Consider the following 55487-nt stretch of genomic DNA (forward strand, 5'->3'; position numbering starts at 1 on the left):
CCTCGGGTTGCGGCAGAACGTATGCAGTCAGCCCAAGACCATTGAGGATCGCTTTTCCGGTAACGGCATACGATACCGGCATATCGCCGATACTCGCGGCAAAGACCAGCATCAGCGGCAATGCCACGGCGCCTGCCGCCATTAACCCCTGCTGGCGGCGGGGAGAAGATACATGACTCATTATTCGCCCTGGAATGAAGCCAGCCGATCGCTGATAAGCTCAACCGCGTCGACGTTACGCAAAGAAGGGTTTAACGACATTGCGGGCACCACAATAATCTGATTATTCCTGACCGCCGGAATGTTTCTTGTCACCGGATCGCGTCGTAAAAAGGCCTCTTTTACCGCGGCGTCATCGGCAGGGTAGAGCCTGCGTGACATCTGAGCGATGACGATAACGTCTGGCTGCATTTGGGCAATATGTTCCCAGGTGACAGCGGGCCATTCATCATGCGAATCAATAACGTTCTTTAACCCCAGCGTGCGGCTTATCCAGCCAGGTGCGCCGTAATTCCCTGCCACCCAGGGATCGCCATTCAGGCGGCTGCTTGAAAACCAGAAGACAACCTTCAGGGGTTTTGCTGAGATGCGCGCCTGCGCTTTCTGAATCCGTTCTGTCAGGTCACGATTGAGCTGCTCGCCGCGCGCGGGAACATCAAAGATGGCGGCCAGGTCTGTGACTTCGTGTTTTATTTCTGCCAGTGAAAACGGCGTGCTCCGTGCCCCGTCTGCGTTTGAGGTTGCCGTCACCGTTTTGTCCGTGCAGTCGGCAGGGGAGATCCACGTCTTGAGCCCCAGTGATGCAAACTGCTCGCGTGTTCCCACCTCGCCCTGCGGGCCAATATGCCAGTGATACTGAGCGAGGACGAGTTCCGGTTTTTGTCCCACCACGGCTTCAAAAGAGGGGGAGTTATCCGCAAGGCGGGGGAGTTTTTTTCCGGCATCAGCCAGCGAATCCGGGAGTTTGCCGAACCAGACTGAGGTTGCGGCGACAGATTTTTCCAGCCCCAGCGCGAGCAGCAATTCCGTTTCATGCTGACCCACGGTAACGACGCGCTGTGGCGCTTGCGTAAAGGTCTGCCTGACGCCGCAATTTTCAATCGTCAGCGGGTAAGTTGTTGCTGCAAATGTGGCTGGTGCCATGGCCAGCAGTACTGTCAGTAATAACCCTTTTTTCAGAAGCATAAGAATCAATCCCAAATTGTTATGTTATAACATAATACATATATTGTGATTGAGCGCAACACGCTGCCTGCCGGACATTTGCCGGTGCCTGTGATGAGAGGGAAACTTCATATCCAGATTAACGTCGCCGAAGTGAGTCATGACGCCAGAGGGCGGAGTGATGGTGAGCAAGTGTAACTTTATGCAATTTCACGCTTTACATCATGCTCAGAGATGTTTATAGTGCGCCTCACTTTGGAAGCGTGGCCGAGCGGTTGAAGGCACCGGTCTTGAAAACCGGCGACCCGAAAGGGTTCTAGAGTTCGAATCTCTACGCTTCCGCCAAATTCGAAAACCCTGCGATAGCATTATCGCAGGGTTTTTTCGTTTTACAGCCCAATCACCAGCTCAGCGGAATGACTTCTTGAGCAACACAGCGCCACATGCGAGTTCGGGGCGTTTTTCTCTGCCTCTGACTGTACGCTATCCCGGTGATCCACCACGCCGTCAATCACCGGTGTCAGACACGCACCGCAGATCCCCATCTCGCAGGAGAGCGGTACGGCCACACCGTTTTCCTGTAGCACCTGGGCAATGGTTTTATCTGCGGGTACAGGCCAGCGCTCTCCGGAGGAGGCCAGTTTAACCGTGAAGATCTCGCCGCTTTCAGCGCCGGTATCAGGCGCAGCGGGTTGAAACGCCTCGCTGTGGATCGTGGCGCCATCCCAGCCTTTCGCCGTCGCCACCTCACGTACTTTTTCCATAAACCCGGCCGGGCCACAGACCCAGGCGTGAAGACCCGCCGCGGCCACCGGGATATGCTCTGCCAGCAACGTGCGCGGGCTGGTGGTATGGATAACGCATTCGCCGTGCTTCAGCTGCGCCAGCTCGCGGGCGAAAGCCGCGCTTTCAGCGTGTTTGACATAATAGTGCAGAGTGAACGGGGTTCCGGCTGCTTCCAGCTGCAGGGCCATGGCATACAGTGGCGTAATCCCGATCCCCGCAGCCAGCAGCAACACCCGTTCGGCCTCCTGCAGGGCAAACAGATTGCGCGGCGCGGAGATCAGCAGCGTCTGACCGGGACGCAGCGTCTCATGAATATAGCGCGACCCGCCGCGCGAGGCGGTTTCCCGGCCCACGCAGATCAGATAGCCTTCACTCCCGCATGGGCCGGTCAGGGAATACTGACGTATAACCCCGCAGGGTAAATGCACGTCGATATGCGCACCGGGCTGCCACTCAGGCAGCGCTTCACCGTTTTCCGCCACCAGCCTGACGGCGAGGCTTTTGTTCCCCTGACGCCACAGCCCGTCGACGATAACGCTTAAGATATCACTCATGACAGCCCTCCATCAGACCAGGAAAAACGCGCCAAAACCCATCTTTTTCAGCCCCCGGCGATAGGCAATCGAGCTTTTATCCGCGGGAATATGGGCTTCAAGGGTCAGATCCAACGGCAAACTTTCCGGGCGCTGGGTCTCGACCATCAGGCGGTCTTCCTCAAAAATCCGCAGGTTAAAGGCATGCACCTCTTCCACCGGGATATGCAGATCAAAGTTGCGCGCAATCGGGGCAAACATGCGGGTGACGCGTGACGAGACCGGCGACGCGGCGTTCATGATCACCAGCCGGGATTCGCCCGGAAAATGGATCGTCAGGGTGGCGGTAAACGGCAAATGCATTTCAAAATGGCGCAGCCACTGGAAGCCTTCGGGCGCCTGCACGTCAGCGCTGGCGGGATAATTGCTCACCGAACTCCAGTAGTCCGCTACAAAACCAAACGGTGTTTCCTGTGGCTGATAGGTCGGGACGAGCTGGTTATCCGGGTCCGCAAAGGTGCTGGTGTGGATCCACGCAAAATGCGCCACATCCAAAAATCCTTCCACCTGGCGGCCAGCGAAGCCATTCACCTCAAACGCCGGACAGTTGATCTGCTGAAAGCCGTCGTCATCCCAGTGCGGCATGGTGGGCAGCGGCATCGGGTTATCCGGGTCAAACGCCAGACACGTCCAGATCAAGCCAAAGCGCTCCTCCACGGCGTAGTTAATCAGGTTGAGTTTCGCCGGTACTGGCTGGTCGGGGCTGGAGGGAATACGGTTGCAGCGGCCATCTTCCCCGAAGCGCAGGCCATGGTAGGGGCAGATAATCCCGTGCTCATCATGAAAGCCCAGCGTCAGCGGCACGCCGCGATGCGGACAAACGTCGCGGGCGACCACGACCTGGCCTTTCACGCGGTAGATAACCAGCGCTTCGTCCAGCAGGGTCGCCTTAACCGGCGCCGCGCCAATGTCGCAGGCGCGCGCAACCGGATGCCAGCACTTTGCCAGACGCAGCCAGTCCTCTGGCTCAAACGTGCAATGGGCGGGTGGTACAGGTGCTTTATTCATGTGTATTCCTCTTACGTTCAGCCTAATGGTCCGCCCTGAATGGTGTCGCACAAACCGTTGATAATGCGCTCCCCGGTCTCCTCTCTCAGCTCCTGATACCAGGCTCTGGTTAACGCCATATCTTTACCGTGCGTGACGTCACAGCGCTTGCGAGCCTTCAGCACCAGGTCGCGTACCCGGTCACAGCGCAGAGCTTCGTACTGCCGCAGCGCCAGCGTAATGTTGTGGTTTTCGCGCAGACAATCACCCAGCACAACCGCATCCTCCAGCGCCGCGCAGCCGCCCTGGCCGATATCCGGCGTGGTGCTGTGCGCCGCATCGCCGAGCAGCGCCACGTGGCCGCGTACCAGGCTGTCGAAGGGCTCAATGTCGTGGATTTCAATGCGGTTGGTGGTATCCGGATCCAGCGCGGCGATCAGCTTCTGCACCGGCGGCGCCCAGCCGCGGAAGTAACCCGTGAGATCGGCTCTGAGGGTGGTGCGATCTTCCGCCAGACCGAGGGGAAGCGGGACATCAAAAAAGAAATAGAAGCGGCCACCGGAGACGGGCATCAGCGACACACGCTTGCCTTCTCCCACAAACGTGGTCCACTGGTGGGCGGGGGCAATCTCTTCATCAATCTTCACCAGTCCGTTCCAGTTAACGTAACCGGCGTAGCGGCGCTCGGGGGTATACCCCAGCACGTACGGGCGCACCGCCGAATGGCTGCCATCGGCGGCAATCAGAAAATCGCCCGTCGCCGTGCTGCCGTCGGTAAATGTTACGCTGACGCCAGCATCATCTTCCCGGACGTGTTCGACGCGCTTGCCGAACTGCACCCGCTCGCGACCCCAGAAGTCCAGCATCTCGCGCTGCAGTTCAGCGCGCGAGACGGGGCAGGGGCGTCCCCCGGTGCGCTCCACCAGCGGGGCCAGGCTAAAGCGGGTCAACGTGTCGCCGCGCCGGTGATCCTTGTAGGCCATAAAGCGCATTGGCCCGCCGTATGTCTCAATGATGTCGCCCATGCCGAGGTGCTGCATGCATTTCACCCCGTTGGGCCAGATGGAGATGGCCGCGCCAACGGGTTTGATCTCTTTTACTGCTTCAAATACGGTACAGTCGATGCCCGCCTTTTCCAGCGCGACAGCGGCGCTCAGGCCACCAATGCCCGCACCAATGACGATTGCTTTCATGCTTCTCTCCTTTTGCCGGGTGTCATTAACATCAGCAATTTGCGTACCAGGCTGCAGAGTGGGGTAAAGGGCGTTGTGGGAGGGATGTTTGCACTGCTAAGGTGCGTTATCGCGGTGGGAATGCCTTTTTATGAATCAATAATTTCCGGTTTAGGGTTAAGGAATCAACTGTTTCAGGTCTCAGGCAAGAGTGGCGTGTTTTGTGCAATGTTCAGGGACGATGATGACACGGGAGGAACCATGATAACGCTGGACGATTTTAATCACCGAAGTCTCGAAGAGGTGCTTACGCTATTACACCCTTGCGTGGCCATTCCCGGCTGGGCCGAGGCGCTGGTCGCCGGGCGGCCTTATCCGAGCCGGGAGGTTTTGTTTAACGCGGCCCAGGCGCTGACGCATAGCTGGGATGAACACGCGCTCACGCAGGCCCTGAGCGCGCATCCGCGCATCGGTGAGAAGCCCATGGGCACGCAGGCGGAGGCGGCGCTGTCGCGTCGGGAGCAGGGAGCGGTGAATCATGATGATGCCCGGCTTGCTGAGGCGTTACGGGCAGGCAATGCCCGCTACGAAAGCCGTTTCGGGCGCGTCTTTCTGATCCGCGCCAAAGGCCGCAGCGGGGAGGAGATCCTGCAGGCCCTGAACGCGCGGCTGGAAAACAGCGATGCGCAGGAGGTGCAGGCCGCACTGGATCAGCTGCGGGAAATTACCTTATTACGACTGGAAGGAGTCATTGGCGCATGAGCACGCTCAGTACACATATTCTGGATATCTCGACGGGCAAACCCGCGCAGGGGGTGACGGTACGTCTTGAACAGGACGCGGAGATCATCGCAACTGGTGTGACCAACGCGCAGGGCCGCATCACCGAATTTGTTCCCGTCCTGCCTGCGGGCCGCTATCGGCTGGTGGCCGAGACTGGCGCCTGGTTTAGCGAAACGGGGCGCGACACGCTCTATCCCTGCGCGCAGATTGATTTTCTTATCGGCGAAACGGCAGATGAGCACTTCCATCTGCCGTTTGTGATTGCTCCTGGCGGCTGGTCAACCTACCGCGGCAGCTGACCACACTGGCTCGCCGTTGACCCAGGTTTGGCTGATATTACGCTCGTCGCCCAGGGTCATCAGCACAAACAGTTGCTCGTAGATATCCTTGCAGCGCCCGCTACGCAGGCGCTGCAGCGGGGTGACGGCCGGGTCGATCACGATAAAATCGGCCTCTTTGCCTGGAGCGAAGTTGCCAATTTTGTCATCCAGACGCAGGGCATGCGCGCCACCCAGCGTGGCATGATAAAAGGCCTCGCTGGCGCGCAGGCGATAGCTCTGCAATTGACCTACCTTGTAAGCTTCCCCCAGCGTGCGCAGCATACTGAAGGTGGTACCCGCGCCGACGTCGGTGCCGATACCCATCCGCACCTTGTGCTGCCAGCAGGCGGGTAACCGAAACAGCCCGCTGCCAAGAAACAGATTGGAGGTAGGGCAAAACGCCACCGCCGATCCGGTGTCGTGCAGGCACTGCCACTCGCTGTGGTGCAGATGGATCCCGTGAGCAAACACGCTGCGCTCGCCGGTGAGGCCGTAGTGGTGATAGACATCCAGATAACGTTCATGCTCCGGCCACAGGTCATTAACCCAGGCCACTTCGTTCGGGTTTTCGCTCAGATGGGTTTGCAGCCAGGTGTCCGGAAACTCCTCTCTGAGTAAACGCACCGCTGCCAGCAGTTCCGGTGATGAGGTGGGCGCAAAGCGTGGCGTAATGGCATACCCCAGCCGTCCATGGTGGTGCCAGCGCTGGATTAGATCCCGCGTCTGCTGGTAGCTCTGTTGTGCCGTTTCGGTCAGGTAGTCCGGGGTGTGCCGGTCCATCATCACCTTCCCGGCGATAAGGCGCATATTCAGACGCGATGCTTCGGTAAACAGCGCATCCACCGATTGCGGATGCAGTGTGCAAAACACCAGTGCGGTGGTAGTGCCGTGGCTCACCAGCTGATTTATGAAAAATTCTGCGATCTCTTTTGCGTAGCTCTCGTCGGCAAACTGGCTCTCCACCGGAAACGTATAGGTGGTCAGCCACTCCAGCAGCTGCTCGCCGAAGGCGCCGATCATCTCGGTCTGCGGGTAATGAACGTGGGTATCGATAAAGCCGGGCAGCAGCAGTTTGCCGCGCAGGTCAGTGTAACCCTTGTGCGGGTCAAGATATTGCTCTCCCTCCTGCCAGGCCATGAGCGCCACGATTTTCCCGTGGTGAATAAACAGCAGGCCGTCCTCCTGGTAGCGCGCATGGTCGGCAATCAGGTCTGCGCTGTCGCAGACCCGGGCGATATCGAAAAATGCACCGCGTATCGCAGTCTGGTAATCCATCACGGCTCCTGTCTGATTGTTTGCGTGGCCTCGCGTGCCGTGAAGTGAGCGGCGGACGCCCCTTCGCGCTCTTCGCGCGCCAGCCAGCGGTAGGTTACCCCGCCAAGGAACACGCCAATGAACCAGCTAAAGTTTGCCACCTCATGCAGCGCCGGGATGAAGCTTATCACCAGCCCGACGGCAACCGAGGGGATCAGCGCGCCGATGGCTTTCGGGTTAAAGCCGTTGCGGTACCAGTATTTCCCTTCTGGCGTGTCATCGAACAGGTCGTCCACGGATACCTTGCCACGCTTAATCAGGTAGAAATCGGCAATCAGGATACCGAACAGCGGACCGATAAACGCCCCCAGCACATCCAGGGTGTAATGAATAAGCTCCGGGGAGTTAAACAGGTTCCACGGGGTTAACAGGATCGAGCCGACGGCGGCAATCATTCCCCCGGTGCGGAAGCTGATTTTCTGCGGGGAACAGTTAGAGAAATCAAACGCCGGGGAGACGAAATTGGCCACGATGTTAATCCCGATGGTGGCGGTGATCATGGTCAACAGACCAATCGCCACCGCCAGATCGTTGCCCACGCGGCTGACGGTTTCAATCGGGTCGGTGATCATGCGGCCAAACAGCGACTGGGTACCGGAGACAATCACCACGGTCACGATGGAGAACAGCAGGAAGTTAAACGGCAGGCCCCAGCGGTTGCCGCGGCGGATTTCCCCCATGCTTTTGCCGTAGCGGGAGAAATCACCAAAGTTGAGCAACGGGCCTGAGAAGTAGGAAACCACCAGCGCCGTGGCGGTGATCATCTGCCAGGTCTGCTCGCCCGCGCTCAGGGATTTGCTGGCGAGGGTAAAGGAGATCCCGTCGAATCCGGTCTTGTATACAATCCATCCTGCCAGCGCCAGCATCACCACATACACCGCCGGGCCGGCGATGTCGATAAAGCGCTTGATGGCATTCATGCCGTGCCAGAAGACCATTGCCTGCAATACCCACATAATGGCAAAGCAGACCCAGCCCAGGTGCGACAGTCCGAGGAACGCGCCGGTGGTGAGCGACGAGAGCGACGGCCAGAACTTCAGCGCCACCAGCATCAGGGCGTTAGCGGCCAGATAGGTCTGAATGCCGTACCAGGCAAAGGCGATAAGCCCGCGGATCACCGCCGGAATGTTTGCCCCGAACACGCCAAAGGCCTGACGGCTGATCACCGCATACGGCACGCCCGCCATCTGGCTCGGTTTCGCCACCAGGTTGGCACACAACTGCACAATGCAAATTCCCACCAGCAGGCAGAGCAACACCTGCCAGCTTGCCAGCCCGAGCGTAAAGAAGCTCGCGGCGACCACGTATCCCCCCATGCTGTGGACGTCGGACATCCAGAAAGAAAAGATGTTGTACCAGCTCCAGTTCTGGTCACGCGTCGGTGCCAAATCCTCATTGCAAAGCCGTGGGCTGTATACCGCACCGGAATCAGCGGCCGTACCGTGTTGCGTATTTTGTCTGTTTGGCATGAAACCTGCTCCTGTGAATGAAAACCCGTTGAGTGGGAGTGCAGACGGTGTTGCAGGATCCAGGCCAAAATAATAAATCTTGTATGCAATATTTTATTTTTATGTATACGATTCGATAGCGAAAAGTAAAAAGTGGAGTGGTTAATGAACAACGTGAACAGTCTGCACGCCGCGCCAGACCTGCAAGACAAAGACGAATCCATCTTTCAGGCGCTGATGACCGCGATTGTCGAACATCAGCTGCTGCCGGGAAGCAAATTGCCGGAAGAGGCGCTGGCGGAGGTCTTTGGCGTGAGTCGTACGGGCATCCGTAAGGTGCTGCAGCGACTCGCCGCTGTGCAAATGGTCACCTTAACGCCCAAACGTGGTGCACACGTTGCCAGCCCGACGGTCGAAGAGGCCCGGCAGATCTTTCGCACCCGCGCGCTACTGGAGGTCGCCAATCTACCGGACGTGCTGGTGCACTGTCAGCCGCCGCATCTGGCGGCGCTGGCGTCAATCATCCGTCAGGAGCAGCAGGCGCATGAGGCTTACGATGGCCCGGCGGCGATCCGCCACTCCGCAAATTTCCATATTCAGCTGCAGGCCATCTCCGGCAATCAGGTCCTGACGGAGATGGTGACCCGCCTGAGCCAGCGCTCCTCGTTGGTGATTGCCACCTGGGGCGCACCGTGGCGTCAGGGGTGTCGCTGCAATGACCACGAACAGCTTGTGGAGCTGCTGCGTCAGAAAGCGCTGCAACCCCTCAGTGATGCCTTAATGCACCATTTTGAACACATCGTCGCCAGCCTCTGTTTCGAACGGGCAGGTGAATGCCTGCCCGATTTTGCCCGGCTGTTTGCCAGCCACAAGGAGTCGTAATGTCGTCTGTCCGTATACAAGTCATTAATCCCAATACCAGCCTCGCGATGACGGAAACCATCGGCGCGGCCGCCCGCGCGGTGGCTGCACCGGGCACGGAGATCCTCGCGGTCTGCCCCAGTGCGGGTGTGCCCTCAATCGAAGGCCATTTTGATGAAGCCATTGCTGCCGTGGGTGTCCTTGAGCAAATCAAAAAAGGCCAAGAGCAGGGGGTGGAAGGGCACGTGATTGCCTGCTTTGGCGATCCGGGGCTGCTGGCCGCGCGCGAGCTGGCGCAAGGGCCGGTGGTCGGCATTGCCGAAGCCGCCATGCACATGGCCACGCTGGTGGCGACGCGCTTTTCCATTGTCACCACGCTGCCGCGCACGCTGATTATCGCCCGTCATCTGCTGCAGCAGTATGGCTTTCAGGATCACTGCGCGGCCCTGCACGCGATTGATCTCCCGGTGCTGGCCCTGGAAGACGGCAGCGGCCTGGCGCAGGAGAAGGTGCGCGCGCGCTGTATACAGGCCCTGAAAGAGGATGGCTGCGGCGCCATCGTGCTGGGCTGTGGCGGGATGGCAACGCTCGCCCAGGAACTGACGCGCGAGCTGCGCGTGCCGGTGATCGACGGCGTCAGTGCGGCGGTGAAGATGGTGGAATCGCTGGTGGCGCTGGGGCTGTCAACCAGCAAGCACGGGGATCTGGCCTTCCCGGAGAACAAACCGTTAAGCGGACATTTTCAGGCATTGAATCCATTTTAATTTTTGGGGGGGTAGCAATGGGGCTTTTTGAAGAGGGTTATCCGCGGGATCTGCGTGGCTACGCAGGCAACCCGCCGCATGCGCAGTGGCCGAATCAGGCACGCATCGCCGTGCAGTTTGTGCTCAATTATGAAGAGGGGGCAGAAAACCACGTCCTGCACGGCGATGCCGGGTCGGAACAGTTTCTCTCGGACATCATCGGAGCGGCCAGCTATCCCGACAAACACATGTCCATGGACTCCCTGTACGAATACGGCAGCCGCGCCGGGTTCTGGCGAATTCATTATGAATTTCAAAAACGCGGCCTGCCGCTGACGGTCTTTGGCGTGGCGATGGCGCTGGCGCGTCACCCGGAGATTGTCGCGGCGATCAAGGCGGCGGATTACGACGTGGTCAGCCACGGCTGGCGCTGGATCCACTATCAGAACATGGATATCAACCAGGAGCGGGAACATCTGCACAAAGCGGTGCACGTGCTGACCGATCTGTTTGGCAAGCCGCCTGCGGGCTGGTACACCGGGCGCGACAGCCCCAACACGCGCCAGCTGGTGGTCGAGCACGGCGGTTTTGACTACGACAGCGACTACTATGGCGACGACTTGCCCTTCTGGACGGAAGTGGCCTGCAGCGATGGCAGCCGTAAACCGCACCTGATCGTGCCCTACACGCTGGACGCGAACGACATGCGCTTCGCCACCGCCCAGGGGTTTAATACCGCCGAGCAGTTTTATACTTATCTGAAAGACAGCTTTGACGTGCTGTATGAAGAGGGTGAAAGCGCGCCGAAGATGATGTCCATCGGCATGCACTGCCGCCTGCTGGGGCGTCCGGGCCGTTTTCGCGCGCTACAGCGGTTCCTGGATTATGTGCAGCAGCACGAGCGGGTGTGGGTTTGTACCCGCCAGCAAATTGCTGACCACTGGCGGGACGTGCATCCGTTTCAGAAATAGTGGTGTCGTATTGTGCCGGGTGGCGGCTGCGCCTTACCCGGCCTACAGCATCCGCAGCGCCACCGGGCAGGTTTTTCAGCGTCACGACATCAAACTCACCTGCGCCGCCACGATCCGCCACCCGTAAGCAAACCGCACCCACGTCTGCTGCTGGCGGCCAATGCGTTCTGTGCCCTCGCGGGTAAATTCGGTGCTGCACACCGCGTAATCTTCTCCGAAGGTGGTGATCACGGTATTGCGCAACGTCCGCTGCAGCCCGGCGGAGGGGCGCGCCGCCCGAAAGGCGCGGATTTCATCAATGCCGTAGAGGTTTTCCCCCGCGCCCAGTCGCACCGTGTTTTTGTCGTGCCAGAACAACTCATCCAGCACCGCAATGTTGTTGCTCACCAGCGCATCTTCATAGCGATAAAACGCGGCCGTGACGTCCGCCATCACCCAGGGAAGGTTAATGTCGTCGTGATTCATCATTGTGCCATCTCCGCAGGACGGGCATCGGTTATCCCGCTCGCTTCCAGGACCCGCGCCACGCGCAGGCAGGCTTGTTCATTAAACGGTGCTGCGATGAGTTGCAGACCAATCGGTGCCCCCTGGGCGGTGCGTAGCGGAACGGTGGTGACGGGCAAACCCAGAAATGAAATCGGCTGCGTCAGCATCCCCATGCTGGCGCGCACCGGCAGTGGCTCGCCGTTAATCTCCATGGTCTGCTCGCCAATCGTCGTGGCGCTGCGCGGGGTTGCCGGGGCGATCAGCACGTCGGCCTGCTCAAACAGCGCTTTACAGGCCTGTCGGGCGTGGGCGCGAAAACGCTGGGCCTGAATATACCAGGCGGAAGGGATCATTGCCCCAGCCAGCAGGCGTTCGCGGGAGTGTGGTTCAAAACGCTCCGGTTCACGGCGAAGTGACGGCAGGTACTGGTTCCCCCCTTCGGAGGCGCTGATGATAAACGCGGCAGAGCGGGACAGCGCGGCTTCAGGGAACTGCAACTCCTCCTGGACGTCAAGAGCACGTGCCGCGCGCGCGACGGCTTCCCGGGCGTCGTCGTTACACCACGTGCTGAAATAGCCCCCGAGGACGGCGCAGCGCAAACCATCCAGACCGCGATCGAGCAAAGGCCGCGTCTGCTCGCGGGAGGACTCTGCCTGAAAAGGGTCGCTGGTGTCTCGCCCCTGTAGCGCATCGTACACGGACGCCAGATCGCACACCCGGCGGGCAAACGGCCCGATATGATCGAGACTGGCGACAAACGGGTGGCTGCCGGAGCGTGACAGGCGGCCAAAGGTCGGTTTTAAGCCATAAATTCCGCACAGGGACGCCGGGACGCGAATCGACCCGTTGGTGTCGGTACCCAGTGAAAAATGGACCAGCCCGGCGGCGACGGCGGCGGCAGAGCCACCGGAGGAGCCGCCTGCAATGCGCGTCAGATCGTGCGGATTACGCGTGGCGCCGTAGTGGCTGTTTTCCGTGGTAAAGCCGTAGGCATAGGCATCCATATTGACCATCCCGGACAACAGTCCTCCCGCGCTGCGTAGCTGGCGAACCGCAAAGCTGTCTGCGCTGGCAGCGGAACGCTGGCTGAACAGCTCGGCTCCGGCGAGGGTGGTGTGCCCGGCCACATCAAACAGGTTTTTTACCGCGTAAGGCACGCCCGCCAGCGGCGGCAGGGGGCGCTTTTCCCGGCGCAGGGTGTCGATATTTTCTGCCTCGGCCAGCATCCGCGCTTCGGTAACCGCCGTCCAGGCGTTGATCTGCGGGTTGATGCGCGCAATATCTTCCAGCGTCTGACGGGCGATCTCGCGGGCGCTTAACTCGCCTGCAGTCAGTGCCTGCTGGATCGCGCTGATACTCATCTCGTGTAGCCTCATGCTTTGTATACTCCTGCGATCTCCAGACGGTCATCAAGCGGCAGCGCCATCAGCGGGGCGGCCATGGCGGCAATGCGGCTAAACTGCTGCTGAAGCTCCGCGCGGCGGGCGTCATCCAGCTCAACGCCCAGCACGGCCTCCATCTGCGCCAGGTAGGCATGCCAGTCAGGTTGTTGTGTTGTCATGGTTTTCTCCTCAGTATCCGGCGGCGGCGCCGTTGCTGCGCGGGTCGAACGCGCCTTCAAACAGCCCGTTCGGGTGGCGGACAATCGCGCCCGCGTGGCCCATGGCTTCGCTAAAGTCCGGGAAGATCTCCACCTCGTGACCCAGCGCCTGCAGGCGTGCGATCGTTTCAGGGGAAAACCGGCCTTCCACCTTTAAGGTGTCTGAGCTTTGTCCCCAGGTGCGCCCCAGCAGCCAGCGCGGACGGGAGATGCTCTCCTGCAGCGGCAGACCCTGCTCCACATAGCGGGTAAAGAGCGTGGCCTGAGTTTGCGGCTGGCCGTCACCGCCCATGGAGCCGTAGACCATCACCCGTCCGTCGTTCAGACGCGCCGCGGCCGGGTTCAGGGTATGGAACGGCTTTTTGCCCGGCGCGAGAGCCAGAAGATGTGCGGGATCGAGGCTGAACGACGCCCCCCGGTTCTGCCAGACGATACCCGTATCCGGGAGCACCACGCCGCTGCCGAACTCGTGATAAATGCTCTGGATAAACGACACGGCCAGGCCGCTGTTATCCATCACCCCCATCCACACCGTATCGCCAGGGCCTTTGCCGGTGCCCCACGGCGCGGCATGGTTATCGTCAACCCGGTCGGCGAGCGCCTGAAGCGCCGCAGGATCCAGCAGGCTCTGGATATCGGTTTTCAGCTCGCGCGGGTCGGTGATGTGGGCATCGCGCAGGCCAAAGGCCAGTTTGGTGGCTTCCACAATGCGGTGCACTGTCCCGGCGTCGTCGGCATCGGCCATCGCCAGACGGTCGGTAATGCCGAGGATCGCCAGCGAGACCAGCCCCTGCGTCGGTGGGGCGAGGTTCCAGACCTCACCCTGCTGATGCGCTAATTTCAGCGGCGTGGTGCGCCGGGCGACATGCGCGTTCAAATCCGCCAGCGTAATGGGCAGGCCGAGCGTCTCCATCCCACGGGCCAGACGCGCCGCCAGCGGACCACGATAAAAACTCTCCAGACCCTCTTCGGCAAGTTGCGTCAGCGTGGAGGCCAGCGCCGGTTGATAAAACCGGCTGCCGACCTCCGGTGGTTTGCCGTCTACCAGCCAGGTTTCTGCGAAGCCGGGCAGGTCTTTCAGTTCGTCGAATTTACTGGCGGTGGCAGTGGCCTGCGAGGCCGTGACCGGCGTGCCATTGCGGGCATAGCCAATGGCATCTGCCAGCAGGCGCGTCAGCGGCAGGGCGTTGCCCGTCAGCGCGTGTGAGACCTTAAGCGCCTCCGCCCAGCCACTGACGGTACCCGCCACGGTCAGCGCCGCACGGGGGCCGCGGTGGGGGATGTGCGCCAGATCGCCATAGGCGGCAAGCGTCGCCAGCGATCCCGCCGCGCCGCTGGCATCGATGGCAATCGGTTCGCCGCCGGGGGGCACGATAAGCCAGAAGCCATCGCCGCCCAGGCCATTCATATGGGGATAGACCACGGCAATGGTGGCCGCTGCCGCGACCATCGCTTCAATCGCGCTACCGCCATCGCGCAGCACAGACAGCGCGCTCTGGCTGGCAAGATGATGGGGGGCAACCGCCATTCCGTGTACGGAGACATTACTTTGCATGAACAGTCCTCATAACCCTGAAAGTCACAAGGCGCTGCAAAAGCTGTTCCAGGTATGAAAGAAAAGTTTCATGTCATCCCGGCTGATAAGCTGGCATGCTTAATGAATAGAGAGCAAGAGATGAAACAAACGTTACAGAGGCGTTATGGAACAGCTTGATGAACGACTGAAAGCACAATACGCGTCACTGTCGCCGCAGGAGCAGCGGGTGGCGGATTTTATTTTCGATCACTTCGACGACCTGATCAGCTACAACAGCGCCGAGCTGGCACAGCTGAGCGGGGTGTCGAAAGCCACGGTGAGCCGCCTGTTTAAGCGTCTGGGCTATGAGAAGTATAAGGACATGCGCGATGAGCTGCGTACCCTGCGCCAGAGCGGTATGCCGCTGACGGACAACCGCGACGCGGTGCAGGGCAATACGCTGCTGGCGCGTCACTATAAGCAGGAGATGGCTAACCTGACCCAGTGGGTGAATGCCCTGGATGCCCGGCAGTTTGCCGACGCGATGGCGAGCATGGTTAAGGCGAAGCGCATCGTCATTATAGGGATGCGTAACGCCTATCCCGCGGCGCTGCACCTGCGTCAGCAGCTGTTGCAGGCGCGCGGGCAGGTGCTGGTGTTGCCGCAGCCCGGGCAGAGCCTGAGCGAAGAGCTGGTGGATCTCACCCCCGACGATCTGGTGGTGATGATGGCCTTTCGCCGCCGCCCGCGCATCATCCGCCCGCTGCTGCAGCAGCTTCAGAGCAGTGGTATTCCGGTGCTGCTGATGTGCGAGCCGCAGGCGCACAGCCTGTTTCCGCTGGCGAGCTGGCAGCTCTGCGCTCCGCTGGACAGCGTCTCAGCCTATGACAGCTACGCCTCGGTCAATAGCCTGATCAACCTGCTGGCAAACGCCTTTCTGCATGAAATCCTCGATAAAGGCCGTCCGCGCATTCATGAGATCGCCACCCTGTATCAGCACCTGGACGAGCTCGAACAACGATAATGGGGCATCGGTGTGGTGCTTTGCATTGAAATGGTGCAGTGAGGCGGGGCGAAAAAGAGAGAGCTTTTTCGCCCCGCCTTTGTTTTATCAGGCTTTACAACAAAATCCCGCGTTTCGCTTTATCTGGCACATTAGTTGCAAAATCCAATTCAAAGAATCTTTTGTTTCATGTTAACGTTACGGGGAAGCACCATGAAAAAATTGTTGATTGCACTGGCCGGGGCCGTTTGTCTGTTCACTAACCTGTCGGCAAAGGCGGACCAGCTTCAGGATATCGAAAAACGCGGCACCATTCGCATTGCCGTGCCGCAGGATTTCCCGCCGTTTGGCTCGGTCGGAACCGATCTGCAGCCGCAGGGCTATGACATCGATATGGCGCGTTATCTGGCCAAACAGATGAAGGTCAAGCTGCAGCTGGTCCCGGTGACCAGCGCCAACCGCGTGCCGTATCTGCAAACCGACAAAGTTGACCTTGTCATTTCAAGCCTCGGTAAGAATGCGGAACGTGAAAAGGTGATCGATTTCAGCCGCGCCTATGCGCCGTTCTTCCTCGGGGTGTTTGGCCCGAAAGGCGCAGAGCTGAAAGATGCCGCCGCCCTGAGCGGTAAAACCATCGGCGTGACGCGTGGCGCGGTCGAGGACATGGTGCTGACCAGCCTGGCGCCGAAAGACGCAGACGTAAAACGCTATGAGGACAACAACACCACGCTGTCGGCGTATCTGTCCGGACAGGTACAGTATGTGGCCACCGGCAACCTCGTGGTGGCGGCCATCTCGCGCCAGAACGCGGAGAAAGCTCCGGTGCCGAGCTTTATGCTGAAAGATTCTCCGTGCTTTATCGGTCTGAAGAAAAATGAACCAGCGCTGAAGGCGAAAGTGGATGCGCTGATTGAACAGGGTATTAAAGACGGCACCCTGAACGGCTTCTCTGAGCAGTGGCTCAAGGCGCCGCTGCCGGCAAGCCTTGGCGTGTAAGGCAATGACAGAGCAACTCCATTTCTCTGAGCTCTGGCCGCACTGGCCGGCGCTGCTGGCCGGGCTGTGGGTCACCATCCAGTTGACGGTGATGGCGACCCTGGGCGGTCTGGCGATTGGTATTTTCGGGGCGGCTATTCGCAGCGGGCGGGCGACGTGGTTTAGCCGGATCTGGGGCGGTTACGTGGAGATTATCCGTAACACGCCGTTTGTGGTGCAGCTGTTTTTTATCGTCTTTGGCCTGCCCAATATGGGGCTGAAGATGACGGCGGGTGAGGCGGCACTGCTGGCGATGGTGATCAATCTGGGCGCGTACAGCACGGAGATTGTCCGGGCGGGCATTCAGGTGACACCCAAAGGGCAGTGGGAGGCCGGACGCGTGCTGGGGCTGACCCGCACCCAGACCTTCATTCGCGTGGTGTTACCGCCAGCGCTACAGCGTATTTATCCGGCGCTGGTGAGCCAGTGCATTATCGTGATGCTCGGCTCGTCGGTGGTGTCGCAGGTCTCGTATGAAGAGCTGACCTTTGCCGCCAACCTGATCCAATCCAGAACGTTTCTGAGCTTTGAGGTTTATCTGGTGACAACCGGGATTTACTTAGCGCTGTCGATTACCCTGCGTCAGCTGATGATGGCGGCAGGACGCAAATGGCTGGGGGTACAGGCATGATGACCACCTTTACCGACTGGGACATTATTCGCAACCTGCTGCTGGCCGGGCGCTGGACGATACTGCTGTCGCTGGTGGCGTTTGTCGGCGGCGCGGTGGTGACCCTGCCGCTGCTGCTGCTGCGTCTCACTGGCGGGCGAATGATCATGCGCCTGATCCGTGGCTATATCGAACTGTTTCAGGGTACACCGCTGCTGATGCAGCTATTTCTGGCGTTCTTCGGCGTGGCGCTGTTCGGCATCGATGTCTCGCCATGGACCGCCGCATCGCTGGCCCTCACGTTCTACACCAGCGCGTTTTTGCTTGATATCTGGTTTGGCAGCATTCGCGCGCTGCCCAAAGGGCAGTGGGAAGCGTCGCGCTGTCTGGGGCTGACCTTTGGCCAGACGCTTTATCGGGTGGTCGCGCCGCAGGCGTTGCGGATTGCGATTGCGCCGACGGTCGGTTTTGCCGTCCAGGTGATTAAGGGCACGGCGCTGGCGTCAATCATCGGCTTTATCGAGCTGACCAAAGCCGGGACGATGCTCACCAATGTCACTTATCAACCGTTTAAGGTCTTTGCGCTGGTGGCGCTGGGCTACTTCATTCTGTGTTATCCGCTGTCGCGTTACAGCCGTTATCTGGAGACTAAATTCAATGCCTCTCATCACCATTAATCAGGTGCAGAAGTACTACGGCGATAACCATGTCCTGAAGGGGGTCGATCTCGATATCGACATGGGCCAGGTGATTTCGATTATCGGGCGCAGCGGATCCGGCAAAAGCACCCTGCTGCGCTGCATCAACGGTCTGGAAGGGTATCAGGACGGCAGCATCAAGCTTGGCGGCATGACCATTACCGACCGGGATTCCCAGGCGCGTGAAATCAGCCGCTCGGTCGGGATGGTGTTCCAGAACTTTAACCTGTTCCCGCACATGACGGCGCTGGAAAACGTGATGCTCGCCCCGCGTCGGGTGCTGAAGAAAAGCGCCGCCGAATGCCGGGCGCTGGCGCAGCAGATGCTGGAGAAAGTCGGCCTCGGCGATCGTCTGGATTACTACCCGTCGAGTCTCTCCGGCGGCCAGCAGCAGCGCGTGGCAATTGCCCGTGCGCTGGCGATGTCGCCAAAAGTCTTACTTTGTGACGAGATCACCTCCGCGCTCGACCCGGAACTGGTGGGCGAAGTGCTTAAGGTGCTGGAGCAGCTGGCAGCAGAAGGGATGACCCTTATTCTCGTGACCCATGAAATGAATTTTGCCCGCGAAGTGGGCGACCGCGTGGTGTTTATGCACCAGGGGAAAGTCTGGGAGCAGGGCGACAGCAAAACGCTTTTCGCCAACCCGCAGACCACCGAACTGAAGCAGTTCATCTCCTCCGTGCGCGGCCTCAACTGATAAGGACTTAACAATGGATATCGCTCAATTTCCGCAACTTAATCCGCCGCAGCGTCTGCTGATGGGGCCGGGGCCGATCAATGCCGATCCGCGCGTGCTGCGCGCCATGTCGAGCCAGCTGATTGGTCAGTACGACCCGGCGATGACCCACTACATGAACGAAGTAATGGCGCTCTATCGCGGGGTGTTCCGCACCGAAAACCGCTGGACGATGCTGGTGGACGGCACCTCCCGCGCGGGCATTGAGGCGATTCTGGTGTCGGCCATTCGCCCGGGCGATAAAGTGCTGGTGCCGGTGTTTGGCCGCTTCGGCCATCTGCTGTGCGAAATCGCCCGCCGCTGCCGGGCGGAAGTGCATACCATCGAGGTGCCATGGGGTGAGGTGTTTACCCCGGATCAGATGGAGGATGCCATCAAACGTATTCGTCCCCGTCTGCTGCTGACCGTGCAGGGGGATACCTCCACCACCATGCTGCAGCCGCTGGCCGAGCTCGGCGCGATTTGCCGCCGTTATGACGTGTTGTTTTACACCGACGCCACCGCGTCGCTCGGGGGGAACGCGCTGGAAACCGATGCCTGGGGGCTGGATGCTGTCTCCGCTGGCATGCAGAAATGCCTTGGCGGTCCGTCCGGCACGTCACCGATCACCCTGAGCCCACGCATGGAAGAGGCGATCCGCCGCCGCAAATGCGTCGAGGAGGGGATCCGCACCGACGCCCATCGCGACGGCGACGAGGAGATGATCTACTCCAACTATTTCGATCTCGGCATGGTGATGGATTACTGGGGGCCGGAGCGGCTGAACCATCACACTGAAGCCACCACCGCGCTGTTTGGCGCCCGCGAATGCGCGCGGCTGATCCTCCAGGAAGGGCTGGACAACGGCATCGCCCGGCACAAGCTGCACGGCGATGCGCTGCTGAAAGGCATTCAGGCGATGGGGCTGGAGACCTTTGGCGATCTGAAGCACAAGATGAACAACGTGCTGGGCGTGGTGATCCCGCAGGGCGTTAACGGCGATCAGGTGCGTAAACTGATGCTGGAAGATTTCGGTATCGAAATTGGCACCTCGTTTGGCCCGCTGCACGGCAAGGTATGGCGCATTGGCACCATGGGTTATAACGCCCGTAAAGACTGCGTAATGACCACCCTGAGCGCGCTGGAGTCGGTGCTGAACTACCTGAAATTCACCACCCCCCAGGGGGAGGCGATGCAGGCCGCGTGGGATCATTATCGCCGCGAGACGTCACAATGAGCCCGGCGGCAGAGCGGGTGATGGCCCGTGCCGATGCGCTGGCCGCCATCAGCGAAACCCCGGACAGCCTGACGCGGGTTTATCTTTCCACGCAGCATCTGCAGGCCAACCAGCTGGTCGGGCAGTGGATGAGCCAGGCGGGCATGACCGTCTGGCAGGACAGCGTCGGGAATATTTGCGGGCGCTATGAGGCGCAGCTGGAGGGCGCACCGGCGATACTGCTTGGCTCGCATCTGGATACTGTGCGCAATGCCGGACGCTACGACGGCATGCTCGGCGTGCTCACCGCCATTGAAGTGGTGGACAGCCTGCATCAGCAGGGCGTGCGCCTGGCGCAGGCCATCGAGATTGTTGGCTTCTGCGACGAAGAGGGGACCCGCTTCGGCATCACGCTGTTAGGCAGTCGCGGCCTGACGGGCACCTGGCCGGAGAATTGGCTTGATACCTGTGATGCCAGTGGCATAAGCGTGGCGCAGGCGATGGTGCAGGCGGGGCTGGATCCCGCACGGGTAGCGCTTGCCGCGCGGCATCAGGACGATTTCAGCGCCTGTCTGGAGCTGCATATTGAACAGGGGCCGTGTCTGGAGCAGGAGGGGCTGGCGCTGGGGGTGGTAGAAGCCATTAACGGTGCGCGGCGTCTGAACTGTCTCTTTACCGGCGAAGCCGGGCATGCCGGTACCGTGCCGATGGCTCACCGTAAAGATGCCCTGGCCGCAGCTGCCGAATGGATGGTGCAGGTTGAAAACACCACCCGACAGCGCGGCGGCAATCTGGTTGCCACGGTGGGGGCGTTACGCTGCCTGCCCGGCGCGGTCAATGTGATTCCCGGCGAGGTGGCGCTATCGCTGGATATTCGCGGCCCGCAGGATGCCCCGCTGGACGCACTGCTCACTGCACTGCTCATTCAGGCGGAAGAGATCGCAGCCCGACGTGGGCTCCGTTTCAGCGCCGAGGAGTTTTACCGGATCGCCGCCACGCCCTGCGATGCCAGACTGCAATCGCTGTTAGGGGAGGCCGTGACATCGGTTCAGGGCCGTACGCTATCGCTGCCGAGCGGTGCCGGGCATGACACCATTGCGCTGGCAGAACGCTGGCCGGTGGGGATGTTGTTTGTGCGCTGCAAGGGGGGCATCAGCCACCATCCGGCGGAGTCGGTGATGGCTGAGGATGTTGCCCTGGCGATTGAGGCGTTTGGGCGGGCGGTGAGAGCGCTGGCTGACGGTGGCGCGCGTTAAGCCACCGAACGCACCGCATCTTCGATATCAGCGCTCACCCGTACATCCTGGTCGTCAAAAACCATGCAGTGATGGTCGTCAAACGCCACGTCTATCTTCTGCCAGGGCGCGAACTTCACGTCGCCCGGCAGCAAGATCTTCACGTTGTCATGGCCATAGCATTGCCCAAACAGGTAAGTGTTGTTTCCCAGTCGCTCCACCACTTCACAGTTAAATTCCAGCCGCGTGCCGCGGTGAAGGTCGGTGGTTAAATGTTCCGGGCGGATGCCCAGCGTGACCTGACTTCCCGGCTGCAGCGGTGTGGTGGTTATCGCGAGCGTGAGCGACTTCTGTTGCGATAGCCTGACGGTAAGCTTACCTGGCTGCCAGGCTTCAACGGTCGCCGGCAGAAAGTTCATCTTCGGAGAACCGATAAACCCGGCGACAAACTTATTTGCCGGTTTGTAATAGAGATCCATCGGGGCGCCCATCTGCTCAACCTTGCCATAGTTCATGACCACGATCTTGTCGGCCAGGGTCATCGCTTCGATCTGGTCGTGCGTGACATACACCATGGTGGTTTTCAGCTCCTGATGCAGGCGGGCAAGGTGCAGACGCATCTCGACGCGCAGTTCGGCGTCCAGGTTAGAGAGCGGTTCATCAAACATAAAGACGCGCGGGTTACGCACGATGGCGCGGCCTATTGCCACGCGCTGGCGCTGCCCGCCCGAAAGCTGTTTAGGTTTGCGGTCCAGCAGGTGGGAGAGCTGCAGCGTTTTTGCGACCATCTCCACCTGGTGACGGATCTGTTCTTTTGGGACCTTATTCACTTTCAGCCCGTAGCCCATGTTTTCGGCGACCGTCATGTGCGGATAGAGCGCGTAGGACTGAAACACCATGGCCACGCCGCGGTGGGAAGGCGCGACGTCATTCATGACCTCATTACCGATTAAGACTTCACCTTCGCTAATCTCCTCCAGACCGGCAATCATGCGCAGCATGGTCGATTTACCACAGCCGGAAGGGCCAACAAAGACGGCGAATTCCCCGTCTTCAATTTCAAGATTTACGTTGTGCAAGGTAACGGTGTCGCCAAAGCGCTTGGTGACATTCCTTAACTGTATGTTTGACATCAGTGTTCCCCGAGTAAACCGCTGCCTATGTTTTACGTATAACAATCAGGTTCAACATAGCTGGACGGTGCAATTTGTCTGTATTGACTATAACTTCCAGTATTCATGCGCCCTATACAGATTTTCCATTAATGTTATGACGATCACACAACTTACAGTTTTTTGTAGAGTTATAATGACGTGAAGGGTAGCGTATACCAAACCAAAGATATTTGATGTCATACGTGCAGCATCTGATTTTGCTGAATTTTAGATGAGGCAGATAAGGCGTTAAATGTCATAACAACCATAAAATTGTTATACCTTCACATGAGGTTTGTAATGAAAAAGAACCTACTTGCCGCTCTGATCCTCTCTACGCTCTCGGTGCAGGTACATGCCACCACGCAGCTTAACGTCTGGGAAGACATCAAGAAGTCATCCGGTATAAAAGAGGCGGTGGCTGACTTTGAAAAACAGTACGACGTTAAGGTCAACGTCCAGGAAACCCCTTACGCCCAGCAGCTGGAAAAACTGCGTCTGGATGGCCCGGCGGGCATTGGCCCGGACGTGCTGGTGATCCCTAACGATCAGCTGGGCGGCGCCGTAGTGCAAGGGTTGCTGACCCCCCTGAATCTGGAGGCTAAGCAGACCGAACAGTACACCCCGGCCTCAATCAATGCCTTCAAAATGGATAATGCCCTCTACGGCGTACCGAAAGCGGTCGAGACGCTGGTGCTGATCTACAACAAAGACCTTATCGACAAGCCCCTCAATTCGCTGCAGGACTGGTATGACTTTTCGAAACAGCAGCGCGCGAAAAACCAGTACGGCCTGCTCGCCAAGTTCGACCAGATTTACTACAGCTGGGGGGCAATTTCCCCGATGGGCGGCTACATCTTCGGTCATAACGACAAGGGCGGCTATAACGCCAGCGACGTTGGCCTGAACAAGCCGGGCGCGGTAGAGGCCGTGACGTACCTTAAAAAATTCTACGCCGACGGGATCTTCCCGGCCGGGATAGTCGGTGACAACGGTCTGAACGCCATTGACTCCCTGTTCACCGAGAAGAAAGCGGCAGCAGTGATCAATGGGCCGTGGGCATTCCAGCCGTATGAAGCGGCAGGGATCAACTACGGCGTTGCGCCGCTGCCAACGCTGCCCGACGGCAAGCCTATGAGTTCTTTCCTTGGCGTGAAAGGCTACGTTGTCTCCACGTGGAGCAAAGACAAAGCCCTGGCGCAGAAATTTATCGAATTCATCAACCAGCCGCAGTATGTGAAAACGCGCTACATCGCCACGCGTGAAATCCCGCCGATTACCGCGATGATCGACGATCCGATTATCAAAAACGACGAAAAAGCGAGTGCCGTCGCGGTACAGTCGGCGCGCGCAACTGCCATGCCGGGCATCCCTGAAATGGGTGAAGTCTGGGGGCCAGCCAACGCCGCGCTGGAGTTGAGCCTGACCGGCAAACAGGATCCTAAAGCCGCGCTGGATAGCGCAGAAAAACAGGTCCAGATGCAGATCGAAGCCATGCAGGCCAGCAACCAGTAATTTTCTGCCGTCGCAAAACGGGAGGACTCTCTCCCGTTTTTTTGAAAGGAGTTGTCTGTGAGTATCATCCCGGAAAATTTTGCCAGACCGCACGGGGCCGGGCGCCATGCCTGGACCGGCCTGCTGCTGGCGTTCATCCCCGGCTTCGGCCAGTTCTACCATCGTCAGTGGCTGAAAGGGATCATCTTCCTGGTACTGCTGGTCAGTTTTCTCGGCGTATTTGCCGATTTTCTGCGCGAAGGGCTATGGGGGCTGGTGACGCTGGGCGAGGAGGTGCCGCGGGACAACTCCATCTTCCTGCTGGCTGAGGGGATCATCAGCGTGCTGATCGCCGCGTTTGGCGTGATGGTCTGGTACCTGTCGATGCGTGATGCGTGGGTGAATGGCAGAAAACGCGATGCGGGACTTACGCTTAACAGCGTGCGCAAGCAGTACCAGATGTTGCTGAGCGACGGCTTCCCGTATCTGATGATCACGCCCGGCTTTATCCTGCTGGTGTTTGTAGTGGTTTTCCCGATCCTGTTCGGCTTTGCCATCGCCTTTACCAACTACAACCTCTATCACACGCCGCCGGCTAAGCTGGTGGACTGGGTTGGGTTTAAGAACTTCATCAATATCTTCACGCTCTCCATCTGGCGTTCGACCTTCTTCGACGTGCTGCAGTGGACGGTGGTCTGGACCCTGCTCGCTACCACGCTGCAATGTTCGGTAGGCGTGCTGCTGGCTATTCTGGTGAACCAGAAAGATCTGCGCTTTAAGCCGCTGATCCGCACCATCTTCATTCTGCCCTGGGCGGTGCCGGGCTTTGTCACCATCCTGGTGTTTGCCGGAATGTTTAACGACTCCTTTGGGGTGATCAACAACGCCATTCTGGCCTTCTTCGGCATCGCGACAAAAGCGTGGATGACCGATCCGTTCTGGACCAAAACGGCGCTGATTATGATGCAGACCTGGCTCGGCTTCCCGTTTGTTTTCGCCATGACCACCGGCGTGCTGCAGGCCATTCCGGACGATCTGTACGAAGCGGCGACCATGGACGGTGCCAGTAGCGCGACTAAGTTGCGTACCATCACGCTGCCGCTGGTGCTTTACTCGATTGCGCCGATTCTGATCACTCAATACACCTTCAACTTCAATAATTTCAACATCATCTACCTGTTTAATAACGGCGGACCGGCGGTGGTAGGGTCGAATGCGGGTGGGACGGATATCCTGGTGTCGTGGATCTACAAACTGACGATGTCCTCTTCGCAATATGCGATTGCGGCGACCATCACTATCCTGCTGTCGATCTTTGTCGTCGGGCTGGCGCTGTGGCAGTTCCGCGCCACGAAATCGTTCAAAAATGACGACATGGCGTAAGGAACGGAACAATGGCTCAATCACAAAGTATTAAACGTGAGAAGTGGGTTCGCCTCTCGCTCTCCTGGCTGGTTATCGTGCTGGTCTCGATAATCATCATTTACCCGCTGGTGTGGACGGTCGGTGCGTCGTTTAACGCGGGTAATAGCCTGCTGAGCTCGTCGATTATTCCAGAGAACTTCTCGGTGCAGCACTATGCCGACCTGTTCAACGGCCAGGTGAACTACATGACCTGGTACTGGAACTCAATGAAAATCAGCTTCCTGACCATGGTACTGACCTTAATCAGCGTCAGCTTTACCGCCTACGCGTTTTCGCGCTTTCGCTTTAAGGGGCGCCAGAACGGTCTGATGCTGTTCCTGCTGCTGCAGATGATCCCCCAGTTCTCGGCGCTGATTGCCATCTTCGTGCTGTCGCAGTTGCTGGGCCTTATCAATAGCCATCTGGCGCTGGTGCTGATCTACGTGGGCGGCATGATCCCGATGAACACTTACCTGATGAAAGGCTACCTCGATGCCATCCCGAGAGATCTGGATGAATCCGCGCGCATGGACGGGGCCAGTAATTTCCGGATTTTCATCGAAATTATCATGCCGCTTTCGAAGCCGATTGTGGCGGTGGTGGCGCTGTTCTCCTTCACCGGGCCGCTGGGGGATTTCATCCTCTCCAGCACCATTTTGCGCACCCCGGACAAATACACCTTACCCATCGGGCTTTATAACCTGGTGGCGCAAAAAATGGGTGCCAGCTACACCACCTACGCGGCAGGCGCGGTCCTGATTGCGGTGCCGGTGGCGATCCTCTACCTGGCGTTACAAAAATACTTCGTCTCCGGCCTGACCTCCGGGAGTACCAAAGGATAACCATGAAAAGACTCAAACCCGCTTTGCTCGCCGTTTGCCTCTCATGTGGCCTTGCCGCGAGTGCTTTTGCTGCCGACGCGGTGAAAACGCGTCCGTTTAACGCCATGCCTGCAGATTTTATTAAGGGGGCGGATATTTCGACCCTACTGGAAGCCGAACAACACGGCGCGAAATTCTATAACCAGAACGGCCAGCAGCAGGATGCGATTGCGATCCTGAAGGCCAACGGCGTGAACTATGTACGCCTGCGCCTGTGGGTTGAGCCACAGGATGCGAGCGGCAAGACCTATGGCGGTGGCAGTAACAACCTGGAAAACACGATTGCGCTGGCGAAGCGCGTGAAGGCGCAGGGCCTGAAGCTGCTGCTCGATTTCCACTACAGCGATTTCTGGACCGATCCGGGCAAACAGTTCAAACCGAAAGCCTGGGAGAAGATGGACTACCCGCAGCTTAAAACGGCGATCCATGACTACACCCGCGACACCATCGCCCGCTTTAAGCAAGAGGGCGTCCTGCCCGACATGGTGCAGATCGGTAACGAAATCAACGGCGGCATGCTGTGGCCGGAAGGCAAAAGCTGGGGGCAGGGCGGCGGCGAGTTTGACCGTCTGGCCGGACTGCTCAACGCCGCCATTAGCGGGCTAAAAGAGAATCTGACCGGCGGCGAGCAGGTGAAAATCATGCTGCACCTGGCCGAAGGCACTAAAAATGACACCTTCCGCTGGTGGTTTGACGAAATCGCGAAGCGCGGCGTGCCATTCGATATCATCGGCCTGTCAATGTACACCTACTGGAACGGCCCGATTAGCGCGCTGAAGGCCAATATGGATGACATCAGCAGGCGCTATAACAAAGACGTGATTGTGGTGGAAGCGGCATACGGCTATACGCTGGACAACTGCGATAACGCTGAGAACAGCTTCCAGGCGAAAGAAGAAAAAGACGGCGGCTATCCGGGTACCGTTCAGGGCCAGTACGATTATATTCACGATTTAATGCAGTCCGTTATTGATGTTCCGGACCACCGTGGCAAAGGCATCTTTTATTGGGAGCCGACCTGGATTGCCGTACCGGGCACCACGTGGGCGACCAAAGCCGGCATGAAATATATCCATGACGAATGGAAAGAGGGGAATGCCCGCGAGAATCAGGCGTTATTTGATTGCCAGGGAAAAGTGCTGCCATCAATAACGGTATTTAAATAATTTTTATCTTCATTCAGGACGTTTTTAATATGAATAAATTTGCGCCTTTAAGCCCAAAGGTCGCGGCGTTATTGCATGGCGCCGACTATAACCCGGAGCAATGGGAGAATTATCCTGGTATTATTGAAAAAGATATTGCCATGATGCAGCAGGCAAAATGTAATGTGATGTCGGTGGGCATATTTAGCTGGGCAAAGCTGGAGCCGCGTGAAGGGGCATATGATTTTGCGTGGCTGGATAATATTATTGAAAAACTGTATGCGGCAGGTATTCATATTTTCCTTGCTACGCCAAGCGGCGCGCGTCCGGCGTGGATGTCGCAAAAATACCCTGAGGTGCTGCGCGTCGGGCGCAACCGGGTGCCCGCGCTGCACGGAGGCCGGCATAACCACTGCATGTCATCGCCAGTGTACCGTGAGAAGACATTCACCATTAACCGCCTGCTGGCGGAGCGTTATTCACACCATCCGGCGGTGCTGGGCTGGCATATCTCTAATGAATACGGCGGCGAATGTCACTGTCACCTGTGTCAGGCACGTTTTCGCGACTGGCTGAAGGCGCGCTATAAAACCCTGGACGCGCTAAACCACGCGTGGTGGAGCACCTTCTGGAGCCACACCTACACCGACTGGTCGCAGATAGAGTCCCCTGCGCCGCAGGGAGAAGTGTCGATTCACGGCCTCAACCTCGACTGGCGTCGCTTCAATACCGCACAGGTGACCGATTTCTGCCGCCATGAAGTGGCCCCGCTAAAAGTAGCGAATGCGGAACTGCCGGTAACCACCAACTTTATGGAGTATTTCTACGACTACGACTACTGGCAGCTTGCGAAGGCGATCGACTTTATCTCCTGGGACAGCTACCCGATGTGGCACAAGGAGAAAGACGAAACGGCGCTTGCCTGCTACACCGCCATGTATCACGACATGATGCGTAGCCTGAAGGGCGGTAAGCCCTTCGTGCTGATGGAGTCGACGCCGAGCACCACCAACTGGCAGCCAACCAGCAAGCTGAAAAAGCCGGGGATGCATATTCTCTCGTCAATGCAGGCGGTGGCGCACGGAGCGGATTCGGTGCAGTACTTCCAGTGGCGTAAAAGCCGCGGGTCGGTGGAGAAATTCCACGGCGCGGTTATCGACCACGTGGGTCATCTGGATACCCGCGTCGGGCGTGAAGTGACGCGCCTGGGCGAGATGCTGGCACGCCTGCCGGAGGTCGCAGGTTGCCGTACCGAGGCTCGGGTGGCGATTGTCTTCGACCAGCAAAACCGCTGGGCGCTGGATGATGCCGAAGGTCCGCGCAATATGGGAATGGAGTACGAAAAAACCGTCAACGAGCACTATCGTCCGTTCTGGGAAAAAGGCATTGCGGTGGATGTCATTGACGCTGACGGCGATCTGAGCGACTACGCGCTGGTGGTTGCCCCCATGCTTTATATGGTACGCGAAGGGTTTGCCGAGCGGGCAGAAGCCTTTGTGACTAATGGCGGGCATCTGGTGACGACCTACTGGACCGGCGTGGTGGATGAGACCGATCTCTGTCATTTGGGCGGTTTTCCTGGCCCGCTGCGCAAGCTTCTGGGCATCTGGGCGGAAGAGATCGAGTGCCTGGGCGAGGGGGAGCGCAACCTGATTCAGGGGCTGGCAGGCAACGCGGCAGGTTTGCAGGGGCCGTATCAGGTGCGGCATTTATGCGAGCTGATCCACGCTGAGTCCGCACAGGTGCTGGCGACCTACCGCGATGATTTCTACGCAGGTCGCCCTGCGGTAACGGTCAACCGCGTCGGTAAAGGCAAGGCGTGGCATGTCGCTTCACGTAACGATCTGCCGTTCCAGCGCGATTTCTTCGCCGGGATTATCAACGAGCTGGCACTACCGCGCGCCATCGAGGGTGAACTCCCGCCGGGCGTGGTTGCCACGGCACGCACGGATGGCGAAACCACCTGGGTGTTTGTGCAGAACTACACGGCACAGCAGCAGTACATCACGCTGCCACAGGGGTATACCGACTGCATGACAGACGCCGCTGCTGCGGGCGATACCGCTCTGCTGCCCTGGGACTGTCGTGTGCTCAGGCGTAAAGCGTAGTTGATTTTCTCCCTCTCCCTGTGTGAGAGGGCTGGGGTGAGGACATCAGACCGCACCGTCCGGGCAAAAAGGCACAGAACGCCTGCTCCACGAGCAGGCATTTTTTTATCTGCATATAATGAGGCGTATTATGGACAGTCAAATTACCCAGCGTTTAATTCCCGCGTTTGGCGGCGACGATAATATCGAACACGTCGAAGCCTGTATTACCCGCCTGCGCGTGACGGTAAAAGATTTAAATAAAGTTGACTCTGAGGCGTTACAGAATGAAGGGGCGCTGGGGGTAATTATTATTGGCCAGCAGGTGCATGCCATATTTGGCAGGCAGTCTGATGCCTTACGTCAGTTATTAGATGAACATTTTAATCAATAAATAAAAAAAGGGATAGCCAAAATAATGGCTATCCCGAAACAGGCGAATAAACTGCCAGTTGTTGGAGATACAATAACGATTAACGCATTTTAGAAATAAATATTACCACCAGGCTTCAACCTGCACGCCGAAGTTCCAGGTATTACTGGCGGTGCCGTCTTCGAAGGATTTCCCATGTTCGGAATCATTAAGATAAGAGGCAAACACGCGTAGCTCGGGACGTGACATGAAATCAGGTCCGTCCGCCAGACCTAAGGCGATCGTGTACTTCTCACCGCTCTGCTTGTAGTTTGAACCGTCGGTATAGGTATCTTTCTGGTAGAACCCGCCCACTTCACCAATCAGACGCACATATTCGGTGAACTGATACTGCGCGCGGCCCACCAGCGAAATCAGGCGCGATTTATCGGTATACTGCGTGGTGTCATCCGCCGAGCCCCAGGTCAGGACGTGGTTAAAGGAGAGCTTGTCGGTAATGGGAATTAAGCCGGTATTAATCACGCGGTAGCCGCTGGCATCGTTCACATAGTTCCACATGTCGTACCAGCCGCCCCCCTGGGAAACCATGTTCTGCGCCAGACCTTTGTTGGCATACTGCAGCACCAGCTTGTTATAGCCGCCCAGCATGTCCTGGCTGATCTCTCCGGTTACCATCACGCCGTTGTCGGCCTCGTACAGCCCGCCATACTCTTTCTGTTTGTTGGTCGGGTTTGGCATGGCATAGTCAATACCCACTTCCGTCCACGCGCCTGCCCACGGTTTCCAGCCCGCATAGCGGAGATCGATATAGTTGATGTTCACGTCGTTATCACCGTCAACGCGGTAGTCCACGTCGTTGGCATCGCCGCGGATCCAGGCCACAGAGACCGCGCCAGGGCCGAGCGTATAGTTCTCAATACCTGCACCGGATCCTGAGATGTTCCAGTATTTGGTGTCAATGATGTGCAGATCATGACGCTGGTAATAGCGCTTCCCACCCCAGATAACCGCATTCGGATCGCCCGGGATCAACCCCTTGATCTGCAGGTTAAGCTGGCGCAGGCCAAACTGAGCGTCGTCGCCAAAGGTGGTTTCGTTATCGTTAGAGCCGTCAGACACCATGCTCACCATGCTGTCGAGATAAAAGCTCACGTCGTTCTTTTTGTAGACCTCAGAGCCCAGTTCCAGCTCGCCGTAGGTATCGGCTTCGTTACCCAGACGGCCAATTTTGTTCTTCTGCCACTCCTCCATCCCACCATCCCGTGAGACGCCCACGCCGGAGCGAAGATAGCCATGAAAATCAATCGGTACTGAAGACGCAGCAAACAGCGATGGAGACGCTAACGCGGCAGCCAGCGCAACGGATACAGAGCGGATCGTCGTGTTCATTGTTACCCTCTTATTGTTTTGTAATACGTTCACAAATCCGCTGTCATAAAATGCCTAAACCTTCTGGCTGGCAATTGAACGATCCTAAATGTGTGATTAACTGCAAATAAAATAGACAATTTTGTTACGAGTGATGAGCTGTGCCACAAATTATGGCATTGTGAACGTAATACTTTTTGATGGTGTTATGTCTGCAAAGTGAGGGCGGTGAGCGTTTTTTTACAGCGCCCCTGTTACAATCATCGCATAACAACATAAGGAACCGGACCATGAAGTCGAAAAGCGCAACGTTAGAGGACGTCGCACGCCATGCAGGCGTCTCCTATCAGACCGTGTCCAGGGTACTGAATAAATCTGCCAATGTATCCGAGGCCACGCGCCACAAGGTTGAGAAATCCATAGAGTTATTGCGGTATGTGCCGAATCGCCTGGCCCAGCAACTGGTAGGCAAGCAGAGCCAGACCGTCGGGCTGGTGACCATTTCACTGGCTTTGCACGCGCCTTCTCAGGTGGCGGCAGCGGTAAAACGCTATGCGAACGTGGAGGGATACCAGGTACTGATCTCGATGATAGATGAGAACGTCAACCAAAGTATTCAGGACTCTATCAACGAACTGAAGTCCCAGCTGGTGAGCAAGGTGATCATTAACGTGCCTCTGGAGGCCGAAGAGGCGCAGAAAATCGCCACCGACAACGACGATATCGTCTGTCTTTTCCTGGATGTCGACCCGTACAGTTCTGTGTTTAACGTTTCGTTTAACCCGGCGGATGGGACCCGCGCCAGCGTTAAATACCTTTACGAGCTGGGCCATCGCGACATCGCCCTGCTGGCGGGGCCGGAGTCCTCTGTGTCGGCACAGTTGAGGCTAAAAAGCTGGATCGAAACCCTGAAGGGTTACGGGCTGGAGCCCGCTTCGGTGATCCGCGGCAACTGGGATGCGCAGAGCGGGTATGCCGGTGCGCTGCAGATGTTGCGCGAAACGCCGCAGTTTTCCGCCGTACTGGTGGCCAACGACCAGATGGCGCTGGGCGTACTGAGCGCCTTCCACCAGCAGCAGATTTCCATTCCGGGCGAGAAGTCGGTGATTGGCTACGATGATACCTACGAAAGCTCGTTCTTCTACCCGGCGCTGACGACGGTCTCACTGGATTTAGATCTGCAGGGCAAAGAGGCGGTGCGCCGCATTCTGGACAGCGGCGAAGAGAGTGCCCTGCGCATGTCCTCGATTTTACCTGCCCGTCTGGTGGTGCGACAGTCCACCGGGCCGAAAGGGGAGAAGGGAAAAAACCTCCAGGCGCTGGCCCAGCAGCTGCGCGAGATTGCGCATCAACTGGGTGATGTGTAGCGGAGTGAGCACCTCAATCACAGGAAAGAGGTGCTCGTAAGATTACTCCAGCCCCAGCGTATACTGGGCGATTTTGAAGTAGATAATCAGCCCGGTACCGTCGATAAGCGTCGCGATAAACGGCGCGGAGACGACGGCCGGGTCAATGCCGCAGCGCTTGAGTACCATGGGAATAACGGACGAGACTATGGCACTCCACAGCGTAATGCACACCAGCGTCAGGCTGACGATAAGGGTAATTTCCAGCCCAATCCCCATCATCCATGCGCGGATGCACCCGGCAATACCGAGCGTGACGGCAATCATCAGTGAGGTGGTCATCTCTTTGCAAAGTACGCGACCAACATCGCGCAGATGCACTTCACCCAGCGCCATGGCGCGCACCAGCGTGGAGGTGATCTGCGTTCCGCTGTTCCCGCCGGTGCCAATCAGCAGCGGGATAAAAAATGCCAGCGCAATGGCGGACTCCAGCGCCTCTTCAAAGTGCTGGATCACCGAGCTGGTGTAGGCTTCCGCGACAAACAGCAGCAGCAGCCAGACGGAGCGTTTTTTCCACAGGCTGAAGGCGCTGGTCTCCAGATAGGGCTTTTCCAGCGGCAGCGTTGCCCCCTGGCGCTGGGCATCTTCGGTGACATCGTCTTCCAGCAGGTGAGCCATTTCGCGCTCGGTGAGGCAGCCAACCAGCTTGCCGTGGGTGACAACAGGCACCACATCCGCACCGCTGTGAGCCAGCAGTCCGGCGACATCGGCCCGCTCATCTTCCGGTTTGACCTGCAGAAATTGCGACAGCATCAGCGATTTTACCGGCTGTACGGTATCGGTGGTTTGCAGCAATTTGCGTACCGCAATCATGCCTGCCAGGCGACCCTGATCTTCAATGAAAATATGCGACGGAATATCATCGTTTTTTAATTTTTCGAAAAACTGCTCGCGCGCCAGCGCCACGCATAATGAAATATCGAGGACAATAAAATCGGTATTCATATATTGCGCGATAGCGCTGTCATTGAATACCGGGTTCTGGTTGTGAATAGCGTAAGACATAGTGAATTCCCTTTGAATAAAAAATCTCTCAGGGGCGAGCAAGACAGGGTATGTCGAAGAGGAGATCCCCACGTCCTGGGTTCAGCACTGTACACCGTATCCCGTAAGGGAAGTTATACTGACAAAGCCTTGATTCGACAGTGCCTGTTTTACCCTGTGCGGGTTCTCTCGAACCTGCCAGAGCGATAACGTGTATTTGTACAGGAGCCTCGCCATAACGAGATCGTTGTAAACCAGCGGGATAATACGCTTATTTTATTTTCCCGCTCTGGAATTTAAAAAATGTTTAGGGAATGTTTATGTATTCATTATTCATGACGCGTTGAGCCTTTATTTAAACTTGCTCGACTTTAATGGGAGGGTAAATATTCACGAGGAGAGCAAGGTGGCGTGGTTTGACAATCTGCTCAATCATTTTGCGCATTATCCGACGCATCTCTTTGCGCTGCTCTTCGTGCTGGCTTTGAGTAAATCCACGGTGCTGATCTCCTCCGTGCTGCCGCCCGCCTCGGTGATGTTGCTGACCGGGATCACCGTCAGCCAGGCGAGCCTGCATCCGGCGTTGACGTGGCTGGCGGTGGTGATGGGGGCCACGCTCGGTTCGTTGCTGAACTATCATATCGGTCAGTTGATGGGGCATACGCGGCTGGTGACGCGCATTACCTCAAGACATGCCGATACATTTTTGCGGGTGCAGCATCAGCTGCAGAAAAACGGCGTGCTGGTGCTCTTCACCGCCCGTTTTCTGGCGGTACTGCGCTATATCGTGCCGCTGGCGGCGGGCATGCTCAGGCTCAACCGGGTGAAGGTTTACGCGGTCAGTCTGTTTTCTGCCGCCGTCTGGGCGGCGCTGTATGTCGGCATTGTCACCGGCATCAGCGCCTTTTGAGTTACAAGCTTCCCATTCCGCCGTCCACCAGCAGTTCCGTTCCTACCGTATAGCTGGATTCGTCGGAGGCCAGATAGAGCGCGGCTTTTGCCAGCTCCGTCGTCGAGCCCATTCTGCCCAGCGGCACAAGCTTGATGATCTCCGCCATCATCGCGTTAAGCGTTTCTTCGCTTAAGCCCGTTTTCGTAAAGGCCGGGGTTTCTACCGGGCCGGGGCTCAGACCGTTAACGCGAATGCCGCGCGGTAACAGCTCTGCTGACAGTGTGCGTGCCAGCGACAGCAGGGCGGCCTTGCTCGCGGCATACACGCTGCTGGTGGGCAGGCCGATGCGCGCGCTTACGGAGCCGCACAGGATCACCGAGGACGGATTATTCAGCAGCGGCAGCAGCGCCTGAATTAAAAAGAACGGTCCCTTCAGGTTGATGCCCATCAGACGATCCCAGGCCTCTTCCTGCCACGCTTCCAGCGGCGCGTGCGTCACGTCGCCGGCGTTGAGAAACACCGCGTCCAGGCGTGGCCAGCGGGCGGCAAGCGTCTCCGCCAGCGCTTTTTGCGAAGCAATATCTCCCGCATCGGTCGGGATCACCCAGGCCTTATCGCCCAGAATGCGCTCTGCTTCGGCGAGCGTTTCCGGGTTACGACCGGTGACGGCGACATGCGCCCCTTCGGCGAGAAACACCTGCGCAGTGGCAAGGCCAATGCCGCTGGTTCCGCCGGTAATCAGCGTATATTTACCTGCTAAACGACCCATGTTCTTCTCCTGAAATGTCTCTGGAGAAAGCACTATAGAAACGTTAGTATCGAAAGGAAACCAGGTACCAATTGGATACTAATGCGGCAAGAGGTGTGCTATGGCGGAATTGCTCGATATACGTTGTGAAAAAAATTCTGAGGTTTATGTCTGCCCGATGACGCAGTTTGTGAACCTGATTTCCGGGAAGTGGGCGATCCCTGTTCTTTATCGCCTGATTATCCTCAATGCGCCGGTACGCTTTGGCGATCTGCTGCGCGCTACCGCCCCCATCACGCAAAAAGAACTCACGAAGCAGCTCAGGCTGTTCGAACAGCGCGGGCTGGTGTCGCGCACGGTTTACCCGGAGATCCCACCGCGCGTGGAGTACCAGATAACGGGGCTGGGGTTGACCCTGCAAGGGGCGCTCTCGCCGCTGGCCGCCTGGATGAGTGAGTACGGCGACCAGCTTGAGCGTTAGCCTACTGTTTTACATAGCGCGGCGCCGGGATGCCGGTGCGGGCGCTGTTAAACAGTTCCAGACGTGCCGTTTCGTAGCGATCCCACAGGCTGGCATCATGCATTGGCGGAATGGTAATCAGCTCGCCCTGATCCAGACCCGCCAGCGAAGCATCCACCATATCGTCAGTGGTCATCACCGAGCCTTCCGGCAGATCGTTCACCGTCACGCCGGAATGCTGCCAGATTTCTGTTGCCGTTGCGGCGGGTAACACGGCCTGAATACGCAGATTGCTGTCGGCAAACTCCTCCTGTAACCCACGGGTAAAGCTGAGCACCCAGGCTTTGGTGGCGCTGTACAGCGCGCTGCCTGCACGCACGTGCAGGGACAACACCGAGGCGATATTGATAAGCGTACCGTGGTTATTCTGCGCCAGGCGCGGCAGGATCGCATAGGTCAGACGCATCAGCGCCGTGGTATTGAGGGTGTTAATGGCCTGATGCTGGGCCACATCGCCCACGAGGAACGGCGCCATCTGCGCGGTGCCGGCGTTGTTAATCAGCGCATCAATGGCGGTATTGCTACGCAGTTCGTCTTCTACCGCGCGGATCCCGGTTTCATCGGTGAGATCGGCCACCAGAATATCGACGGTCACGCCATAGCGCGCGCGCAGGTCGGCGGCGAGGGTTTGCAGCCGATCCTCGCGGCGGGCGACCAGGACCAGATTAGCGCCGCGCGCGGCAAGGCGATCGGCATAGACGGCACCAATCCCGGAAGAGGCACCCGTAATCAGGGCGGTAGTGATTTGCGTAGTCATCGTGTGTTACCTCAAAGCAAAGTGGGTTATTTGGTTTCAATATGAAACTTAAATCACTGTCTGTTATTTGGTTTTATAATGCAACTATATTGGTGGTCATTTTGTGCTTTTGCCGTCGGGAACGATCAGGAGGGGAGTTTGGCCACGATCTCTTCAGGCGTAAGTTCGCGGCCATTGTCGGCGATAAGCAGCAGTTTACGCAGCGGTTTGCGCTGTTCGCTATCAACGAGAACGGTGCCGCATTCGTTTTCCGCGAACAAAAATTCATTGCCCCACTGGGACAGGGCAACCAGCACCGTCTGGAGTGCGCGTCCCTTGTCGGTCAGAACGTATTCCTGCCAGGCGCTGCCGTCGGAGGCGGGCTGGAGCCGGAGGATGCCTTCATCGACCAGCAGTTTTAGCCGCGCGGTCAGCATGTTTTTCGCGATACCGAGGCTTTTCTGGAACTCGCCGAAGCGTTTAATCCCACGCAATGCGTCGCGAACAATCAGCAGCGACCACCAGTCGCCGATGATATCCAGCGAACGGGCGACAGGGCAGGTACTCTCTTCAAGACGGGTGCGTTTCACAGGCAAATCTCCGGGCGTATGTAGTTTTATTATAAAACTAATCTGCTCACCGGGTAAGCGTGTTATTCATCAGTTTGAGAAATGCTTCCCGGAAAATTGTCACGGATCTGTCACACTGAACGCGACATTTTAAAACGAGTGAGGAATTAGGGATGAGAAAAGCACTACTCGCGATGGCCGTAGCCGGTCTCTTTTCAGCAGCCTCCGGGGTGCAGGCGCAAGAGACGCCGGAAGGGTATCAGCTGGAGCAAGTTTTAATTATGAGCCGTCACAACCTGCGCGCACCGCTCGCCAATAACGGCAGCGTGCTGGAGCAGTCCACGCCAAAGCAATGGCCTGAATGGGAAGTGCCGGGCGGTCAGCTCACTACCAAAGGTGGCGTGCTGGAGGTTTACATGGGGCACTACATGCGCGAGTGGCTGGCCCAGCAGGGGATGGTGAAGACGGGAGAGTGCCCGCCAGCAGATAGCGTGTATGCTTACGCCAACAGCCTGCAGCGCACCGTCGCCACCGCGCAGTTCTTCATTACCGGCGCGTTCCCGGGGTGCGATGTTCCTGTGCATCATCAGGACAAAATGGGCACCATGGACCCAACCTTTAATCCGGTAATTACCGATAACTCACCGGAATTCCGCGAAAAAGCGCTCAAGGCGATGGAGTCCGAGCGGCAAAAAATGCAGCTTGCTGAAAGCTACCGGCTGCTGGAGCAGATGACGAACTACGCCGATTCACCGTCATGCAAAGAGAAAAAAGTCTGTTCACTGGCAGACGCGAAAGATACCTTCAGCGCCGACTACGAAAAAGAACCGGGCGTTTCCGGGCCGCTAAAAGTGGGCAACTCGCTGGTGGATGCGTTCACGCTGCAGTATTACGAAGGCTTCCCGGCCGACCAGGTGGCCTGGGGAGAGATCAAAACCGACCAGCAGTGGCGCGTATTGTCGAAGCTGAAAAACGGATATCAGGACTCGCTGTTTACCTCAACCGAGGTGGCGCAAAACGTCGCCAAACCGCTGGTGAAGTATATCGATAACGCCCTGGTGACCGATCAGGCAAAAGCGCCGAAAATCACCCTGCTGGTGGGGCATGACTCCAACATTGCTTCTCTGCTGACGGCGCTGGACTTCAAGCCGTACCAGCTACATGACCAGCAGGAGCGCACCCCAATCGGCGGCAAAATTGTCTTCCAACGCTGGCACGACAAAAACGGCAACCGCGAGCTGATGAAAATTGAGTATGTGTATCAGAGCTCAGAGCAGCTGCGTAACGCCAGCGTGCTGTCGCTGCAGTCTCCGGCGCAGCGCGTGACGCTGGAACTGAAGGGGTGTCCGGTGGATGCGAACGGTTTTTGCCCGATCGATAAATTTAATACGGTGATGAACGACGCGGCGAAATAAGATAATCCCCCCGCGCAGGCGGGGGGAAACGCTCAGACGTTTTTACGTTCGATGGTTTGCTCACCCCAGAAGAGCGAGTCTTTGTCCGTTTTTTCGAAGGCGCGTACCAGCACTTCATCATTGCCTTCTTCCCAAATCTGCTCTGCCAGTTTTTCGTCGTATTTCGCGACTTCAAAAATGGCTTCGGCGATCTCCGGAGAGGTATTGCGTAAACTTGCCCATTCGCCCACGTGGTGAGCTTTGGATTCTTGAGTTGGCATGCTTGTCCTCCTGTTGAGTTAGCCGTTCAGTTTTTTGGCCAGACCCGCGACATATTCACCCTGATAGCGGGCGATAGCGAGCTCTTCATTGCTCGGCTGTCGGGATCCATCGCCACCGGCAATGGTGGTTGCACCGTAAGGTGTGCCGCCACGTACCTGAGAGATATCAAACAGTTCCTGCGCGCCATAGCCAATCGGTACAATCACCATCCCATGATGAGCAAGGGTAGTCCAGGTTGAGGTAATCGTCTGTTCCTGGCCTCCGCCGGTCCCGGTGGAGCTGAACACGCTGGCGAGTTTGCCGTACAGTGCGCCAGAGGCCCACAGCCCGCCCGTCTGATCGAGGAAGGTGCGCATCTGGCCTGACATATTGCCAAAACGGGTGGGGGTGCCGAAGATAATGGCGTCGTAATCCGCCAGTTCCTGAGGCGTGGCGACCGGCGCATTCTGGGTTTTTCCTCCGGCTTTGGCGAACGCTTCTGCCTGCATGGTTTCCGGTACGCGTTTTACCACAACCTCCACGCCGTCCACTTTGTTTGCACCTTCTGCTACCGCGTGAGCCATGGTTTCAATGTGTCCATACATGGAATAATAGAGCACCAGAACTTTAGCCATTTTGCATCACTCCTCGTTTGTTTTTTCTGACAGCGAATCGCTGCGTTCATTTAAAGATATGACATCACAGCCAGACTGCAAAAATGAACGGCATTTCTTTGATTTATAACAATATGCTGACCATCGCGGCTTGTAGCAAAATGAAACATTTTTACCGCCGACGATTTTTGAAATGATAAGAAAGGCTTATGAATGACCGCCGCGTTTTCTCACCCAAAAGACTGAGATCTTGTTGCAGAATATTAACTACAGCTTGCCGGATACCCTCAGTCCACTAAGCTTAGTTTCACGCGGCACAGATAAAGGCGCTGTCCTTGAGCCGCGAGGTGAAAGAATCCTCTTTTACTGAATGCAATATGATGTCTAATGTTTCACATACTGGAGGTTAGAGATGGCAAACCATCGTGGTGGTTCAGGTAATTTCGCCGAAGATCGTGAAAGAGCATCAGAAGCAGGCCGTAAAGGTGGCCAGCATAGCGGGGGTAATTTTAAAAATGACCCTCAGCGCGCATCTGAGGCTGGCAAAAAAGGGGGTAAAAACAGCCATGGCGGTAATAAGTAAGTCGCCGGGTTGAAAGACCTCTGCCGCCGGGATCTCCCGGCGGTTTTTTTATTTCTGTAACATTGAACTGCAATCAAAGGCATCGCACACTAGTCCCTTCATTCTACGTTCTGGTGCCTCATGTCTGTTTCTCGTTTTACCTTCTCCGTCAAACCTCAGGAAGCGATCCTCATTCTGATCACCATGTTCTGGGGCGGAACATTTCTCGCCGTCCAGTATGCGGTCACCCTGAGCGATCCGTTCTTCTTTGTCGGCCTGCGCTTTGCGACGGCAGCGATTGCCGTGGGGTTGATCTCGTTGAAAACCCTGCGCGGACTGACCCTGCAGGAGTTCAAGGCCGGGGTGGCGATTGGCGTGGCGATTGCCATGGGGTATAGCCTGCAGACGTGGGGGTTACAGTCAATCTCCAGCAGTAAATCGGCCTTTATCACCGCCATGTATGTGCCGCTGGTGCCGTTACTGCAATGGCTGTGTCTGGGACGCCTGCCGGGTGTGATGTCCTGCATCGGCATTGTCCTGGCGTTTATCGGCCTGATTTTGCTGGCCGGGCCGGAAAATAACCTGCTGGCACTGGGGCCGGGCGAGATCATTACTCTGGTGGGAGCCATTGCGATTGCCGCGGAAATTATCCTCATCAGCGCCTGGGCCGGGAAGGTCGATGTTAAGCGCGTCACGGTGGTACAGCTTGCCACGGCGTCGCTGGTGGCGTTCGCGACGATGGTTCCGGCAGGGGAGTCGGTTCCGCCGATGTCTGCCGGGCTGGTGGTGGTGGCGCTGGGGCTGGGTATTTTCAGCGCCATTATTCAGGTGACCATGAACTGGGCACAGCGCAGCGTGTCGCCGACGCGGGCGACGGTGATCTACACCGGGGAGCCGGTATGGGCGGGGATTTTTGGACGCATTGCCGGAGAGCGCTTACCGCTGCTGGCGCTGGTCGGCGCGGCGTTTATCGTTGTTGGGGTGCTGGTGAGTGAGCTAAAGCTCAAAAAACGACGTAAGGCGATTGCCGGGTAAGCGCAGCGTCACCCGGCAAGTAAGGGAGACTTATATCAGGTGGAGGGGGTGATGGCTTCCCCTTGCGCTTCATCCCCTTTCCGGCGGCTCAGCAGGGCATTAAGCAGGATCGCCCCAAAGGTCGCCGTACCAATCCCGCCAACCGTAAATCCGCCCAGCGTCAGGGCAAAATCACCTGCACCCAGCACCAGCGTGACCGCCACCATAATCAGGTTGCTGTTCTGGCTGAGATCGACGCGATGCTGTACCCAGATGCGCGCTCCCGCCACGGCAATCAACCCGAACACCACAATTGATGCGCCGCCGATGACCGGCGAGGGAATGGTGTGGATCAGCGCACCAAATTTTGGTGAGAAGCCGAGCAGCATCGCCATGACCGCCGCCGCCACGAACACCAGCGTGGAGTAGACTTTCGTTACCGCCATCACGCCAATGTTCTCGGCGTAGGTGGTGACACCGCTGCCGCCCACCGACCCGGAGAGCATCGTCGCCAGGCCATCCCCGACAAACGCGCGCCCCATATACGGATCCATACTACGCCCGGTCATGCCCGCCACGGCCTTCAGATGCCCTAAGTTCTCCGCCACCAGGATCACCGCGACAGGGGCGATAAGCATCATCGCCTGCGTGTTAAAGGTTGGCGACGTGATCTGCGGCAGACCGAACCAGGCAGCCTGATGGAGCAGGGTAAAGTCGACAGGCTTGCCGAAACCAAAGACATTGGCCAGCAGGGCGTAGATCAGACAGGCCACAATCAGCCCGACCAGAATCAGCAGACGCTGGACCATGCCGCGGGTGAATACCGCCACCAGACCGATACACAGCACGGTGATCACCGCCATCCAGCTCTCAAACGGCGAGCCGGAGACACTCTTCACGGCAATTGGCGCCAGGTTCAGGCCAATCGCCATCACCACCGCGCCGGTAACCACTGGCGGCATCATTCGCTCGATCCACCGGGTTCCGATCTTCATCACCACGACGCCAATCAGGGTATAGACAAGACCACAGGCGATAATGCCGCCGAGGGCGACGCTGAGGTTGGGGTTGATCCCCTGACCGTTAAACCCGGTGGTGGCGATGACCACGCCGACAAAGGCGGCGCTGGAGCCCAGATAGCTGGGCACGCGCCCGCCGGTGACAAAAAAGAACAGCAGGGTGCCAATACCCGACATCAGAATGGAGAGATTGGGATCAAGGCCCATCAGCATCGGCATCAGCACCGTTGCGCCAAACATGGCGACCGCGTGCTGGACGCCCATCACCAGGGTTTGCCCGAGCGGGAGCCGTTCATCCGGCGCGACCACGCCAGGTTCTGTAGAGGTCGATTTCAACTGCCAGTGGGGAAATCCGAACATTGCCATGAGCTGCTTCCTTAAGAAGGGTTAACAGGCGGGTCGCATAAGCGCGTGGTAGCCGCGGTCAAACCACACCAGCCCCTGCGGGGCAGGGTGGCGGATAATGGACACGATGTCGCAAAACAGAATGTCGTGGGTGCCGACGCTGACCACCTGGCTGATACGGCAATCAAACGAGGCCAGCGCCTCCTCCAGACGCGGGCAGCCCGTCTCGCCCGTCTGCCAGCGGGCAGCGGCGAAGCGATCTTCCATCGGCGTTTTGCCGCCAAACAGGTTGGAGAGTGGCTCCTGTCCGGCGCTCAGGGTGTTGACGCACAGGGTGCGGTTTTCGCTAAACGTCGGCCAGACGGACGCGCCGCGGTTAAGACACACCAATAGCGTCGGGGGCGAGTCGGTGACGCTGCACACGGCGCTGGCGGTGAAGCCCGCTCTGCCAGCAGGGCCGTCGGTGGTGATGATATTGACCGCCGCGCCCACACAGGCCATGGCATCGCGAAAGGTTTGTTTATCGGGTGTCGTCATGATGGCTCCTTACGCCAGCCCGCAGGCGTCTTCAAAGGCCAGGCGCGGCAGACGGCCGTAGAGTTTGCCCACATCGCCATAGCCGATATTGATCAGCAGATTGCTTTTCAGCAGCGTGCCGGTGAAAAAGGCTTCGTCGACTTTTTGCCGGTCAAAACCGGACATCGGGCCGGTGTCCAGCCCCAGGGCGCGACAGGCAAAGATGAGATAAGCGGCCTGCATGGAGCTGTTGCGAAAGGCGGTCTCTTCAGCGTGCGCGGGGCTGGTGGTAAACCAGCTCTTCGCATCCCCGTGCGGGAACAGTTCAGGCAGACGCTCATAAAATTCCGTGTCCCACGCCACAATCGCGGTGACCGGTGCGGTGAGGGTTTTCTCCAGGTTGCCGCTGGAGAGTGCGGGGCGCAGCTTCTCTTTACACTCTGCGCTGCGCACAAACACAATACGGGCCGGGGAACAGTTAGCGGAGGTAGGCCCCCATTTCATCAGGTCGTAGATCTCGCGCAGCGTCTCGTCGCTGACCGGTATGTCCAGCCAGCCGTTGTGGGTGCGTGCGCCGGTGAACAGTGAATCCAGCGCGGCAGAGGTAATGGCTTCGCTCATCGAAACTCCTTATAAAGCGGGTTCATGGCTGTGCAGCAGGCTGGCAAGCCCGTTCAGCAGCAGGGTATTAAACGTTTCCGGCTCGGTGACGTTGCAGGCATGACCGCCCTGGCGCATCACCACGCTGTGGCTGTGCGGGAGCGCAGCCTGCAGCTCAGACGAGCAGACAGAGGGCACCAGCAGGTCATCGGCGGAACAGATAAGGTGTACCGGGCAGGCGATGCGGGCGGCATGGCGGCTAAAATCAGCCTTTTTCAGCGCGTTCAGCCTGCGCAGCAGATTGTTTTTGCCCTGAAAGTGCGCCAGCGCCAGTGCCTCTTCAGCCTCCAGACGCGGTGCGCGAGCGGCCATCCAGTCTGCCGGATAGAGAAACAGCGGCTGCGCCTCTACCCACGCCTGCGCGCCACCGGCATGCAGCAGCCGTTCGCGGATCTGAAAGCAGCGTCGGGTATGGGCATTCAGCGTCAGCCAGCCGTTGACGCACACCAGCGCTTTGAGTGCATCGGGGGTGTCGAGCGCCAGTTGCAGGCCGATCAGCGCCCCCAGCGCATGGCCGACCACACAGTAACGGGTGATGCCGACCGCGGTCAGCGCCTGTGCCAGCTCACCGGCCATCTGCGCCAGGGTGTACTCTTCCGGCAGGGTGTCAGGGTTATTGCCGGTGCCACGCTGGTCGTAACAGACCACCTGATACTCCTGTTCCAGCGCGGCTAGCTGGGGCAACCAGTAGCTGCCGCCCCCGCCGAGTCCGGCAATCAGCACCACGACGGGCGCGCCGTCAAACGGGGGCGGTGAGACGGAGAGCTTCATGGCAGCCTCACTTTCCAATGTGCGCAACGGTGGCGATTTCAACCAGCGCGTCCGGCTTCACCAGCCCGCACTGAATGCAGAAGCGGGCCGGCTTATCGCCGGGGAAGAACTCCGCGTAGATCTCGTTAATCGCGGCGTAGTTTTTCCAGTCGGTGATAAAGATGCTGTTGAACGTCACATCCTCCATCGTGCCACCTGCGGTTTCGATCACGGTCTTGATCGTCTCCAGCACGTGGCGCGTTTGCGCCTTTGGGTCGTTGATAAACACCACGTTGTTGTCTTTATCAAACGGCAGGGTACCGGAGACGTACACCACGCCATCGGCGAGCGTGCCGGGGACAAACGGCGCAATCGGCGTGCTGGTGCCCGGTGGAATAATCACGGATTTCGGCATCGTATGTCTCCTCAGGCGATACGGGCGAGCGGCGGGTTCAGGGCGTCGCAAAAATCGGCGACGTTACTGACCCAGCCAAAAAAGGTTTCGATATTGAACAGCGCCGCTTTCTGGGCAAATTCCGGCCCCGCCTGATGAGTGGCGTCTTCCAGTACCACGCCGAAATACTCGAGGAAGAAGCCGTCGCGCAGGGTCGACTCCACGCAGACATTGGTGGCAATGCCGGTAAAGACCAGATGACGAATGCCCCGGCTGCGCAGCAGGCTGTCGAGTGGCGTGTTGAAAAAGCCGCTGTAGCGCGGTTTGGGCAGCACAATATCGCCTGCCTCCGGCACCAGTTCATCCACCAGCTGATAATCCCAGCCACCTTTAGCCAGCAGCTTGCCCTGCAGTTCGGGCCGTTTGCGCATGGTTTTCAGGGCGTTCGATTTGTGAAAATTGGGCGAGCCGGGGCCACCGGCTTCCACGTATTGATCGTCCCAGCCGTTCTGAAACCAGATGATGAGCATCCCGGCGGCGCGTGCGGCGGCGACGGCGGTTTTGATGTTCTCAATCACCGGCCGGGTAGCGGAGACGTCAAACCCCGCCAGATCCAGATAACCGCCGGGGCTGGCGTAGGCGTTTTGCATATCCACCACAATCAGCGCGCTCTGCGGTGCAGAAAAGGTGATGGCTTCCGGACGGGCATTAAGGGTTGTCATTACGCCACCTCCTTGGTGATGGCAGGAATGTGGGCGCGGCACTGCATCAGCGGCTGAATGCGCTCGCCGAAGGTCTCCACGCCGGTGAGGAAATCGTCGAAGGTCAGCAGAACGCCTTCCGCGCCGGGAACGGCGGCCACTTCGTCGAGCATTCTGGCAACGCTGGCATACGAGCCGACGAGCGTGCCCATGTTGATATTGACAGCAGAGGTCGGGTCGGCCATCTGGCGCACGTTGGTGTCCGCGCCGGAACGGGTATCTTTCTGGCTCTGTTCGGTGAGCCAGCTCAGGGCCTCGTCGTCAGCCCCGTCCTTATAACGCTCCCATTTGGCGCGCGCGGCCTCATCGGTTTCGTCGGCAATGACCATAAACAGCACGTAAGAGCCCACATCACGGCCGGTTTTGTCGGCGGCCTCTTTCATGCGTGCGGCCGTTGGGGCGAAGGCGGCGGGGGTGTTGACGCCTTTACCGAAACAGAAATTGAAGTCGGCGTATTTTGCCGAGAACGCCATTCCCGCGTCGCTCTGCCCGGCGCAGATCACCTTCATTGGTGCAGAAGGCTGCGGGCTGACGCGACAGTCATTCATGGTGAAGTAGTCACCTTTGAAATCGCTCTTGCCGGTACCCCACAGATCGCGCAGCACCTGCACGTATTCGGTAAGGTACTCATAGCGGCGCGAGAAGTACTCATCTCCCGGCCAGAGCCCCATCTGTTCGTACTCCGGCTTTTGCCAGCCGGTGACCAGATTGACGCCAAAGCGTCCCCCGGAGATGGAGTCGATGGTGGAGGCCATCCGCGCGACAATGGCTGGCGGCAGGGTGAGCGTGGCGGCGGTGGCGTAGAGCTGAATCCGTGACGTCACCGCCGCCAGGCCCGCCATCAGGGTGAAGGATTCCAGATTGTGATCCCAGAATTCGGTTTTGCCGCCAAAGCCGCGCAGCTTGATCATCGAAAGTGCAAAGTCGAAATGGTAGTGCTCCGCTTTTTGCACGATGGCTTTGTTCAGCTCAAAGGTCGGCATGTATTGCGGAGCAGTGGTCGAGATAAGCCAGCCGTTGTTGCCGATGGGTACAAATACGCCAATTTTCATCACGAACCTCTCTTCACTACGTTGCAGGTGAACAGGGTTTTGCAAAGGGAGTGCCAGTTTTCAAAATGGCTTTGTTATTAATGTGTTAATCAATGGTTGGTGAATTGAGCGTGACAAAAGTGGACTAAATGGTCAAAAACATTGCACACAAAACAGGCATTCATGCGCGATGGGAGTGCAGGATGTCGTGGCGAGGCGGGGGTTTTGCTATGCTGTTGGCAACGCAGAATAAGGAGAGCGGGATGACACAAGGCGCAGTGAAAACAGCAGGTAAACGTTCGCAGGCGGTGAGCGCCAAAAAGCACGCCATCCTCAGTGCGGCGCTGGAGACCTTTTCACAGTTCGGCATTCACGGCACGCGCCTGGAACAGGTGGCGGAGCAGGCCGGGGTGTCCAAAACCAATCTGCTCTACTATTACCCGTCGAAAGAGGCGCTGTATGTGGCAGTAATGCAGCAGATCCTGGATATCTGGCTGGCGCCGCTAAAGGCCTTTCGTCAGGAGTTCGCCCCGCTGGTGGCGATCAAAGAGTACATTCGCCTGAAGCTGGAGGTGTCCCGTGATTATCCGCAGGCATCCCGGCTGTTCTGTCTGGAGATGCTGCAGGGCGCGCCGCTGCTGAAGGCAGAGCTGACGGGGGATTTAAAACAGCTGGTGGACGATAAATCCGCGATCATCGCCGGGTGGGTCGCCAGCGGCAAACTGGCACCTGTCGATCCGCAGCATCTGATCTTTATGATTTGGGCCGCCACCCAGCACTACGCTGACTTTGCGGCCCAGGTGGAAGCGGTAACCGGAAAGACGCTGCAGGACGAAGCGTTTTTCCAGAGCACTCTCGAAAACGTGCAGCGGATGATTATTGAAGGGATCCGCGTGCGCTAGTTTCCCTCTCCCTAACCCTCTCCCACGGGGAGAGGGGACTGTTCTGTGCTGTCTTTTCTCCCTCGCCCCTATGGGGTGAGGGGACAGCTTAAGTTGCCCTCTTCACACTGCATCAGCGAGGCCAGAAACGCCTCGCGTTCCACGGTTTTCTCCGTCAGGCACTGACTAATGATCATAGGCTGCACACTGCCTCCCTCGGTACCAGAACCGATAAAATTGCAATCCGCATCGCGCAGGGCGATCCACGCCTGCTGCGCCTTTTTCAGCAGGTCACGCTGTGGGGCCGCCGCACGCTTAATGGCGGACTGATAAGTCTGGTTGAGCTTTTTATCAGCGGCCTGGTACTGCTGCGCGCTACAGGTGTTCAGTTCAAGCTGCGTAGTGGCGTTGTCGCACTCGTCGGCCAGCGCGCTGGCGCTCAGCAGCAGGGCGGCGCCTGCGAGAAATACTCTTTTCATCATCCCCTCCGTGTAAAAAAGCCGGATGCGCTGTGCTTATCCGGCCTAAGGTGAAGTTGTAGCCCCGGTTAGCGTAGCGTCACCGGGGAGAGTGTACACGATTACCCGATTGTCATCAGGCTGGCGTTACCGCCCGCTGCCGCGGTGTTGACGCTGAGCGAACGCTCCACGTACAGGCGCTCCAGCAGCAGGTTGGTTTCACCGCGGGCGAAGCCCTGCACCGAAACAATCGCCCCGCTGCGGGCCGCAACCTGCTCGCACAGTTCGCGCAGTTGATCGGAATCACCGTGGTAGATAACCGCGTCAAACGGCTGCGCAAGCAGGGCATCAGGCTTCGCAAAGTGAATGCGGGCAGACACCGCTTTCGGCAGTTGCTTCGCCAGATCGCGGTGCAGACCGTCTTCCGGCCACAGCACTTCACAGCCCGTTGCCATCGCGGCGGCCAGCTGAACCAGCGCATCCTGTTCGTTATCCGCCACGCACAGCACGCGTTCACGCGGCATCAGCGTCCAGGTGTTGCGTTCGCCGGTTGGACCCGGCAGCAGACGCTGCGTGCCAGCCTGCGCCAGCTCGCCGTACTGCTGTGCGACAGCGCGCAGCTCAGGACGTTTTTCCGCCCAGGTGATGAGTGCTTCCAGCGGCTGCGTCAGCACGGTTTTCAGCTGGACATCCACCGGATAGTCCGCGTCCTGGCGTGCCAGCGTCACGCCCAGCGCGCGCTCAGGACGGTTCGCCAGCAGACGGTACAGATAGAGCGGGCCACCCGCTTTAGGACCGGTGCCGGAAAGCCCCTCGCCGCCGAACGGCTGCACGCCCACGACCGCGCCAACCATGTTGCGGTTGACGTACAGGTTGCCCACTTTGGCGCTGCCGGTGACCTGGGCGATGGTTTCGTCGATACGGGTATGCACGCCGAGCGTCAGGCCATAGCCGGAGGCGTTGATCTGCTCAATCAATGCATTCAGGTTGTTACGGTTGTAACGCACCACGTGCAGGACCGGGCCGAAGACCTCTTTTTTCAGCTCGTCGAAGCTTGCCAGCTCGATAAGCGTAGGCGGCACAAAGGTGCCGGTCTGCCACTCGCGGGCATCTTCGCTGTTCTCGCGCACGGCCTGGAACACCGGACGGCCTTTGGCACGCATGGCCTGAATGTGGTTTTCAATATTCGCTTTGGCTTCCGCGTCGATCACCGGCCCGATATCGGTGGTGAGGCGGCCCGGGTTGCCCATGCGGCACTCGGCCATGGCACCACGCAGCATCTTCAGCGTGTGGTCGGCCACGTCGTCCTGCAGGCACAACACGCGCAGGGCGGAGCAGCGCTGACCCGCGCTGTCAAAGGCGGAGGCCAGCACGTCTACCACTACCTGCTCGGTGAGCGCGGAGGAGTCGACAATCATGGCGTTCATGCCGCCGGTTTCCGCGATGAGCGGCGTTGGGCGGCCCTGGGCATCCAGACGGGTGGCGATGTTACGCTGCAGCAGGGAGGCCACTTCGGTCGAGCCGGTAAACATCACGCCGCGCACGCGGTTATCCGCGGTGAGCTTCGCACCCACTGTTTCACCCCGCCCAGGCAGCAGCTGCACCACGCCCGCCGGTACGCCCGCTTCCAGCAGGATGTTAATCCCCTGAGCGGCAATCAGCGGGGTTTGCTCCGCCGGTTTGGCCAGCACGCTGTTGCCTGCGGCAAGCGCGGCGGCAATCTGGCCGGTGAAGATCGCCAGCGGGAAGTTCCACGGGCTGATACAGACCACAGGACCAAGCGGGCGGTGCGTTTCGTTATCGAAATCATCGCGTACCTGGCCTGCATAGTAGTGCAGGAAGTCGACGGCTTCACGGACTTCGGCGATGGCGTTGCTGAAGGTTTTCCCCGCTTCACGCACCAGGATACCGATGAGCGACTGCATCTGATCTTCCATCAGCACCGCGGCGCGTTCCAGAATGGCGGCACGTTCTTGCGGCGGGGTGGCGAACCAGATTGGCGCGTTGTTTACCGCGCTTTCCAGCGCCTGCTCCACTTCCGCTTCCGTGGCTTCACGCACGTAGCCGACAATATCTTTTGGCTCTGCCGGGTTGATCACCGGCTGCATCTCGCCGTCTGCGACCGGCTGTTCCAGCATCGGTTTGGCCTGCCATTTCTGCAGCGCGCTGTTGAGCAGGGCAGAAGAGAGGGACGCCAGACGGTGTTCGTTGGCGAGATCCAGACCCGCCGAGTTGATGCGGCCTTTGCCGTACAGCTCGCGCGGCAGGGCAATCTTCGGATGCGGCAGACCAATCTGGCCTTCCTGAGCCGCCATTTTCTCAACGGCCTGCACCGGATCGGCAACCAGTTCGTCCAGCGGCAGGGTGGTATCGGCAATGCGGTTAACGAAGGAGGTGTTCGCCCCGTTCTCCAGCAGACGACGCACCAGGTACGCCAGCAGGGTTTCATGAGTACCCACCGGAGCATAAATACGGCACGGACGGTTCAGCTTGCCCTCTGCCACTTTACCGGTGACCTGCTCATACAGCGGTTCACCCATGCCGTGCAGGCACTGGAATTCGTACTGGCCCGGATAGTAGTTCTGCCCGGCCAGGGTATAGATCGCCGCCAGGGTATGAGCGTTGTGGGTAGCGAACTGCGGGTAGATCAGGTTTGGTACGCCGAGCAGCTTTTTCGCACAGGCGAGGTAAGAGACGTCGGTGTAAACCTTGCGGGTGTAAACCGGGTAGCCTTCCAGACCTTCCATCTGGGCGCGTTTGATCTCGCTGTCCCAGTAAGCGCCTTTTACCAGTCGGATCATCAGGCGACGACGGCTGCGGCTGGCCAGATCAATCAGGTAATCAATAACGAACGGGCAGCGTTTCTGGTAGGCCTGAATAACAAAGCCAATTCCGTTCCAGCCTGCCAGTTCTGGCTCAAAGCACAGTTTTTCCAGCAGATCGAGCGAGATCTCCAGACGGTCTGCCTCTTCGGCGTCGATGTTGATGCCAATATCATACTGGCGCGCCAGCAGGGTCAGGGATTTCAGGCGCGGGTAGAGCTCTTCCATCACCCGGTCGTACTGCGCGCGGCTGTAGCGCGGGTGCAGGGCGGAGAGCTTGATTGAGATGCCCGGACCTTCATAAATACCGCGGCCGTTGGACGCTTTACCGATGGCGTGGATCGCCTGCTGGTAAGAGACCATGTAGGCCTGCGCGTCGGCAGCGGTCAGGGCCGCTTCACCCAGCATGTCGTAAGAGTAGCGGAACCCTTTATCTTCCAGCTTGCGGGCGTTAGCCAGCGCTTCGGCGATGGTTTCACCGGTAACAAACTGCTCGCCCATCAGGCGCATCGCCATATCCACGCCTTTGCGGATCAGCGGTTCGCCGCTCTTGCCGATAATACGGTTCAGGGAGCGGGAGAGGTTCGCTTCGTTGTGGGTCGAGACCAGCTTGCCGGTAAACAGCAGACCCCAGGTGGCGGCGTTAACGAACAGCGACGGGCTGCGGCCAATGTGTGACTGCCAGTTGCCGTTGCTGATTTTGTCGCGGATCAGCGCATCGCGGGTGGCTTTGTCAGGGATACGCAGCAGTGCTTCTGCCAGACACATCAGCGCCACGCCTTCCTGGGAGGAGAGGGAAAACTCCTGCAGCAGGCTCTGCACCATACCGGCACGGCCGCTGGCGGTTTTCTGGTTACGCAGTTTGTCGGCCAGCTGATACGCCAGGCTGTGCGCCTGCGCGGCGACGGCTTCAGGCAGGCGAGCCTGCTCCAGCAGCATTGGCACGGCGTCCGTTTCAGCACGGCGGTACGCACCGGTAATGGCGGCGCGGCTGACGGACTGCGGCAGGATCTGCTCCGCGAACTCCAGGAACGGCTGATGATTCTCGTCGCCAGCAACCGGCGCGTCTTCGCTCTCATTGGCGGCACCTGCCAGCAGGGCGGGCAGCTCGGGCAGACCTTCGTCGCTCTCAAGCCGTTCGAGATAGTTAAAAATTGCCTGCTTGATTAGCCAGTGCGGCGTGCGGTCAATGCGGGTTGCTGCGGTCTTAATCCGTTCGCGGGTTGCGTCATCCAGCTTAACCCCCATGGTGGTCATGCCCATGCCAAAACTCCTGTTGTTCTTTGATCGTGTTCGGTGGTTAGCCTGAAATATCCACCATGTTGCAACTTTGTGCAACCGTGTTAAATGTGACCCGGCTAGCAAGCTGAAAAATGAATGGATTGTTAACGGATGGTTAGCTGGAAAAAAGCGCTGGCTTCTGCATACGAAGCCTGTTTTTATGCGGTACTTAACACTTTTAGAAGGTGCAACCCGTATAAATGTGAGCGAGTGCAACCTATAGGAAAGACATATAAAACCGGGGATGAATTTGATGTAAATGCAGTGTTAAATCGTTTGTGTGCGAGCACTGCTTACGGCAGGATACGCGCGGCCAACAGAAACACAGATACCCATCACCCCGTTCCGGTGATGACATAACAAGGCAACCCGGACGGTTGTCGCTCGACTTTTGGAGAATTTGAATGGCAATGAGCACACCGATGCTGGTGACATTTCTCGTTTATATTTTTGGCATGATCCTGATAGGGTTTTTGGCATGGCGTTCTACAAAGAACTTTGACGACTACATTCTGGGTGGCCGCAGTTTAGGCCCAATGGTGACTGCGCTTTCTGCGGGGGCATCGGACATGAGTGGCTGGCTGCTGATGGGGCTGCCGGGTGCGATTTTCATCTCCGGCATCTCTGAAAGCTGGATCGCCATTGGCCTGACTCTCGGGGCGTGGATTAACTGGAAGCTGGTAGCAGGCCGTCTGCGCGTGCATACCGAAGTGAACAACAACGCCCTGACGCTGCCGGATTATTTCACCGGCCGTTTCGAAGATAACAGCCGCATCCTGCGCATTATCTCGGCGGTGGTGATCCTGCTGTTCTTCACTATTTATTGTGCCTCCGGCATTGTGGCCGGTGCGCGTCTGTTCGAAAGCACCTTCGGCATGAGCTACGAAACCGCCCTGTGGGCCGGTGCGGCGGCTACCATCCTCTACACCTTCGTGGGTGGGTTCCTGGCGGTAAGCTGGACCGACACCGTGCAGGCGAGCCTGATGATTTTCGCCCTGATCCTGACCCCGGTGATTGTGATCTTCACCGTAGGTGGTTTTGGCGAGTCGCTGGAAGTGATCAAGCAGAAGAGCATTGAAAACGTCGATATGCTGAAAGGGCTGAACTTTGTCGCCATCGTCTCCCTGATGGGCTGGGGTCTGGGCTATTTCGGTCAGCCGCATATCCTGGCGCGCTTTATGGCGGCCGATTCTCACCACACCATCGTTCATGCGCGTCGCATCAGTATGACGTGGATGATCCTCTGCCTGGCAGGGGCGTGCGCGGTGGGTTTCTTTGGCATTGCATACTTCAACAACAACCCGGCGCAGGCGGGCGCGGTAAACCAGAACGCCGAGCGTGTGTTTATCGAGCTGGCGCAGGTGCTGTTTAACCCATGGATTGCCGGTATTCTGCTCTCCGCTATTCTGGCGGCGGTGATGTCCACCCTGAGCTGCCAGCTGCTGGTCTGCTCCAGTGCGATCACCGAAGACCTCTACAAGGCATTCCTGCGTAAAGGCGCAAGCCAGAAAGAGCTGGTGTGGGTAGGGCGCTTCATGGTGCTGGTGGTGGCGCTGGTGGCCATTGCGCTGGCGTCGAACCCGGAAAACCGCGTGCTGGGTCTGGTGAGCTACGCGTGGGCGGGCTTTGGTGCGGCGTTTGGTCCGGTGGTGCTGTTCTCCGTGATGTGGTCGCGTATGACCCGTAACGGCGCGCTGGCGGGGATGATTATCGGTGCGGTCACGGTTATCGTCTGGAAACAGTTCGCGTGGCTGGGTCTGTACGAAATTATCCCGGGCTTCATCTTCGGCAGTCTCGGTATTGTGGTCTTTAGCCTGCTGGGTAAAGCGCCGTCTGCCTCCATGCAGAAACGCTTTGCGGAAGCGGATGCCCATTACCACACTGCGCCGCCGACGAAGCTCCAGGCTGAGTAATTTTTCTTCCTGCACACTGTAAGCCGGGTGAGCGTCAGCGCCACCCGGCTTTTTTCTTGCCAAAATCCGTAATTTACGGTGATATCGCTGCACTTATAACAATGAGGATAGCGAAGCATGACAATCAAAACAGGGTTACTGGCAGCGGCATTCCTGATGCTGGCTGGCTGTACGGCACCGTCGCAGCATATGGCGACTGACACCTGCAAAGTGGATAACCAGATGCAGCAGACCACGCTTTATTTCGGCTTAAATCGTCCGGCCGGGGCGCAGATCACCCCCGACGAGTGGCAGCAGTTTGTTGACCGGGACGTGACGCCGCGTTTTCGTGATGGCTTAACGGTGTTTGATGCGCGCGGACAGTGGCTGGGCAACGACGGTAAAGTGGCGCGTGAGCCGAGCAAGGCGTTGATGCTGATCCACGGAAAAGATGCGCAGAGCGAGAAGAACATTGAGGCGTTACGCGGGATCTATAAATCCCGCTTTGCGCAGGAGTCGGTGATGCGGGTCGATCAGCCGGTGTGTGTGCAGTTTTAAAGAAAACGGCGGGATAACCCGCCGTTGTTGTATCGTAGGCCGGGATCGCTGCGCGCCACCCGGCATCACATCACAGCACCAGGCCCGCAAAGCTCGCCGACAGCAAACTCACCAGCGTCGCGCCATACACCAGACGCAGACCAAACCGCGACACCACGTTGCCCTGCTGCTCGTTCAGGCCCTTGATTGCACCTGCGACAATACCGATAGAGGCGAAGTTGGCGAACGACACCAGGAACACGGATAAAATTCCCAGCCCGCGCGGTGACATCTGATGCGCAATTTTTTGTAGCTCAATCATCGCCACAAATTCATTCGCTACCAGCTTAGTTGCCATAATACTGCCGGCATTTAAGGCATCGCCCAGCGGAATACCCACCAGCCACGCCAGCGGATAAAACACATAGCCCAGGATCTGCTGGAAGCTCATACCAAATACGCTGGAGAAGAGGGCGTTAATGGCGCTAATAAGCGCAATAAAGCCAATCAGCATCGCCAGAATAATCATCGCCACTTTAAAACCGGCCAGAATATACTCGCCCAGCATTTCGAAGAAGCTCTGGGATTCATGCAGTTTTTCGAGCTTAATATCCGGCTCCGCTTCCGGGCGAACCGGGTTGATGACGGAGAGAATAATAAAGGTGCTGAACATGTTCAGAATGAGCGCCGCCACCACAAATTTAGCGTCGAGCATGGTCATATAGGCACCGACAATCGACAGGGAGACGGTCGACATGGCCGTGGCCGCCATGGTGAACAGACGACGTGACGAGAGATCGCCCAGTACGCCCTTGTAGGCAATAAAGTTTTCAGACTGTCCGAGGATCAGCGAACTCACCGCGTTAAAGGATTCCAGCTTGCCCATGCCGTTCAGTTTTGACAGCAGCGTGCCAATCAGCCGAATAAAAATCGGCAGAATGCGCCAGTGCTGAAGAATACCAATGAGTGCGGAGATAAAAATAATCGGGCAAAGCACGCCGAGGAAAATGAACGCCAGCCCTTTTTCACCCATTCCGCCAAAGACGAAATTGGTCCCTTCGCCGGCAAATTTCAGCAGTGATTCAAAGAAACCGGAGATGTATTTAATCAGGAATAACCCGCTTTCGGCGTGCAGGAAAAAGAACGCCAGCGCAATTTCAATAACGATCAGCTGTAAAACAAAGCGAATGCGAATTTTTCGGCGGTCAAAACTTACCAGCCAGGCAAGCGCAAGAATAATCACCAGCGCCAGCAGGAAATGGACAATCTTAAACATGG

The 55487-nt window shown here is 58.1% G+C and carries 55 protein-coding genes, 1 tRNA gene, 1 pseudogene and 1 riboswitch (1 of these 58 running past the window's edge); of the genes and pseudogenes, 28 read left to right on the plus strand and 29 right to left on the minus strand.

All coding sequences use genetic code 11. The features are described 5' to 3' along the window. Window positions 1-181 carry the beginning of a FecCD family ABC transporter permease gene (locus ACMWKA_RS02145; protein ID WP_095427249.1) on the minus strand. 851 nt of this gene lie to the left of the window's left edge, so the window shows 181 of its 1032 coding nt (coding positions 1-181); the start codon lies at window positions 179-181; its stop codon lies beyond the left edge, outside the window. After that, the gene (locus ACMWKA_RS02150) at window positions 181-1185 is read right to left on the minus strand and encodes an ABC transporter substrate-binding protein (RefSeq protein ID WP_248076564.1); all 1005 of its coding nucleotides are present in this window, start codon (window positions 1183-1185) and stop codon (window positions 181-183) included. Before ACMWKA_RS02150 ends, ACMWKA_RS02145 begins: the two co-directional genes overlap by 1 nt. A gap of 236 nt (window positions 1186-1421) precedes the next feature. Between ACMWKA_RS02150 and ACMWKA_RS02155 the strand changes: the two genes are divergently transcribed. Then, window positions 1422-1509 (plus strand) — tRNA-Ser (locus ACMWKA_RS02155). Window positions 1510-1553: 44 nt separating this feature from the next. Here ACMWKA_RS02155 and ACMWKA_RS02160 read toward each other — a convergent pair. Genes ACMWKA_RS02160 through hpxO form a run of 3 tightly spaced genes read right to left on the minus strand, consistent with a single transcriptional unit; the run spans window position 1554 to window position 4723 of the window. After that, window positions 1554-2504 (minus strand): PDR/VanB family oxidoreductase, encoded by a 951-nt coding sequence (locus tag ACMWKA_RS02160; protein ID WP_248031402.1) that lies wholly within the window; start codon window positions 2502-2504, stop codon window positions 1554-1556. 12 nt (window positions 2505-2516) lie between these two features. Beyond that, a complete protein-coding gene (gene hpxD / locus ACMWKA_RS02165) occupies window positions 2517-3551 on the minus strand; it encodes a molybdenum cofactor-independent xanthine hydroxylase subunit HpxD (RefSeq protein WP_013097237.1) in 1035 nt (344 codons plus the stop codon). Between the two features lie 17 nt (window positions 3552-3568). Then, window positions 3569-4723, minus strand: coding sequence for an FAD-dependent urate hydroxylase HpxO (gene hpxO, locus ACMWKA_RS02170; RefSeq protein ID WP_020689677.1), 1155 nt, complete (start codon window positions 4721-4723; stop codon window positions 3569-3571). Window positions 4724-4963: 240 nt separating this feature from the next. Between hpxO and uraD the strand changes: the two genes are divergently transcribed. Continuing rightward, window positions 4964-5464: a 2-oxo-4-hydroxy-4-carboxy-5-ureidoimidazoline decarboxylase gene (gene uraD, locus ACMWKA_RS02175; RefSeq protein ID WP_029883238.1), complete on the plus strand. Its 501-nt coding sequence runs from the start codon at window positions 4964-4966 to the stop codon at window positions 5462-5464. Next, on the plus strand, window positions 5461-5784 hold the full coding sequence (gene uraH / locus ACMWKA_RS02180) for a hydroxyisourate hydrolase (RefSeq protein ID WP_013097234.1): 324 nt from the start codon (window positions 5461-5463) through the stop codon (window positions 5782-5784). The genes uraD and uraH overlap by 4 nt, the downstream gene beginning before the upstream one ends. Here the strand turns inward: uraH and guaD are convergent. Both guaD and ACMWKA_RS02190 read right to left on the minus strand, forming a co-directional pair. Beyond that, window positions 5764-7080: a guanine deaminase gene (gene guaD / locus ACMWKA_RS02185; RefSeq protein ID WP_029883240.1), complete on the minus strand. Its 1317-nt coding sequence runs from the start codon at window positions 7078-7080 to the stop codon at window positions 5764-5766. The two genes, uraH and guaD, sit on opposite strands and share 21 nt — an antisense overlap. Beyond that, the gene (locus tag ACMWKA_RS02190) at window positions 7080-8588 is read right to left on the minus strand and encodes an NCS1 family nucleobase:cation symporter-1 (RefSeq protein WP_038985560.1); all 1509 of its coding nucleotides are present in this window, start codon (window positions 8586-8588) and stop codon (window positions 7080-7082) included. The genes guaD and ACMWKA_RS02190 overlap by 1 nt, the downstream gene beginning before the upstream one ends. Window positions 8589-8732: 144 nt before the next feature. Here ACMWKA_RS02190 and ACMWKA_RS02195 point away from each other — a divergent pair, with 144 nt between their 5' ends. The 3 genes and pseudogenes from ACMWKA_RS02195 (at window position 8733) to puuE (ending at window position 11142) form a co-directional block, all read left to right on the plus strand. After that, entirely contained in the window at window positions 8733-9449 is a 717-nt protein-coding gene (locus ACMWKA_RS02195) for a GntR family transcriptional regulator (RefSeq protein ID WP_045902781.1), read from the plus strand. Beyond that, window positions 9449-10325, plus strand: a pseudogene (gene hpxA, locus ACMWKA_RS02200) (allantoin racemase). The gene ACMWKA_RS02195 and the pseudogene hpxA overlap by 1 nt, the downstream one beginning before the upstream one ends. Beyond that, the gene (gene puuE / locus ACMWKA_RS02205) at window positions 10243-11142 is read left to right on the plus strand and encodes an allantoinase PuuE (RefSeq protein ID WP_411375329.1); all 900 of its coding nucleotides are present in this window, start codon (window positions 10243-10245) and stop codon (window positions 11140-11142) included. Before hpxA ends, puuE begins: the two are co-directional and overlap by 83 nt. A gap of 81 nt (window positions 11143-11223) precedes the next feature. Here puuE and hpxZ read toward each other — a convergent pair whose 3' ends face one another. From hpxZ to hpxW, 4 genes are read right to left on the minus strand one after another with little or no spacing between them, the layout of a single operon-like run. Then, a complete protein-coding gene (gene hpxZ, locus ACMWKA_RS02210; protein ID WP_045902783.1) occupies window positions 11224-11610 on the minus strand; it encodes an oxalurate catabolism protein HpxZ in 387 nt (128 codons plus the stop codon). Continuing rightward, window positions 11607-13004, minus strand: a complete 1398-nt coding sequence (locus ACMWKA_RS02215; protein WP_045902784.1) for an AtzE family amidohydrolase — start codon at window positions 13002-13004, stop codon at window positions 11607-11609. The genes hpxZ and ACMWKA_RS02215 overlap by 4 nt, the downstream gene beginning before the upstream one ends. After that, window positions 13001-13189: an oxalurate catabolism protein HpxX gene (gene hpxX / locus ACMWKA_RS02220; protein WP_045902785.1), complete on the minus strand. Its 189-nt coding sequence runs from the start codon at window positions 13187-13189 to the stop codon at window positions 13001-13003. Before hpxX ends, ACMWKA_RS02215 begins: the two co-directional genes overlap by 4 nt. A 10-nt stretch (window positions 13190-13199) precedes the next feature. Continuing rightward, window positions 13200-14783 carry an oxamate amidohydrolase gene (gene hpxW / locus ACMWKA_RS02225; RefSeq protein WP_414759952.1) on the minus strand — a complete coding sequence of 528 codons (1584 nt, stop codon included), beginning with the start codon at window positions 14781-14783 and terminating at the stop codon, window positions 13200-13202. A gap of 145 nt (window positions 14784-14928) precedes the next feature. Between hpxW and hpxU the strand changes: the two genes are divergently transcribed. From hpxU to hpxK, 7 genes are all read left to right on the plus strand, one after another. Continuing rightward, the gene (gene hpxU / locus ACMWKA_RS02230; protein ID WP_040021586.1) at window positions 14929-15768 is read left to right on the plus strand and encodes a MurR/RpiR family transcriptional regulator HpxU; all 840 of its coding nucleotides are present in this window, start codon (window positions 14929-14931) and stop codon (window positions 15766-15768) included. 192 nt (window positions 15769-15960) lie between these two features. Further along, a complete protein-coding gene (locus ACMWKA_RS02235) occupies window positions 15961-16743 on the plus strand; it encodes a transporter substrate-binding domain-containing protein (protein ID WP_040021585.1) in 783 nt (260 codons plus the stop codon). A gap of 4 nt (window positions 16744-16747) precedes the next feature. Beyond that, complete coding sequence (locus ACMWKA_RS02240; RefSeq protein WP_020689665.1) at window positions 16748-17413, plus strand: amino acid ABC transporter permease; 666 nt, start codon at window positions 16748-16750, stop codon at window positions 17411-17413. After that, window positions 17413-18069, plus strand: coding sequence for an amino acid ABC transporter permease (locus tag ACMWKA_RS02245; RefSeq protein WP_020689664.1), 657 nt, complete (start codon window positions 17413-17415; stop codon window positions 18067-18069). The genes ACMWKA_RS02240 and ACMWKA_RS02245 overlap by 1 nt, the downstream gene beginning before the upstream one ends. Beyond that, window positions 18050-18787, plus strand: a complete 738-nt coding sequence (locus ACMWKA_RS02250) for an amino acid ABC transporter ATP-binding protein (RefSeq protein ID WP_013097221.1) — start codon at window positions 18050-18052, stop codon at window positions 18785-18787. The genes ACMWKA_RS02245 and ACMWKA_RS02250 overlap by 20 nt, the downstream gene beginning before the upstream one ends. A gap of 13 nt (window positions 18788-18800) precedes the next feature. Further along, complete coding sequence (locus ACMWKA_RS02255; RefSeq protein WP_414759953.1) at window positions 18801-20042, plus strand: pyridoxal-phosphate-dependent aminotransferase family protein; 1242 nt, start codon at window positions 18801-18803, stop codon at window positions 20040-20042. Beyond that, a complete protein-coding gene (gene hpxK / locus ACMWKA_RS02260) occupies window positions 20039-21277 on the plus strand; it encodes an allantoate amidohydrolase (protein WP_414759954.1) in 1239 nt (412 codons plus the stop codon). The genes ACMWKA_RS02255 and hpxK overlap by 4 nt, the downstream gene beginning before the upstream one ends. Here hpxK and ACMWKA_RS02265 read toward each other — a convergent pair. Beyond that, the gene (locus ACMWKA_RS02265) at window positions 21274-22389 is read right to left on the minus strand and encodes an ABC transporter ATP-binding protein (protein ID WP_029883249.1); all 1116 of its coding nucleotides are present in this window, start codon (window positions 22387-22389) and stop codon (window positions 21274-21276) included. The two genes, hpxK and ACMWKA_RS02265, sit on opposite strands and share 4 nt — an antisense overlap. A gap of 321 nt (window positions 22390-22710) precedes the next feature. On the opposite strand from ACMWKA_RS02265, the gene ACMWKA_RS02270 reads away from it, so the two are divergent. The 6 genes from ACMWKA_RS02270 (at window position 22711) to ACMWKA_RS02295 (ending at window position 29815) form a co-directional block, all read left to right on the plus strand. Beyond that, entirely contained in the window at window positions 22711-23925 is a 1215-nt protein-coding gene (locus ACMWKA_RS02270) for an extracellular solute-binding protein (RefSeq protein WP_058680349.1), read from the plus strand. Window positions 23926-23982: 57 nt separating this feature from the next. After that, complete coding sequence (locus ACMWKA_RS02275; protein WP_414759955.1) at window positions 23983-25287, plus strand: carbohydrate ABC transporter permease; 1305 nt, start codon at window positions 23983-23985, stop codon at window positions 25285-25287. 11 nt (window positions 25288-25298) lie between these two features. Next, on the plus strand, window positions 25299-26150 hold the full coding sequence (locus tag ACMWKA_RS02280) for a sugar ABC transporter permease (protein WP_414759956.1): 852 nt from the start codon (window positions 25299-25301) through the stop codon (window positions 26148-26150). Window positions 26151-26152: 2 nt separating this feature from the next. After that, entirely contained in the window at window positions 26153-27355 is a 1203-nt protein-coding gene (locus tag ACMWKA_RS02285) for an arabinogalactan endo-beta-1,4-galactanase (RefSeq protein ID WP_414759957.1), read from the plus strand. A gap of 29 nt (window positions 27356-27384) precedes the next feature. Next, window positions 27385-29442, plus strand: coding sequence for a beta-galactosidase (locus ACMWKA_RS02290; RefSeq protein ID WP_414759958.1), 2058 nt, complete (start codon window positions 27385-27387; stop codon window positions 29440-29442). A gap of 130 nt (window positions 29443-29572) precedes the next feature. Continuing rightward, window positions 29573-29815: a PTS transporter subunit EIIB gene (locus tag ACMWKA_RS02295; protein ID WP_013097212.1), complete on the plus strand. Its 243-nt coding sequence runs from the start codon at window positions 29573-29575 to the stop codon at window positions 29813-29815. A 102-nt stretch (window positions 29816-29917) separates the two neighbouring features. Here ACMWKA_RS02295 and ACMWKA_RS02300 read toward each other — a convergent pair whose 3' ends face one another. Beyond that, window positions 29918-31183: a maltoporin gene (locus ACMWKA_RS02300; RefSeq protein WP_013097211.1), complete on the minus strand. Its 1266-nt coding sequence runs from the start codon at window positions 31181-31183 to the stop codon at window positions 29918-29920. Between the two features lie 269 nt (window positions 31184-31452). Between ACMWKA_RS02300 and ACMWKA_RS02305 the strand changes: the two genes are divergently transcribed. After that, window positions 31453-32529, plus strand: a complete 1077-nt coding sequence (locus ACMWKA_RS02305) for a LacI family DNA-binding transcriptional regulator (protein WP_038419069.1) — start codon at window positions 31453-31455, stop codon at window positions 32527-32529. 42 nt (window positions 32530-32571) lie between these two features. Here ACMWKA_RS02305 and ACMWKA_RS02310 read toward each other — a convergent pair whose 3' ends face one another. Further along, entirely contained in the window at window positions 32572-33573 is a 1002-nt protein-coding gene (locus ACMWKA_RS02310; RefSeq protein WP_150058059.1) for a magnesium transporter, read from the minus strand. A gap of 59 nt (window positions 33574-33632) precedes the next feature. Further along, window positions 33633-33802, minus strand: a riboswitch (M-box (ykoK) riboswitch). Window positions 33803-33958: 156 nt separating this feature from the next. Here ACMWKA_RS02310 and ACMWKA_RS02315 point away from each other — a divergent pair. Continuing rightward, entirely contained in the window at window positions 33959-34462 is a 504-nt protein-coding gene (locus ACMWKA_RS02315) for a DedA family protein (protein WP_029883255.1), read from the plus strand. Window position 34463: 1 nt separating this feature from the next. On the opposite strand, the gene ACMWKA_RS02320 is transcribed toward ACMWKA_RS02315, so the two are convergent. Next, a complete protein-coding gene (locus tag ACMWKA_RS02320) occupies window positions 34464-35213 on the minus strand; it encodes an SDR family oxidoreductase (RefSeq protein ID WP_013097207.1) in 750 nt (249 codons plus the stop codon). Between the two features lie 100 nt (window positions 35214-35313). On the opposite strand from ACMWKA_RS02320, the gene ACMWKA_RS02325 reads away from it, so the two are divergent. Next, window positions 35314-35673: a winged helix-turn-helix transcriptional regulator gene (locus ACMWKA_RS02325; protein ID WP_013097206.1), complete on the plus strand. Its 360-nt coding sequence runs from the start codon at window positions 35314-35316 to the stop codon at window positions 35671-35673. 1 nt (window position 35674) lies between these two features. Here the strand turns inward: ACMWKA_RS02325 and ACMWKA_RS02330 are convergent, their stop codons facing one another. Next, window positions 35675-36469 (minus strand): SDR family NAD(P)-dependent oxidoreductase, encoded by a 795-nt coding sequence (locus ACMWKA_RS02330; protein WP_226836135.1) that lies wholly within the window; start codon window positions 36467-36469, stop codon window positions 35675-35677. A gap of 125 nt (window positions 36470-36594) precedes the next feature. Continuing rightward, a complete protein-coding gene (locus ACMWKA_RS02335) occupies window positions 36595-37038 on the minus strand; it encodes a winged helix-turn-helix transcriptional regulator (protein ID WP_414759959.1) in 444 nt (147 codons plus the stop codon). A 152-nt stretch (window positions 37039-37190) separates the two neighbouring features. Between ACMWKA_RS02335 and agp the strand changes: the two genes are divergently transcribed. Then, window positions 37191-38432 (plus strand): bifunctional glucose-1-phosphatase/inositol phosphatase, encoded by a 1242-nt coding sequence (gene agp / locus ACMWKA_RS02340; RefSeq protein ID WP_414759960.1) that lies wholly within the window; start codon window positions 37191-37193, stop codon window positions 38430-38432. A gap of 32 nt (window positions 38433-38464) precedes the next feature. On the opposite strand, the gene ACMWKA_RS02345 is transcribed toward agp, so the two are convergent. Both ACMWKA_RS02345 and wrbA read right to left on the minus strand, forming a co-directional pair. Continuing rightward, on the minus strand, window positions 38465-38692 hold the full coding sequence (locus tag ACMWKA_RS02345) for a YccJ family protein (RefSeq protein WP_008499832.1): 228 nt from the start codon (window positions 38690-38692) through the stop codon (window positions 38465-38467). An 18-nt stretch (window positions 38693-38710) separates the two neighbouring features. Next, window positions 38711-39307 (minus strand): NAD(P)H:quinone oxidoreductase, encoded by a 597-nt coding sequence (gene wrbA / locus ACMWKA_RS02350; RefSeq protein ID WP_025755888.1) that lies wholly within the window; start codon window positions 39305-39307, stop codon window positions 38711-38713. A 391-nt stretch (window positions 39308-39698) separates the two neighbouring features. On the opposite strand from wrbA, the gene ACMWKA_RS02355 reads away from it, so the two are divergent. Beyond that, complete coding sequence (locus ACMWKA_RS02355; RefSeq protein WP_013097201.1) at window positions 39699-39869, plus strand: general stress protein; 171 nt, start codon at window positions 39699-39701, stop codon at window positions 39867-39869. A 120-nt stretch (window positions 39870-39989) separates the two neighbouring features. Further along, a complete protein-coding gene (locus tag ACMWKA_RS02360; protein WP_248056485.1) occupies window positions 39990-40883 on the plus strand; it encodes a DMT family transporter in 894 nt (297 codons plus the stop codon). A gap of 35 nt (window positions 40884-40918) precedes the next feature. On the opposite strand, the gene rutG is transcribed toward ACMWKA_RS02360, so the two are convergent. Genes rutG through rutA form a run of 7 tightly spaced genes read right to left on the minus strand, consistent with a single transcriptional unit; the run spans window position 40919 to window position 46359 of the window. Then, entirely contained in the window at window positions 40919-42247 is a 1329-nt protein-coding gene (rutG, locus tag ACMWKA_RS02365) for a pyrimidine utilization transport protein G (RefSeq protein WP_013097199.1), read from the minus strand. 21 nt (window positions 42248-42268) lie between these two features. Further along, complete coding sequence (gene rutF / locus ACMWKA_RS02370; RefSeq protein WP_013097198.1) at window positions 42269-42763, minus strand: NADH-dependent FMN reductase RutF; 495 nt, start codon at window positions 42761-42763, stop codon at window positions 42269-42271. Between the two features lie 9 nt (window positions 42764-42772). Beyond that, window positions 42773-43363 carry a malonic semialdehyde reductase gene (locus ACMWKA_RS02375; RefSeq protein ID WP_414759961.1) on the minus strand — a complete coding sequence of 197 codons (591 nt, stop codon included), beginning with the start codon at window positions 43361-43363 and terminating at the stop codon, window positions 42773-42775. A 9-nt stretch (window positions 43364-43372) separates the two neighbouring features. Then, window positions 43373-44173, minus strand: coding sequence for a pyrimidine utilization protein D (rutD, locus tag ACMWKA_RS02380; protein ID WP_048972204.1), 801 nt, complete (start codon window positions 44171-44173; stop codon window positions 43373-43375). Window positions 44174-44180: 7 nt separating this feature from the next. Then, a complete protein-coding gene (gene rutC, locus ACMWKA_RS02385; protein ID WP_013097195.1) occupies window positions 44181-44567 on the minus strand; it encodes a pyrimidine utilization protein C in 387 nt (128 codons plus the stop codon). An 11-nt stretch (window positions 44568-44578) separates the two neighbouring features. Next, entirely contained in the window at window positions 44579-45268 is a 690-nt protein-coding gene (rutB, locus tag ACMWKA_RS02390; protein ID WP_013097194.1) for a pyrimidine utilization protein B, read from the minus strand. Continuing rightward, window positions 45268-46359: a pyrimidine utilization protein A gene (gene rutA, locus ACMWKA_RS02395; protein WP_414759962.1), complete on the minus strand. Its 1092-nt coding sequence runs from the start codon at window positions 46357-46359 to the stop codon at window positions 45268-45270. Before rutA ends, rutB begins: the two co-directional genes overlap by 1 nt. Before the next feature lie 242 nt (window positions 46360-46601). Here rutA and rutR point away from each other — a divergent pair, with 242 nt between their 5' ends. Next, entirely contained in the window at window positions 46602-47240 is a 639-nt protein-coding gene (gene rutR / locus ACMWKA_RS02400) for an HTH-type transcriptional regulator RutR (protein WP_013097192.1), read from the plus strand. Between the two features lie 68 nt (window positions 47241-47308). Here the strand turns inward: rutR and ACMWKA_RS02405 are convergent, their stop codons facing one another. Together ACMWKA_RS02405 and putA are read right to left on the minus strand one after the other, a co-directional pair. Beyond that, complete coding sequence (locus tag ACMWKA_RS02405) at window positions 47309-47698, minus strand: lysozyme inhibitor LprI family protein (protein ID WP_029882762.1); 390 nt, start codon at window positions 47696-47698, stop codon at window positions 47309-47311. A gap of 101 nt (window positions 47699-47799) precedes the next feature. Then, window positions 47800-51762 (minus strand): trifunctional transcriptional regulator/proline dehydrogenase/L-glutamate gamma-semialdehyde dehydrogenase, encoded by a 3963-nt coding sequence (gene putA / locus ACMWKA_RS02410; protein WP_038419081.1) that lies wholly within the window; start codon window positions 51760-51762, stop codon window positions 47800-47802. Between the two features lie 422 nt (window positions 51763-52184). On the opposite strand from putA, the gene putP reads away from it, so the two are divergent. Both putP and ACMWKA_RS02420 read left to right on the plus strand, forming a co-directional pair. Further along, window positions 52185-53693: a sodium/proline symporter PutP gene (putP, locus tag ACMWKA_RS02415; protein WP_029882760.1), complete on the plus strand. Its 1509-nt coding sequence runs from the start codon at window positions 52185-52187 to the stop codon at window positions 53691-53693. 117 nt (window positions 53694-53810) lie between these two features. Further along, a complete protein-coding gene (locus ACMWKA_RS02420; protein ID WP_095440289.1) occupies window positions 53811-54230 on the plus strand; it encodes a DUF3574 domain-containing protein in 420 nt (139 codons plus the stop codon). A 70-nt stretch (window positions 54231-54300) separates the two neighbouring features. On the opposite strand, the gene ACMWKA_RS02425 is transcribed toward ACMWKA_RS02420, so the two are convergent. After that, window positions 54301-55485, minus strand: coding sequence for a NupC/NupG family nucleoside CNT transporter (locus ACMWKA_RS02425; RefSeq protein WP_095440288.1), 1185 nt, complete (start codon window positions 55483-55485; stop codon window positions 54301-54303). Window positions 55486-55487: the final 2 nt, after the last annotated feature.

Origin of the sequence: Enterobacter sp. 03-F-07-AD-ECC, assembly GCF_047530935.1 — a bacterium.
Lineage (GTDB): Bacteria > Pseudomonadota > Gammaproteobacteria > Enterobacterales > Enterobacteriaceae > Enterobacter > Enterobacter cloacae.

Bases quoted from the DNA above. Each gene is read 5' to 3' on its own strand.
- ACMWKA_RS02150 (WP_248076564.1), bottom strand. From the start codon at position 1,185: ATGCTTCTGAAAAAAGGGTTATTACTGACAGTACTGCTGGCCATGGCA.
- ACMWKA_RS02160 (WP_248031402.1), bottom strand. From the start codon at position 2,504: ATGAGTGATATCTTAAGCGTTATCGTCGACGGGCTGTGGCGTCAGGGG.
- hpxD (WP_013097237.1), bottom strand. From the start codon at position 3,551: ATGAATAAAGCACCTGTACCACCCGCCCATTGCACGTTTGAGCCAGAG.
- hpxO (WP_020689677.1), bottom strand. From the start codon at position 4,723: ATGAAAGCAATCGTCATTGGTGCGGGCATTGGTGGCCTGAGCGCCGCT.
- uraD (WP_029883238.1), top strand. From the start codon at position 4,964: ATGATAACGCTGGACGATTTTAATCACCGAAGTCTCGAAGAGGTGCTT.
- uraH (WP_013097234.1), top strand. From the start codon at position 5,461: ATGAGCACGCTCAGTACACATATTCTGGATATCTCGACGGGCAAACCC.
- guaD (WP_029883240.1), bottom strand. From the start codon at position 7,080: ATGGATTACCAGACTGCGATACGCGGTGCATTTTTCGATATCGCCCGG.
- ACMWKA_RS02190 (WP_038985560.1), bottom strand. From the start codon at position 8,588: ATGCCAAACAGACAAAATACGCAACACGGTACGGCCGCTGATTCCGGT.
- ACMWKA_RS02195 (WP_045902781.1), top strand. From the start codon at position 8,733: ATGAACAACGTGAACAGTCTGCACGCCGCGCCAGACCTGCAAGACAAA.
- hpxZ (WP_045902783.1), bottom strand. From the start codon at position 11,610: ATGATGAATCACGACGACATTAACCTTCCCTGGGTGATGGCGGACGTC.
- ACMWKA_RS02215 (WP_045902784.1), bottom strand. From the start codon at position 13,004: ATGAGGCTACACGAGATGAGTATCAGCGCGATCCAGCAGGCACTGACT.
- hpxX (WP_045902785.1), bottom strand. From the start codon at position 13,189: ATGACAACACAACAACCTGACTGGCATGCCTACCTGGCGCAGATGGAG.
- hpxW (WP_414759952.1), bottom strand. From the start codon at position 14,783: ATGCAAAGTAATGTCTCCGTACACGGAATGGCGGTTGCCCCCCATCAT.
- hpxU (WP_040021586.1), top strand. From the start codon at position 14,929: ATGGAACAGCTTGATGAACGACTGAAAGCACAATACGCGTCACTGTCG.
- ACMWKA_RS02235 (WP_040021585.1), top strand. From the start codon at position 15,961: ATGAAAAAATTGTTGATTGCACTGGCCGGGGCCGTTTGTCTGTTCACT.
- ACMWKA_RS02240 (WP_020689665.1), top strand. From the start codon at position 16,748: ATGACAGAGCAACTCCATTTCTCTGAGCTCTGGCCGCACTGGCCGGCG.
- ACMWKA_RS02245 (WP_020689664.1), top strand. From the start codon at position 17,413: ATGACCACCTTTACCGACTGGGACATTATTCGCAACCTGCTGCTGGCC.
- ACMWKA_RS02250 (WP_013097221.1), top strand. From the start codon at position 18,050: ATGCCTCTCATCACCATTAATCAGGTGCAGAAGTACTACGGCGATAAC.
- ACMWKA_RS02255 (WP_414759953.1), top strand. From the start codon at position 18,801: ATGGATATCGCTCAATTTCCGCAACTTAATCCGCCGCAGCGTCTGCTG.
- hpxK (WP_414759954.1), top strand. From the start codon at position 20,039: ATGAGCCCGGCGGCAGAGCGGGTGATGGCCCGTGCCGATGCGCTGGCC.
- ACMWKA_RS02265 (WP_029883249.1), bottom strand. From the start codon at position 22,389: ATGTCAAACATACAGTTAAGGAATGTCACCAAGCGCTTTGGCGACACC.
- ACMWKA_RS02270 (WP_058680349.1), top strand. From the start codon at position 22,711: ATGAAAAAGAACCTACTTGCCGCTCTGATCCTCTCTACGCTCTCGGTG.
- ACMWKA_RS02280 (WP_414759956.1), top strand. From the start codon at position 25,299: ATGGCTCAATCACAAAGTATTAAACGTGAGAAGTGGGTTCGCCTCTCG.
- ACMWKA_RS02285 (WP_414759957.1), top strand. From the start codon at position 26,153: ATGAAAAGACTCAAACCCGCTTTGCTCGCCGTTTGCCTCTCATGTGGC.
- ACMWKA_RS02290 (WP_414759958.1), top strand. From the start codon at position 27,385: ATGAATAAATTTGCGCCTTTAAGCCCAAAGGTCGCGGCGTTATTGCAT.
- ACMWKA_RS02295 (WP_013097212.1), top strand. From the start codon at position 29,573: ATGGACAGTCAAATTACCCAGCGTTTAATTCCCGCGTTTGGCGGCGAC.
- ACMWKA_RS02300 (WP_013097211.1), bottom strand. From the start codon at position 31,183: ATGAACACGACGATCCGCTCTGTATCCGTTGCGCTGGCTGCCGCGTTA.
- ACMWKA_RS02305 (WP_038419069.1), top strand. From the start codon at position 31,453: ATGAAGTCGAAAAGCGCAACGTTAGAGGACGTCGCACGCCATGCAGGC.
- ACMWKA_RS02310 (WP_150058059.1), bottom strand. From the start codon at position 33,573: ATGTCTTACGCTATTCACAACCAGAACCCGGTATTCAATGACAGCGCT.
- ACMWKA_RS02320 (WP_013097207.1), bottom strand. From the start codon at position 35,213: ATGGGTCGTTTAGCAGGTAAATATACGCTGATTACCGGCGGAACCAGC.
- ACMWKA_RS02325 (WP_013097206.1), top strand. From the start codon at position 35,314: ATGGCGGAATTGCTCGATATACGTTGTGAAAAAAATTCTGAGGTTTAT.
- ACMWKA_RS02330 (WP_226836135.1), bottom strand. From the start codon at position 36,469: ATGACTACGCAAATCACTACCGCCCTGATTACGGGTGCCTCTTCCGGG.
- agp (WP_414759960.1), top strand. From the start codon at position 37,191: ATGAGAAAAGCACTACTCGCGATGGCCGTAGCCGGTCTCTTTTCAGCA.
- ACMWKA_RS02345 (WP_008499832.1), bottom strand. From the start codon at position 38,692: ATGCCAACTCAAGAATCCAAAGCTCACCACGTGGGCGAATGGGCAAGT.
- wrbA (WP_025755888.1), bottom strand. From the start codon at position 39,307: ATGGCTAAAGTTCTGGTGCTCTATTATTCCATGTATGGACACATTGAA.
- ACMWKA_RS02355 (WP_013097201.1), top strand. From the start codon at position 39,699: ATGGCAAACCATCGTGGTGGTTCAGGTAATTTCGCCGAAGATCGTGAA.
- ACMWKA_RS02360 (WP_248056485.1), top strand. From the start codon at position 39,990: ATGTCTGTTTCTCGTTTTACCTTCTCCGTCAAACCTCAGGAAGCGATC.
- rutG (WP_013097199.1), bottom strand. From the start codon at position 42,247: ATGGCAATGTTCGGATTTCCCCACTGGCAGTTGAAATCGACCTCTACA.
- rutF (WP_013097198.1), bottom strand. From the start codon at position 42,763: ATGACGACACCCGATAAACAAACCTTTCGCGATGCCATGGCCTGTGTG.
- ACMWKA_RS02375 (WP_414759961.1), bottom strand. From the start codon at position 43,363: ATGAGCGAAGCCATTACCTCTGCCGCGCTGGATTCACTGTTCACCGGC.
- rutD (WP_048972204.1), bottom strand. From the start codon at position 44,173: ATGAAGCTCTCCGTCTCACCGCCCCCGTTTGACGGCGCGCCCGTCGTG.
- rutC (WP_013097195.1), bottom strand. From the start codon at position 44,567: ATGCCGAAATCCGTGATTATTCCACCGGGCACCAGCACGCCGATTGCG.
- rutB (WP_013097194.1), bottom strand. From the start codon at position 45,268: ATGACAACCCTTAATGCCCGTCCGGAAGCCATCACCTTTTCTGCACCG.
- rutA (WP_414759962.1), bottom strand. From the start codon at position 46,359: ATGAAAATTGGCGTATTTGTACCCATCGGCAACAACGGCTGGCTTATC.
- rutR (WP_013097192.1), top strand. From the start codon at position 46,602: ATGACACAAGGCGCAGTGAAAACAGCAGGTAAACGTTCGCAGGCGGTG.
- ACMWKA_RS02405 (WP_029882762.1), bottom strand. From the start codon at position 47,698: ATGAAAAGAGTATTTCTCGCAGGCGCCGCCCTGCTGCTGAGCGCCAGC.
- putA (WP_038419081.1), bottom strand. From the start codon at position 51,762: ATGGGCATGACCACCATGGGGGTTAAGCTGGATGACGCAACCCGCGAA.
- putP (WP_029882760.1), top strand. From the start codon at position 52,185: ATGGCAATGAGCACACCGATGCTGGTGACATTTCTCGTTTATATTTTT.
- ACMWKA_RS02420 (WP_095440289.1), top strand. From the start codon at position 53,811: ATGACAATCAAAACAGGGTTACTGGCAGCGGCATTCCTGATGCTGGCT.
- ACMWKA_RS02425 (WP_095440288.1), bottom strand. From the start codon at position 55,485: ATGTTTAAGATTGTCCATTTCCTGCTGGCGCTGGTGATTATTCTTGCG.